The sequence below is a fragment of the Mycobacterium sp. PTI7 genome, assembly GCF_056679845.1.
In genome coordinates this window covers 2558588-2616258 of record NZ_CM155252.1, presented here as the reverse complement: position 1 = coordinate 2616258, position 57671 = coordinate 2558588, and the positions used below count along the sequence as shown (strand labels likewise).

Genomic DNA, 57671 nt, shown 5'->3' with positions numbered 1-57671 from the left:
CGCGTTCGGCGCCACCGAGGACGGCAAGGGCGTCGCGATCACCGGCTCCTACGGTGCGTCCGGCGACCAGTCCCGCAAGGTCGAGGCGGGCACCCCCGCCGACATCGTCAACTTCTCCGTCGAGCCCGACGTCACACGCCTGGTCAAGGCCGGCAAGGTCGCCGACGACTGGAATGCCGACGCCACCAAGGGCATTCCGTTCGGCTCCGTCGTCACGCTCGTCGTCCGCCAGGGCAACCCGAAGGGCATCAGGGACTGGGACGACCTGCTCAAGCCCGGCGTCGAGGTGGTCACCCCCAACCCGCTGAGTTCCGGCTCGGCGAAGTGGAACCTGCTGGCGCCGTACGCCGCCAAGAGCAACGGCGGCCAGGATCAGCAGGCCGGGCTGGACTACCTCGGCCGGCTGCTCACGGGCGAGCACCTCAAGGTGCGGCCGGGATCCGGACGCGAGGCCACCGACGTGTTCCTGCAGGGCAGCGGTGACGTCCTGATCGCCTACGAGAACGAGGCGATCAACTCGAAGAAGACCCACCCGGACATCGAGTGGGTCACCCCGCCCCAGACCTTCAAGATCGAGAACCCCGTCGCGGTGATCAAGGGTGGGCAGCACGAGGCCAAGGCCAACGCGCTGAAGAACTTCCTCTACACCCCCGAGGGCCAGAAGGCCTGGGCCGAAGCAGGATTCCGCCCCGTCGACCCGGCCGTGCTCCAGGAGTACGCCGATCAGTTCCCCGCCCCGCAGAAGTTGTGGACCATCGCCGACCTCGGCGGGTGGAAGGACGCCGATCCCAAGCTGTTCGACAAGTCCAACGGGTTGATCTCGACGATCTACGGCAAGGCGACTGGATGACCTCGTCCATCTCCGAGGTGACCGTCCCGGGTGCCGGCGATGCCGGCCCCGGGGCGTCCCGCGGGCAACGCACGTCGCGCCACGGCAGCACCTCGCTGCGCGTGGGTGCGGCGTCGATCTGGCTCAGCGTCATCGTGCTGCTGCCACTGGCGGCGATCGTCTGGCAGTCGGTGGGCGGTGGGCCCGAGGCGTTCTGGACGGCCGTGACGTCGAATGCGGCGATCGCCTCGTTCAAGGTCACGCTGACCATCTCGTTCGCGGTCGCCGTCGTCAACCTGTTCTTCGGGTTGCTCGTCGCCTGGGTGCTGGTGCGCGACGACTTCCCGGGCAAGCGCCTCGTCGACGCGGTCATCGACCTGCCGTTCGCACTGCCGACCATCGTGGCGAGCCTGGTCATGCTCGCGCTCTACGGCCCCGCCAGCCCGATCGACGTGCAGCTCAACTTCACCAAGTGGGGCGTAGGCATCGCGCTGCTGTTCGTCACGCTGCCGTTCGTCGTCCGCTCGGTGCAACCGGTGCTCCAGGAACTCGATCGCGAGACCGAGGAGGCGGCGGCGTCGCTGGGCGCCAACAACTGGGTCATCTTCACCAGGGTGATCCTGCCCGCGCTGCTCCCCGCGCTGCTGTCGGGCGCGGGCCTCGCGTTCTCCCGGGCCATCGGCGAGTACGGATCGGTGGTGCTGATCGGCGGCGCCGTACCCGGCCAGACCGAGGTGTCCTCGCAGTGGATCAGGACACTGATCGAGAACGACGACCCCACCGGCGCGGCGGCCATCTCGATCGTCCTGCTGACGGTCTCGTTCGTGGTCCTGTTCATCCTGCGCACGATCGGGTCGCGCGCGGCGAAGCGGCAGGAGCTGGCGACGTGACGCCGACCCCGACCGTGCGTCGCCTGCTGCGGTTCACGGCGCTGTTCTACCTCGCCGGGCTGCTGATCGTCCCGGTCGGGCTGATCCTGTACCGCACGTTCGCGCCGGGCTTCGGCGCGTTCGTCGCCTCCATCTCGACGCCCGCCGCGCAGTCCGCGCTGCAGCTGTCGCTGCTGACGGTGGCGATCGTCGTGCCGCTCAACGTGCTGTTCGGCGTCCCGACCGCACTGGTGCTGGCGCGCAACAAGTTCCGCGGGAAGAGCGCACTGCAGGCCGTGATCGACCTGCCGTTCGCCGTGTCCCCGATCGTGGTCGGCGTCGCGCTCATCCTGCTGTGGGGTACCGCAGGCGTGTTCGGATTCGTCGAGAACGATCTCGGGTTCAAGATCATCTTCGGGTTCCCCGGCATCGTGCTCGCGAGCATCTTCGTGACGGTGCCGTTCGTCATCCGCGAGGTGGAACCGGTGCTCCACGAACTCGGCACCGACCAGGAGGAGGCGGCCTCCACGCTCGGGTCGTCGTGGTGGCAGACCTTCTGGCGGATCACGCTGCCGTCGATCCGCTGGGGCCTCACCTACGGCATCGTGCTGACCATCGCCCGCACGCTCGGGGAGTTCGGCGCCGTGGTGATGGTGTCGTCGAACCTGCCCGGCATCTCGCAGACGCTCACCCTGCTCGTCTCCGACCGCTACAACCGGGCCGACATGTACGGCGCCTACGCCATCTCCACCCTGCTGATGACGGTCGCCGTCATCGTGCTCGTCGTCCAGGTGATCCTCGACGCCCGCCGTGCCAAGCAGAGCAAGTGACTCTGACTCCGAGATTGGGAAGACTGAAGCCATGACCGACGCCATCATCGTGCGAGGCGCGACCAAGCACTACGGCGACTTCGCCGCGCTCGAGAACGTCGACTTCGAGGTGCCGAAGGGATCGCTGACGTCCCTGCTGGGCCCCAGCGGCTCAGGCAAGTCCACGCTCCTGCGCGCGATCGCCGGGCTGGACCAGCCGGACACCGGCACCATCACCATCAACGGCCGCGACGTGACGAACGAACCGCCGCAGCGGCGTGGCATCGGTTTCGTGTTCCAGCACTACGCGGCGTTCAAGCACCTGACGGTGCGCGACAACGTGGCCTTCGGCCTCAAGATCCGCAAGCGCCCGGCCAAGGAGATCAAACAGAAGGTCGACGACCTCCTCGACGTGGTCGGCCTCGGGGGCTTCCACGCCCGGTACCCGAATCAGCTGTCCGGCGGGCAGCGGCAGCGGATGGCGCTGGCCCGTGCGCTGGCCATCGACCCCGAGGTGCTGCTGCTCGACGAGCCGTTCGGCGCGCTCGACGCCAAGGTCCGCGAGGACCTGCGCGCATGGCTGCGCCGCCTGCACGACGAGGTGCACGTGACCACGGTCCTCGTCACCCACGACCAGGCCGAGGCGCTCGACGTGTCCGACCGGATCGCCGTGCTCAACAAGGGCCGCATCGAGCAGGTCGGATCGCCGACCGACGTCTACGACGCCCCGGCGAATGCGTTCGTGATGTCGTTCTTGGGCGCCGTGTCGTCGCTGAACGGAAACCTGGTCCGCCCGCACGACATCCGCGTGGGCCGCAACCCGGAGATGGCCATCGCCTCGGATCGCGCCGACGGCTCGACCGGCGTGGTCAAGGCGACCATCAACCGCGTGGTCGTGCTGGGCTTCGAGGTGCGCATCGAGCTGACGAACGCCGCGACGCAGACGCCGTTCCAGGCGCAGATCACCCGCGGCGACCTCGAGGCGCTCGGCCTCCGCGAGGGCGACACCGTCTACGTCCGCGCCACCCGCATCCCCCCGATCCCGGGTGGCGGCGAGCTGGCGTCGCACGACGAGGAGTCGGCCGCACTCACCAAGGCGTGACGGTCAGCGCGGCGGGTCGCCGCGCCACTCGAAGCTGTTGACGTACTTGCCCATGTCGAGGGCCAGGAAGAAATTCGCGCCCGACGGGTGGCCGGAGCCGAAGTCGGGGGTGAACTCCCGGTACGGTCCGGCGCCCGCGGCGATCAGGGCGTAATCGTTCTTCACCGCGACCATCACCAGGACGCGGGCCCGGGTGTCGTCGGCCACCGACGTGCTCGGGAAGACGTCGTCGACCTCGCCGTAACCCGGCTGGTACCCGACCATCGCGTTGGGGATCTCGTAGTCGAACACGGCGTCGTCGTAGTGCTCGGCGATCAAGGCCTTCGCGATCTCGCGCGGGCTGCGGCCCTCGGCGGGCTGTCCGAACAGGCGCAGGACGCCGCCGTCGCCGGCGAGGAGTTCGAGCACCACCCCGTCGTCCTGGAGCGTCGCCTCGTACGCCGTGCCCTCTGCGGGGTAGGACACCGAGAATTCGCCCGTGTCCGGGGTGAACCGCGGATTGGTGGCCACGGGCTCGCTGATCGGTGGACTCCCGCAGTCCGGTGGGCAGACGTAGTTCGGCTCGGGCGGAGTCAGCAACGCCGACAACGCAACCGAGCCCGCGAGCAGGACCGCCGTGCCCGCGCTCAGCACCGTCGTCAGCAGCGCCGGCCGGGTCGTCCGGCGCGCGATGGCCGTCCGCGCCACCCCGCACCGACTGCAGAACAGCGGACCCGACGCGTCCGCGCCGCACTGCGGGCACGGCTCGAGTGCGGTTCTCTCGCGACGGGCTTCGTGCAGCAGCGTGGTGTGCAGGTCCATTCGCAACACGGCCAGGGCCAGCACGGCGAGCAGGGCATAGAGGGCCACCTCGACGGCGTAGGGCGGCCCGGTGAGATCGACGACGCCGAGGCCGAGGAACGCGATCACGCCGAACGCGGCGACGGCGAGCGGCGACGGCGGCACCCACCTCCGCGGCGGCTCGCCCTCGCGCGGGCCGACGAACCAGAGGCTCGCGCCGAACGCGCCGGCCACCGCCGCTGCAGTCAGCGGGAGCGCCACTCCCTGGACCAGTGCCGCGACCACCAGACCGAGCGCCGACCGCGTGTTCTCGGTGTCGGCCTCCGAGGCGAACGACGACGAAAGGCGGGTCAGCGTGCCGACGCCGGTGAACCAGAATGCGCTCAGCGCACCGACCGCGAACCCGGTCAGCGACTCCCGCCCACCCGGATGCCATGCGCGCACGACCACCGCCGCGGCGAACAGACACAGGACGAACGACAGGGGGACCGCCAGATCCGTCACCAGGATCCGCGTCAGGCTGGGCGGGATCCCCAGGGCGTCGCCACCCTCCCGGGCGGCGGCGGCCTCCGTGCCCAGTGCCCACGCGACTCCCAGTCCGGCGCCGATGCCGACGGTCGCCACCCACGCGGTGCGCGGGAGTCGCGCGACGGCGTCGGTCGCGTACAGGTACGCCACGAACAGCAGCGGGAGGCCCAGCCCGACGACCGCCACCAGCGGCGGCTGCCACCGCCACACCGCCGTGACGATCAGCAGGGCCACCACCGCGGCCGGCGCGAGCCGGAACACGACCAGGAGCCGGCGTGGCAGCAGCGGGAAGATGGTCGTGGTGAGCGCGGGCCGCAGCAGCGGGCCGTCCGACGCCGCGTATGCCGAGCGGCGCAGCCACTCGGGGCCGTCACCACGGCGTGCGGTGGTCCGCGCGCCGCAGCGGCCGCAGAACTCGCCGTCGGCCGGTGCTGCCCCGCAGACGCGGCAGTCGGTCGCGGTCACCGCGGTGCGACGCCCTTCTGGATGTCGAGGAAGTCGTCGACCAGCGCCTCGACGCTGGGGCTGCCCAGTCCGGTGACCAGGTCGTAGCCGGGAGCGGTCAGGTCGACGGCGTTGGCCCCGAGGCCCACGTCTCGGAACCCGGGACGATTGGCCCCGGACGCGACGCGGTAGAGCATCGGGTTGACGTCGCCCAGCGGCCGGCCGCCGTTGGCGACGAGGTACTGGTTCATGATCGCGGTGAGCCCCGCCCAGATCGGCGCGGCCTGCGACGTGCCGGCGCCGACCAGATCCTGACCGTCGAATCGGATCCGCACCCCGGTGAAGGGATCCGCCGCGGCGGAGACGTCGGGGGTCAGGCGTCGCTTGCGCTTCCCGCCGTCACGGTCGATCTCCAGGCCCCGCTGCCACGCCGGCCGGGGGAACAGCTTCGACACCCCGCCGCTGGTGCCCTGCGACAGCGGCGCGTCGAACCACGCCTGCTCGGCCTGCCACCGGCCCGCCTCGTCGGTGGACAGCGTGGTGCCGCCGACCGACGTCATCGCCGGCAGCGACGCGATCGCGTCCAACCCGACGTCGTCCGGCCCGGGTGGCGACGACCAGTTGGACCCGCCCTTGCACTCCAGCCCGGCGGTGTCGCCGCTGGCGATGAACGCCGACGTCCCGTGTCGCTGAGCGCGTTCCAGCGCCGACTGCACCGGCTTGAGGTCCGTCGCGGTGATGAGTGCGTCGCATCCCCAGCCGATCGAGAGGCTCCACACCGCTCCGCGATGCTCGCGGTCGACCTCGTCGAACATCTCCGCGATGCGCTCGTAGGTGCGGCCGCCCTCGAGCGTGGGCCGGGCGTTGACGACCACCTTCCGCGCGTCGGGTGCGGCGGCGTGCGCGACCTGGAGGTCCATCACGGTCTCGGCGCCGTTGGTGTCGTCGGGCATGCCGCCGAGCAGTTCCGGTCGAAGCGGCGGCAGTCCCGACGCCTCGGCGTACTCGTCGAGGTCGGTCTGATCGAAGCCGTGGAAGGCGAAGACGACGATGGTCTGGCCCTTGCCCGTGAATCCCCGCGCCGCAAGTCCGTTCGCGTCGTACACCGTCAGGAGGTGGTTCGGTGTCAGCCCCTGGCGCGGCACGTCGAGCGGGAACGTCCACGGCCGCGCCTGACGATGCGGCGTGATGCCGAGGATGCGGCCGACGTCACCGACATCGCCCCGTACCGCCTCCGGCACGCCGGGCTGGCTGGGCGAGGCGTAGAACACCTCGCCCCGATTGCTCCGGTACTCGTGCACGGGCACGTCGAAGGCGCCGGCGAGCGCGGCTGCTGGGCCCGCGACGATGGCCCAGTCCTCGCCGTCGCGCCGGCGCACGCGCAGGCCCTCGGCCTCGGCCCACGCCGTCAACGTCGTCGATGGCCGCGCCGAATCGTGAAGTGCCACGGTCAGTTGCGCATCGGCCCGGTTGGACGGACCGAGGTCGGCGGACGCGGCGAGCAGTGCGGCGTACGGCCCCGCGATGGTGGTCGGCGCATCGGATCGCCGAACGGGGTCGGACGCCAGCACCGTCGTCGCACCGAGCAGCGTCACCGTCAGGCAGGCGCCGAGAAGCAGCCTGACGTGGGTCACGACGGTGCCGGAGCCCGTCAGTTGCGGTGGCTTCCGTTCTCGCGGTGGTTGCCGGGTGCCTGCGTGGGCGCCGGCGGTGCCACGACCGGCGGCGAGAAGCTGTTCGCGCCACCGGGAGTGAGGCCCTTCTCCGTCGGGGTGGGCGTCACCTCGGTGGTCGTCGTCGTGGTGGTGGTCGGCGTCGTGGAGGGGCTCGGCTCTTCGCTGCTACTGCATGCGGTCAGCGCACCCATGGCGACGATCGCGCCGCCGCCCACGACGAGTGCCAGTCGCCGGGCGATCGATCCTGAATTCATGGTGTCGTCCATTCTCATCCCCGGGATTGGCACCGACGGCTGCCAGGTGAACCGTCGGCGATCAACATCAACGTCAATATCGTGCCATACGCAAGGCAAACCGTGGGGCGAAGTTCGGAGAGTGCGTGTCAGGCCGCGAGGTGGACGGACCGTACGTCGTCGAAACGATCCAGCAATGCCGCCGCCACCAGGTTGTGCGACCCCAGTGGTGCGGTCATCGTGGCGCCGAGACTGTCCACCGACGCCGCCACCCGGTCGGTGATGCGCCCGTGGGCGAGGAACCAGGGGGCCACCACGATGCGGCGCGCACCCCGGTCCCGCAGCGCGCGTGCCGCGTCGTCGACGGTCGGGCTCGGACGGGTGGCGAGTGCGGTCTCGACGCCCGCCCAGGCGGTGCCGGCACCCAGGATCGACGCGACGGTCGCGGTACGTGCGTTGGCGGACTCACTCGACGAGCCGACCGCCGCGACGACGACGCCGACGTCCGGATCGTCCTGGGAGACACCGTGTTCGGTCAGCCGCTGACCGAGCAGGCCGATCAGCGCCGGATCCTCGCCGAGCACCTCGGCCTGACGCACGGCGGCACCCGACGCCTCGATCATCGAGGGGATGTCGACACGCGCGTGGTACGCGCCGGCGAGCAGCATCGGCACGACCACCGCGGAGTCGCCGCGCGCCGCCAGGTCGGCGAGCACGTCGGCCAAATTGGGCGCGGACTGCTCCACGAAGGCCACCCGGACCTCGAGCCACGGGCGCAGGCGCCGCATCCGGCCGGCCAGTGCCTGGGCGACCTCGGGCGAGCGCGGGTCGGCGCTGCCGTGGGCCGTCAGGACGAGAACCTCGGTCACGGGGTCACGACGCGTGCAGCCCGCACTCCGTCTTGGACAGCCCGGCCCAGCGGCCGCTGCGGGGATCCGCGCCCGCGATCGGCTTCGCGGTGCAGGGGAGGCATCCGATCGACGGGTAGCCCTCGTCCACCAGGGGATTGACCAGCACGCCGTGCTCGTCGATGTAGGCCTGCATCTCGTCGTCGGACCACGGCGCGATCGGGTTGATCTTCACCAGGCCGAAACCCTTGTCGAAGCTGATCAGCGGGGCGTTGGCGCGCGTGGGCGCCTCCACCCGGCGGATGCCCGTCACCCACGCGGAGTACCCCTTGAGGGCCTTGCCGAGCGGTTCGACCTTGCGCATCCCGCAGCACGAGGCGGGGTCGCGGGCGAACAGGTCCTTGCCGTGGATCGAATCCTGCTCGGCCACCGACTTCTCGGGCCGCACGTTGACCACGTTCACGTCGTAGACGGCCTCGACGGCATCGCGCGTGCCGATGGTCTCCACGAAGTGGTAGCCCGTGTCGAGGAACAGCACGTCCACGCCGGGGCGCACCTTGGTGGCCAGGTCGACCAGGACGGCGTCCTGCATGTTGGACGCCACGATGTAGTCGCCACCGAAGTGGTCGTCGGTCCAGCGCAGCAGTTCGACCGCCGACGCGTCCGCCATCTCCCGGGCGCCGCGCTCGGCGAGTTCGATCAGGTCGTGCTCGGTGCGCAAGTCAGTCATGTGTTACCTCAAATCGGCTTCGTCTGCTCGTACTGCCCACGTAGCGAAACGCTCGCCGTCCTCGCGTTGTTTCACGAAGTTGCGAACGACTCTTTCGATGTAGTCGCCGAGTTCGTCGGACGTCACCTTGTGCTGACGCAGTTTGCGGCCGAAACCGCTGTCCAGGCCCAGGCTGCCACCGAGGTGGACCTGGAAACCCTCGACCTGCTCGCCGTTGCCGTCGTCCACCATCTGGCCCTTGAAGCCGATGTCGGCGACCTGGATCCGGGCGCACGAGTTGGGGCAGCCGTTGATGTTGATCGTCACCGGGACGTCGAGCTGGGCGTTCAGGTCGTCGAGCCGCTGCTCCAGTTCGGGCACCAGCACCTGCGACCGGCTGCGGGTCTCGGCGAAGGACAGCTTGCAGAACTCGATGCCCGTGCAGGCCATCAGGTTGCGCCGCCAGTGCGACGGCTGCGAGGGCAGGCCCAGTGCGTCGAGCCCGGCGCGCAACTCCGCCAGCTTGTCGTCCGCCACGTCCAGGATGATCAGCTTCTGATACGGCGTGAACCGGATCCGGTCGCTGCCCGCGGCCTCGGCCAGGTCGGCGACCTTGGTCAGGATCGTGCCGGACACGCGGCCGGCGATCGGTGCGACGCCCACCGCGTTCAGCCCGTTCTTGAGCTTCTGCACGCCGACGTGGTCGATCGGCCGGGTGACGGGGGTCGGCGCCGGGCCGTCGATCAGCGGGCGCTTGAGGTACTCGGTCTCGAGGACCTCGCGGAACTTCTCCACGCCCCAGTCCTTGATCAGGAACTTCAGGCGCGCCTTCGCGCGCAGTCGGCGGTAGCCGTAGTCGCGGAAGACGCTGACCACGCCCTCCCACACGTCGGGCACCTCGTCGAGCGGCACCCATGCGCCGACGCGCTGGCCGAGCATCGGGTTGGTCGACAACCCACCGCCGACCCACAGGTCGAAGCCGGGGCCGTGCTCGGGATGCTCGACGCCGATGAACGCGACGTCGTTGACCTCGTGCACCACGTCCTGCAGGCCCGAGATCGCGGTCTTGAACTTGCGCGGCAGGTTCGAGTACTCGGGCTTGCCGACGTAGCGCTTGACGATCTCGTGGACCGCGGGCGTGCCGTCGATCACCTCGTCGAGGGACTCGCCGGCCAGCGGTGAGCCCAGCACGACGCGGGGGCAGTCGCCGCAGGCCTCGGTGGTCTGCAGGCCGACCTCGTCGAGGCGCCGCCAGATCTCCGGCATGTTCTCGACGCCGATCCAGTGGAACTGCACGTTCTGCCGGTCGGAGATGTCGGCGGTGTCGCGGCCGAACTCCGTGGAGATGCCGCCGAGGGTGCGCAGGGACGCCGCGGTCAGTGCACCGCCGTCGCTGCGGACGCGCAGCATGAAGTACTCGTCCTCGAGCATGTCGGTGTTGTCGTCACCGGTCCAGGTGCCGTCGTAGCCGGGCTTGCGCTGGGTGTAGAGACCCCACCAGCGGAAACGGCCGCGAAGATCGCCCTTGTCGATGCTCTCGAAGCCGCCCTTGGCGTAGATGCTCTCGATGCGCTCGCGGACGTTGAGCGGGTTGTCGTCCTTCTTGGCCTGCTCGTTGGCGTTGAGCGGTTCGCGGTAGCCGAGCGCCCACTGGCCTTCGCCGCGTGGCCGCTTGGCCGGCTTGGCCTTGGGTGGCGTGGATTCTGCTGTGGTCATGGGGTTCGCCCCTTCTTGCGAGGAGCTGACGTTCGGATCGCTACACACCGGGGGCTGACCGGCGGCGAGGACCCGGGCGGCCAGCTGAAGTTCAGTGTGGCAGGTAGACCGAGATCAAGCGCTGTAGGGAAGACAGCAACTGCTACATACCCGCTTGAAGTCGACATGCCGCCGGGCCACCAGCGAGACGCGGGTGGGCGAGCTGAGAGCGGCGGTCACGTCCGCCATTCTGCCACGGGCGGCGCCATGTGCCCCAACCGGCCCGGATTCAGGCTCGTGGTGAGCAGAAGTCGCTCTGGGACACTGGACGGCGTGACCATCCCCTTCGGCGTCTACGTGCACGTGCCGTTCTGCGCCAGCCGATGCGGATACTGCGACTTCAACACCTACACCCCGGCGGAGCTGGGCGGCGCCAACCCGGAGGGCTGGTTCGAGGCGCTGAAACGGGAGCTGGCGCTGGCGGCCGGCGGGCCTGCCGGCGGCCGGGCGGTGGACACGGTCTTCGTGGGCGGTGGCACGCCGTCGATGCTGGGGCCCGACGGCCTCGCCGAGGTGCTCGACGCGGTGCGGGCCGAGTTCGACCTCGCACCCGGTGCCGAGGTGACCACCGAGTCCAACCCGGAGTCCACGTCGCCGGAGTTCTTCGCCCGCCTGCTCGACGCGGGGTTCACCAGGATCTCTCTCGGCATGCAGTCGACGGCCCCGCACGTGCTCCGCGTGCTCGACCGGGTGCACTCGCCGGGGCGGGCGGTCGCGGCGGCGCTGGAGGCCCGGTCCGCCGGCTTCGAGCACGTCAACCTCGACCTCATCTACGGAACGCCGGGGGAGACCGACGACGATCTGCGGCGTTCGGTCGACGCGGCGATCGGCGCCGAAGTGGACCACGTGTCCGCCTACGCCCTGATCGTCGAGGACGGAACCGCACTCGCACGACGGGTGCGCCGCGGCGAGGTCGCGACACCGGACGACGACGTGATGGCGGCCCGCTACGAACTGCTCGACGAGCGACTGTCCGAGGCCGGCCTGGAGTGGTACGAGGTGTCGAACTGGTGCCGCCCGGGCGGGGAGTGCCTGCACAACATGGGGTACTGGGCCGGCGGCGAGTGGTGGGGTGCCGGTCCGGGCGCACACGGCTACGTCGGCGGCAGGCGCTGGTGGAACGTGAAGCACCCCAGCACGTACGCCGAGTCGCTGGCCCGGGGTGAGTCACCGGTCGCGGGGTCCGAGGAGCCCACGACCGCCGAGCGTCACCTCGAGGACGTCATGCTGCGGATGCGCCTGCGCGACGGCCTCCCAGTGAGCCTGCTGGACGACCGGGAACTCGCCCGCGCCGAAAGCCTCTGCCGCGACGGGCTTCTGCTGGACGGCCACGGTCGCCTGGTGCTGACCGACCGTGGCCGGCTGCTCGCCGATGCCGTCGTGCGCGATCTGCTGGACTGACCGCTCGGCGACCCTCGGGTAGTGCACCCCTCGGCGGTGCCCTCGTGACAAGATCGTCGCATGAACTTAGGCAAGGCTAACCAGCGTTCGGGCGACGGCGCACTGCCGACGCCGATCGCCGTGATCGGCCTCGGCTGTCGCGTCGCCGGCAACGTCGGGACCCCCGCCGAGTTCTGGTCGTTCCTGCTCGAGGGTCGCAGCGACGTCCGCGAGGTGCCCGAGGAGCGCTGGGAGCCCTACCTGCACCGCGATCCGCGCAATGCCGCGGTACTCCGCGAGACCACCCGCCGGGGTACCTTCCTCGACGACCTGCCCGGCTTCGACGCCGAGTTCTTCGGCGTCTCGCCCCGCGAGGCGGAACTGATGGACCCGCAGCAGCGGCTCGCCCTCGAGGTGAGCTGGGAGGCGCTCGAGCACGCCGGGGTGTCGCCGAAGACGCTCGCCGGCAGCGACACCGCCGTGCTGATGGGCGTGAACTCCGACGACTACGGCAAGTTGATCATGGAGGACCTGACCGGCATCGAGGCCTGGACGGGCATCGGAACGTCGTTGTGCGGCATCGCCAATCGCGTGTCGCACCTGCTCGACCTGCGCGGGCCGAGCGTCGCCCTGGACGCGGCCTGCGCGGCGTCGCTGGTCGCGGTCCACCAGGCCTGCCAGATGCTGCGCGCCGGCGAGACGTCGCTGGCCCTCGCGGGCGGCGTCAGCGCGCTGATCGGTCCGGGGCTGGTCCGCGTGCTGGACGAGGCCGGCGCCACCGCCCGCGACGGCCGGTGCAAGACGTTCGACGCCGCGGCCGACGGCTACGGCCGCGGCGAGGGGGCGGGCGTCGTGGTGCTCAAGCGGCTGGCCGACGCCGAACGCGACGGCGACCGCGTGCTGGCCGTCGTCCGCGGTGGCGCCATCGCCCAGGACGGCCGGACCGTAGGGATCATGTCGCCCAACGGCGACGCCCAGGCCGACATGTTCCGGCGGGCCTGCGCCGCGTCGGGCATCGACCCGGCCGGCATCGGGTTCGTCGAGGCGCACGGGACCGGTACGCCGACGGGCGATCCCACCGAGGTCGGTGCACTCGCCGAGGTCTACGGCGCGGGCCGCGCGGACGGCGACCGCTGCCGGATCGGCTCCGTGAAGCCCAACGTCGGCCACCTCGAGGGCGGGGCAGGCGTGATCGGGCTCATCAAGACCGTTCTCGCCCTGCACCACGAGGCCATCCCGCCGACCGCGGGCCTGACCCGGCTGACCCCGGCCGTGGACTGGGCCGGCAGCGGACTGCGCGTGCCCACCGAGGTCGAACCCTGGGCCCGCTCGCAGACCCCGCGGCGCGCCGCGGTGTGCAGCTACGGCTACGGCGGCACCATCGCCCACGTCCTGCTGGAGGAGGCGCCGGCCGCGGCCCCGCGGCACCGGGCCTCCGACGGACCGCGGGTGGTCCCGGTGTCGGCGCGGTCGGCGACCCGGCTGGCCGGCCAGGCCGAGGCGCTGGCCGACCACCTGCGCGTCGTCGACGTCGCCGTCGACCACGTTGCCACGACCGCCTGGACCCGGCGCGGCCACGAGCGGTTCCGGGCCGCGGTGGTCGCCGAGCACCCGCACCAGCTGGTCGCGGGCCTCGATGCGCTCGTCCGCGGCGAGGCCGCCACCAACCTCGTCTCCGGCACCGTGCCCGCCGACGGCGGCCGGGACGCCGTCTGGGTGTTCTCCGGGCACGGCTCGCACTGGACGGGCATGGGGCGCGAACTGCTCGCCGCCGAACCGGTCTTCGCACGCGTCGTCGACGAGGTGGACGACGTCTTCATCGCGGAACTCGGCTTCTCCGCCCGGGTGGCCCTCGAGTCGGGCGACCTCGGCGGCACCGACCGGGTGCAGGCGCTGATCTTCGCCATGCAGGTCGGGCTGGCCGCCGTGCTCCGCGACCGCGGCGTGACGCCCGCGGCGGTCATCGGGCACTCCGTCGGCGAGGTCGCGGCGTGCGTGGTGTCCGGGGTCTTCACGCTGCGCCAGGGTGCGGCCGTAGCCTGCTTCCGGGCCCGCGGCTTCCGCTCCGTGGCGGGCGAGGGCGCCATGGCACTGGTCCGGTTGCCGTTCGACGAAGCCGCCCGACGGCTGAACGACCGGACCGACGTGGTCGCGGCCATCAGCGCGTCGCCGGAGTCGACGGTGATCTCCGGTCGCGTCGACGCCGTCGAGACCGTCAGCACCGAGTGGTCCGACGCCGGGATCCTGATGCGCCGCGTCAACACCGACGTCGCGTTCCACAGCCCCGCCATGGACGCCCTCACCGGCGACCTCGCGCGCAACGTCGCGACCCTGGCGCCGTCCCGGGCCGCCGACGTCCCGCTCTACTCGACCGCCCTCGCCGATCCGCGCTCGACGGCCGCGCGGGACGCTGACTACTGGGTGACCAACCTGCGCGGCCGGGTGCGCTTCGCCGAGGCGGTGACGGCGGCGGCCGAGGACGGCCACCGACTGTTCCTGGAGGTGTCCGCCCACCCGGTGGTCTCCCACTCGATCGCCGAGACCCTGCTGTCCCTGGGCATCGACGAGCACGCCGCCGTGCCGGTGCTGCGCCGCGACGCCCCCGAGGTGCGCGCGGTGGCGACCGCCGTCGCGTGGCTGTACTGCCACGGCGCCTCGGTCGACCCCGGGATCGACGCCGCGGATCCGTGGGCGGGTGACCTGCCCGGCACGCAGTGGCAGCACCGCCGCTTCTGGCGTACCCCGACGCCGCCGCCGGGCGGCAGCGGCGTGCACGACGCGTCGACCCACACGCTGCTCGGCGGCCGCACCGACGTCACCGCGGGCGTCCCCACCACGATGTGGCAGACCCGCCTCGACTACGACAGCCGGCCGTACCCGGGGACGCACCCGGTGCAGGGCACCGAGATCGTCCCCGCCGCAGTCCTTCTCAACACGTTCCTGTCGGCGGCCCGCAGTGGCCGACGGTCGCGGCCGGGGGAGTGCGAGGGCATGGGCCTCGCCGACGTCCGGTTGCGCACACCCGTCGCTCCCGGCCGCTCCCGCGACCTTCGGATCGTGCTGCAGGACCGCGAGATGACCCTGTCCTCGCGGCTCGTCGAGGACGCCGGGCGCGAGGGCGGTTGGCTGGTGCACAGCAGTGCGGCGGCCGCCGTCGCCGATGACATTGACGAACTGCTTTCCGCCACCCGGGATCTCGACGCGGCGCGGCTGCGCTGCACCGAGGTGCTGCCCCGGCGGCACGTCGTCGACGCGCTGGCCGGGCTCGGGGTCGCCGCCATGGGATTCGACTGGGACGTCCGGGATCTGCGCCGCGGCCACGACGAGCTGCTGGCCGTCGTCGCCGCCGGCGCCGACGACGGGGTGCCGACGTCCTGGGCGTCGCTGCTCGACGCGGCGACCTCGGCGGCATCGGTGATCTTCGACGGTCCGCCCCGGCTGCGCATGCCCGCGCGGATCGAACGCGTCCACGTCCACGGCGACCCACCCGCGGTGGCCACGCTGACCGTCCGCCGCAGGCCCGGCACCACCACCACCGACGTCTGGATCACCGACGCGGCGGGTTCGGTGCTGCTGTCGATCGCGGGCATGGGCTTCGAGGAACTCGAGAACCGGGGACGGGAACCCCTCGCCGACGACGTGGGCCGGATGCTGCACCACGTGGCCTGGCACGGGGTCGAGTGGGGCGCCGAGGACCGGCCCAGCGGCGTGGTGCTCGTCGGTGGCGATGCCGACGGCCTCGACGCCAGCGTGCGCGACCTGTCGGCGGCCGAGGTGCCCTACCGGGCGGTCGAGGATCCTCGCGAACTGACCGACGACGTCTGGACTGCGGCAACGGATTTGGGTCGGTCGGCGGTGGTCGTGGTGCTCCCGCGTCAGGACGACGATCCCGAGGCGTCGGTCGACCTCGTCGTGCGGACGCTGCGCCGCCTGCAGGAGCTGCGGTCCGCCGCGCGCCTGTGGGTGCTGACCACCCGCGTGCACGAGGGCGCTCCGGCGCACGCGCCGCTCTGGGGTCTGGCCCGGGTGGCGGCCGCCGAACACCCGCAACTCTGGGGCGGCGTCGTCGACGTCGCCGACGGGCGGATTCCACTCGGGGTCGTCGCGTCGCTGCACGGGCACGGCGTGGTGGTCGTCCGCGACGGGGTGGCACGGGTGGCGCGGCTCGCGCCCGTCGCACCCGGCTCGGGCGCACCGATGGAGTGCTCTCCCGGCGGCACCTACCTGATCACCGGCGGCACGGGCGTACTCGGACTGCTGGTGGCCCGACGGCTCGCCGACCTGGGCGCCCGCCGCCTGGTCCTGCTGTCGCGCTCGGGCCTACCGGCCCGGTCGTCGTGGGCCGAGGTGGGCCGGCCGGAGGCCGTGCGGGCGGTCGCCGCGCTGGAGGAGCGGGGCGTGTCGGTGACGATCGCCGCGGTCGACCTCGGCGCGGCCTGTTCCGCCGACGCACTGCGCGCGGTGCTGCACGACCTGCCGCCGGTGCGCGGCGTCGTGCATGCGGCGGGCGTCGAAGCCGGTGCGCTGCTGACGAACACGACGGCGGACGACTTCGCCGCCGCCATGCATCCGAAGGTGCGCGGCACGCTCGTCCTGCACGAGGTGTTCCCGCCGGAGCAGCTGGACTGGATGGTGCTGTTCTCGTCGTGCGGATACCTGGCCGGCTTCCCCGGACAGGGCGCGTACGCGTGCGCGAACTCGTTCCTCGACGTGATGGCACGGCACCGGCGCAGTCTGGGCGACCGGACCACGGCGATCGCGTGGACGGCGTGGCGCGGCCTCGGGATGGGCTCGGCGTCGGAGTTCGTCGCCGCCCAACTCGATGCGCTCGGCATGGGCACCGTCGCCGCCGACGATGCGATGCGGGCACTCGACCTCGCGATGCGCGACGGCGACCCGAACGTCGTCGTGCTGCCGCTGCTCCCGGCCGCCGCCACCGTGCCGATCCTGGCCGACGTGGCGCCCACCGTGATCTCCGCGACCTCCGCGGCCGATGAGGCCGACCGCGACGCCGAGTCCGGCGTTCCCGCCGGCGGGGCCGACCCGGAGTGGCTGGCCGCGCAGGTCCTCAGCGCCGTCGCCGGACAGCTCGGCCTCGCCGAGACAGACGTCGACCCCGACCTGCCGCTGGTCGAACTCGGCGTGGACTCGATCATGACCGTGCGGCTGCGCCGCCAGCTGGAGAAGCAGACCGGTCTCGCGCTGTCGCCAACGCTGCTGTGGGAGCACCCGACCGCCGCCGCGGTCACGGCGCGGCTCGTCGAGATGCTCGGCGCCGACGAACGGGCGACCTCGGCGCGCTGATCCGCCGATCAGCGGCCCGAGATCGCCGCGATCACCTTCTTCTTGTCCACCTTGCCGACCGCCGTGGTCGGCAGCGACGGCATCGGCACCAGCACGTCGGGCCGCGCATGCGTGGACGTTCCGCGCTCGTCGAGGAAGGCGTTCAGCTCGGCCAGATCGATCGGGGCACCCCTGAAGACGACTGCGGCGCCGATCTTCTCGCCGAGATAGTCGTCGGGCAGGGCGACCGCGGCGGCGGCGTACACCGCCGGATGCGTCAGCAGGTGGTCCTCCAGATCGGTCGCCGACACGGTCTCGCCGCCGCGGTGGATGACGTCCTTGATGCGGCCGACCACCTCGACGTTGCCCGCCAGCGGACCGTCGGCGAAGATTCGCACGCGATCGCCCGACCGGTAGAAGCCGTCGGGGCTGAACGACCGGGCGTTGGCCTCCTCGGCGCGGTAGTACCCGTTCAGCGTGTACGGCCCACGCACCAGCAGCTCGCCCTCCTCGCCGGGTGCCACCTCGACCCCGGCCTCGTCCACCACCCGCAGCTCGTCGTGCGGTGACACCGGCCGTCCCTGCGTGTTGGCGACGACCTCCACCGGATCGCCGGGTCGGGTGAACTGCAGCATGCCCTCGGCCATGCCGAAGATCTGCTGCAGTCCGGTGGTGAGGCCGTCGTAGATGTAGCGCGCCTCCTCCGGCGACAGCCGTGAGCCACCCACCTGCACCAGCCGCAGCGACGTCGGCAGCACCGGTTCCCACTCGCAGGCCTGGGTCCACAGCTTGCCGAGCGCGTTCACCAGGGCGGTCACCGTCACCCGGTACCGCTCGACGAGGGGGAAGGCGGACTCCGGGCTCGGGTCGTCGGTGAAGACCGTCGTGGCGCCGACGGTCATCGACCCGAGCAGCCCGGGGCAGGCGAACGGGAAGTTGTGTCCTGCGGGCAGCACCACCAGGTAGACGTCGTCGTGGACCAGTCCGCACGCCTGGGCGCTCGCGGTGGCGTTGTAGACGTAGTCGTCGTGGGTGCGGGGGATGAGCTTCGGCAGGCCCGTCGTCCCGCCGGAGACGAGCAGGACCGCGGGCGCGGACACGTCGACGACGACGTCCGGGGGTTCGGCCGACTCCGATTCGGCCAGCGCGGACCAGGAGTCGTACGGTCCCGGGTCGCCGAGGACCAGGACGTGGCGCAGGTCGGGGTTCGCGGCGGCGATCCGAGCCGCCATGTCCCGGTGGTCGAAGCCGGCGACGACGTCGGGGATCACCATCCCCACCGCGCCGCTCACCGAGGCGAAGTGGCCCATCTCGGCGGCGCGGTGGCCGGGCAGGCAGAGCACGGGCACCACGCCGGCCCGCAGCAGCGCGAACGCGGCGACGGCGAACTCGCGCGAGTTGGGCAGCTGCAGCAGCACGCGGTCGCCCGGGCGCAGTCCCCGTGCGATGAGGGCGCCGGCGATGCGATCGGCCAGGGCGTCCAGTTCGCCGAAGGTGTACGAACCGCGCGCGTCGATCACGGCGGCCTTGTCCGGCCACTGCTCTGCGGCTCGCCGGAGGATGGTGTCGAGCGCCCGGCCCTCCCAGTAGCCGGCCCGACGGTAGACGTCTGCCCGGGCTGGCGGAAACGGCACGAAACCCCGCGTCAGATCGCGTTGCTGCTGCTCAAAACCGGTGCTCATCGGTGACCTCGTGCCCTTCGGGTAGGTGTTCTCGGCACATCGAGAATAGGGTAGCCTTCGGAAAGTTAGGGCAGCCTTTACTAATTCTTTGGAGGGTCCACCGTGGATGCCGCTGCGACGAGTCCGCAGACCGTGCGCGACGAGGTCGCCGAGCTGCTCGGCATCCCTCCCGACGCGCTGGACCCGCGTGCCGACCTCATCGCCTCCGGGCTGGACTCGATCCGCATGATGTCGCTGTCGGGGCGGTGGCGCAAACAGGGCATCGACGTCGGATTCGCCGCGCTCGCAGCCACTCCCACGGTCGAGGCGTGGATCGGCCTGGTCGCCGAACACGCGGGTGCGCCGCGCGCCGAACCGACGCCGGACGGCGACGACGCCGGGCATCCGGACGCCCCGTTCCCGCTTGCCCCCATCCAGCACGCCATGTGGGTGGGCCGGCACGGCGAACAGGAACTCGGCGGTGTCGCCGCACACCTGTACGTCGAGTTCGACGGTGCGGGAGTAGAGCCCGAGCGTCTCGGCGCCGCGGCGGCCAAACTGGCCGAACGACACCCGATGCTGCGCCAGGAGATCCTGCCCGACGGCACCCAGCGGATCGGTGACCGCGGACTGCCCGTGACGGTGCTCGACCTGCGCGACATGACCGATGACGACGCCGAGGCCGCACTGCTGCGCACCCGCGACGCGAAGTCCCACCAGCTGCTCGACGGCGAGGTCCTGCAGATCTCGCTGTCGCTGCGTTCCGACGGCCGCACCCGGCTGCACGTCGACATGGACATGCAGGCCGCCGACGCCGTCAGCTACCGCAACTTCATGGCCGACCTGGCCGCGCTCTACCGCGGCGCGGACCTGCCCGCCCTCGGGTACACCTACCGCGAGTACCGGGCCAGGCTGACCGCGACCACGCCGCCCCCGTCGGACGAGGACGTCCGGTGGTGGGCCGACCGGATCCCCGATCTCCCGGAACCACCTGCGCTGCCGCTCATCCCGCTCGACGAGCAGGAGGACCCGCTCCGCAGCATCCGTCTCTGGCACGTCTTCGACGTCCCCACCCGCGACGCGCTGTTCGCCGCCGCACACCGCCGCGGCATCACCCCCGCGATGGCCGTCGCCGCGACGTACTCAAACGCCCTCGCCCACTGGTCGACCGATTCGCGGTTCCTGCTGAACCTGCCGATGTTCGGGCGCGAGCCGTACCACCCCGACGTCGACAAGCTGGTGGGCGACTTCACCTCGTCGCTGATGCTCGACATCGATCTCGGCGACAGCGACACCGCCGATGCGCGCGCCCGTGCGGTCCAGGAGGTGCTGCACGCCACCGCGCGGCACTCCGCGGTCTCCGGGCTCGACGTGCTGCGCGACGTCAGCCGCCATCGCGGCACGCAGGCGCTCGCCACGATCGTCTACACCAGCGCGCTCGGCCTGGGCGACCTCTTCGCCGGCGACGTCACCGACCAGTTCGGCGAACCCGTCTGGACCATCTCGCAGGGACCGCAGGTGCTCGTCGACGCGCAGGCGACGCCGTTGGCCGACGGTCTGATGATCAACTGGGACGTCCGCGTCGACGCCTTCCCGCCGGGAGTGCCCGAGTCGATGTTCGCCTACCAGCTCGGCGAACTGGCCAGGCTGGCCGCCGACGACGCCGCCTGGGACGCACCGGATCCGCCCGCGCTGGCGCCCGAGTCCCGGGCGGTCCGCGACCGGGTCAACGCCGCGACGGCGCCGCCGAGCGGCGACACCCTCGTCGACGGCTTCCACCGGCACGCCCGGGACACCCCGGGCGCGGCCGCCGTGATCTCCGACGGCGGCACGCTGACCTACGGCGAACTGCGGGAGAAGACGCTGGCCGTCGCCGCCGCCCTGCAGTCGCGCGGCGTGCACCGGGGCGACGTGGTCGCGCTGATGGGCCCGAAGAACGCCGAGCAGATCCCCGCGCTGCTCGGGATCCTCACCGCCGGTGCGGCGTACCTGCCGATCGGCATCGACCAGCCGGACGACCGCGCCACCCGCATCCTCGAGACCGGCGGCGTCGAGTTCGCCCTCGTCACCGGGGACCGGCTGCCCGACGTCCTCGACGGCTGCGGAGTGCCCGCGCTCACCGTCGCCGACGCCGAGATCGTGGGCGACCCCGAGCACTTCACCCGGCCGGCGATCGAACCCCACGACCTGGCCTACGTGCTGTTCACGTCCGGATCCACCGGCGAGCCCAAGGGCGTCGAACTCACCCACGACGCGGTGCTGAACACCCTCGAATTCCTGTACCGGCACTTCGAGATCGGCGCCGACGATCGCGCGCTGGCCCTGTCGCACCTGGAATCCGACATGTCCGTGCCCGACGTCTTCGGCACGCTGCGCGTGGGTGCGGCGCTCGTCGTGGTCGACGAGGACGAGCGCCGGAACCCCGATGCCTGGTCCCGCCTGATCCACCGGCATCGCGTCTCGGTGGTCAACTTCCTGCCGGGCTGGCTCGAGATGCTCGTCGAGGTGCCGGGCGACCTGTCCTCGCTGCGCGTGGTGCTCACCGGCGGCGATCTGGTGCGTCCCGGGCTGGTGCGGGCGCTGCGCGAACGCTCGCCCCGCGCGAGATTCGCCGGGCTGGGCGGCGCGACGGAGACCGCCGTGCACGGCACCATCTTCGAGGTCGGCCCCGGCACCGACGCCGCGCTGCCACCGCACGCAGCCCTGGTGCCCTACGGGGTCCCGTTCCCCAACAACGCGTGCCGGGTCGTCGACGCGAAGGGCCGGGACTGCCCCGACTGGGTTCCCGGTGAGCTGTGGTTCGCCGGACGCGGGATCGCCCGCGGCTACCGCGGCAGGCCCGACCTCACCGCGGAGAAGTTCGTCGTCCACGACGGCCGCACCTGGTACCGCACCGGCGACCTCGCCCGGTACCGCCCGGACGGCACACTGGAATTCGTCGGCCGCGCCGACCACCGCGTCAAGATCAGCGGCTACCGCATCGAACTCGGCGAGATCGAGGCCGCGCTCGCCCGCGTGCCCGGCGTCGGCGCGGCGGTCGCCGCGGTGGTCCCGGTCGAGGGTGGCCGCGACGCGCTCGGTGCGCTGGTCCGCATCGACACCGCCGCCGTCGACACCGCGGCCGTCAAGGCCCGGGTGGGGAGCATGCTGCCCCCGCACATGGTGCCGCAGCTGCTCGTCGCCGCCGACCGCATCCCCTTCCACAACGGCAAGATCGACCGCAGGGCCGTCGCGCGCCGCCTCGCCGAGGAGGGCCTCGGCGCCGAACGTCGGTACCGCGCACCGTCGACGCCGCTGGAACTGGCACTCGCCGCGATCGTCGGCGAGGTGCTCGGTCGCGACGGCATCGGCGTGGACGACGACTTCTTCTCGCTCGGAGGTGATTCCGTGCAGGCGACGGCCACCGTCGCCCGCATCCGCGACTGGCTCGACACGCCCACGGTGATGGTGCCCGACGTGTTCGCGACCCGCACCGTCGAGGCGCTGGCGAACCGGCTCACCGAGCGCGAGGCCGGCAGCGACCGACTCCACCAGGTGGCCGAGCTGTACCTGGAGATCTCCGCAATGGACGGTGCCGAGGTCGACTCGGAGCTGGACCGCGCGTCGGTCTCCCGTCGATGAGCGCCTGCGCGAAGAGCAGAGGGCCGATGACAGACGTCGGTCAGCTCGGGTTCCAGCGCTGGGTCAAGCGGTATCCCGCCGAACCGCAGCCGGATTCGAGACCGCCGCGGGCGACTCTGGTGTTCCCGCACGCGGGCGGTGCCGCACTGGCCTACCGCGGTCTCGGCACCGCGCTGGCCACGGCGGGTACCGACGCCTACGTCATGCAGTACCCGCAGCGCGGCGACCGGCTCGGCCACCCGGCGCCGACCACGGTCGCCGACCTGGCGCGCGACCTCCTCGACGCGGGCGACTGGTCGGGTCTGGGTCCGCTGCGGCTCTTCGGGCACTGCATGGGCGCGGTCGTCGCCTTCGAGTTCGCCCGCGCGGCGGAGCAGCGGGGCGTCGCCGTGGACGCGCTGTGGGTGTCTGCCAGCGAGGCGCCGTCGACGGTGGCCGCACGACCCGACCTGCCGATGGCCCAGTCCGAGATCCTCGCCGAGATGGTCGACCTCGGGGGTACCGACCCGCGGCTGCTCGACGACGACGACTTCGTCGAGCTGCTGCTGATGGCGGTGCGCGCCGACTACGCCGCCTTCAACCGCTACGCCTGCGACGCCGACGTGACCATCGCCGCCGACGTGCACACCCTCGGCGGCCAGAGCGACCACCGGGTCAGCGAGGACATGCTGCGGCGCTGGGAAACCCACACCCGCGGCGCGTTCACCGTCTCGATGTTCGACGGTGGGCACTTCTACGTGAACGACCACGCCGCGGACGTCGCGGAGCTGATCAATGACCTCTGATCCCGGTCCGGCCGCCGACCCGGTGGTGATCGTGGGGATGGCCGTCGAGGCGCCCGGCGGGGTCACCACCGCGGCCGACTACTGGTCGCTGCTGGCCGACCAGCGCGAGGGCCTCGGGCACTTCCCGACCGATCGCGGCTGGTCGATCCGCGACCTCCTCGACGGCTCGCGGCGCGACGGCTTCAAGCCGATCCACGACCTCGGCGGCTTCCTCTCCGACGCAGGCACCTTCGACCCGGCATTCTTCGGCATCTCCCCGCGCGAGGCCGTCGCGATGGACCCGCAGCAGCGGGTCGCACTGCGGCTGGCGTGGCGGGCCCTCGAGGACGGCGGCATCAACCCCGACGACGTCGCCGGCCACGACGTGGGCTGCTACGTGGGCGCCTCCCACCTGGAGTACGGCCCCGAACTGAGCGAGTTCTCCAGTCACAGCGGGCATCTGATCACCGGCACGTCGCTGGGCGTCATCTCCGGGCGGATCGCCTACACCCTGGACCTCGCGGGCCCGGCCATGACGGTCGACACGTCCTGCTCGTCGGCGCTGACCGCGCTGCACCTGGCCGTGCAGGCGGTCCGGTCCGGCGACTGCGACATGGCGCTCACCGGCGGTGTCTGCGTGATGGGCACGCCCGGTTACTTCGTCGAGTTCTCCAAGCAGCACGCGCTGTCCGACGACGGACACTGCCGGCCCTACAGCGCGCTGGCCAGCGGCACCGTCTGGGCCGAGGGCGCGACGATGTTCGTGCTGCAGCGCAGGTCCCGCGCGCTGTCCGACGGTCGCCGCATCCTCGCCGAGGTCCGCGCCTCCTGCGTCAACCAGGACGGCCGCACCATCGGACTGACCGCCCCCAGCGGGGCCGCGCAGGCGCGGCTGTTCGCCCGCGCGATCGACGTCGCCGGCGTGCGCCCCGAGGACGTCGGCATGATCGAGGGACACGGCACCGGAACCCGCCTCGGCGATCGCACCGAGCTGCGCTCCCTCGCCGAGACCTACGGTGCGACGGCCCCGGGTACGGGTGCGCTGCTCGGCTCGGTCAAGTCGAACGTCGGGCACGCGCAGGCGGCGGCGGGCGGTCTCGGTCTGGCCAAGGTGCTGCTCGCCGCGCGACACGCGGCCGTACCGGCAAGCCTGCACGTCGACGAGGCCAGCCGCGAGATCGACTGGGACGCCCAGGGTCTGCGGCTGGCCGTCAAGCAGACGCCGTGGCCCGCGATCGACGGCCGCCGCACCGCCGCGGTGTCCGCGTTCGGCATGAGCGGCACCAACGCCCACGTGGTGGTGTCGATGCCCGACGACGCCGGGTCCGACGGGCAGGCCGCCTAGTGTCCGCTGTCCGCACTCCCACGGGGGCACTGCCCGACGGCCGCGTCCCGGTGCTGCTCAGCGCGCACGCGGAGGACCTCGTCGGCCGTGACGCCGCCGCCATCGCCGATTACGTCGACGCGCACGATCCGGCCGTCGAGGACGTCGCCGCGACCCTGGTGCGCACCCGCCGCCTGCGACGCCACCGCGCCGTCGTGCGCGCCGCCGACGCGGGCGAACTGCGCGACGGGCTCACCGCGCTCGCCGCGGGGATCGACCATCCGCTGGTGACCAGGGCGACCGCGCCCGGTGCCGGTGCCGACCCGCCGCGCATCGCGTTCACGTTCCCCGGCCAGGGCAGTCAGTGGCCCGCGATGGGACGGGACGCCTACGAGCGGCTACCCGAGTACCGCGCCGAGGTGGACCGATGCGCCGCGGTGTTCGCCGCCGCCGGGGCTGCGTCTCCACTGGACTACCTGCTGGCCGACCCGGCCGCGGTCACCAACGACTTCAGCCAGGTGCAGATCCAGGGCGCACAGTTCGTGCACGGCGTCGCGCTGGCCCGGGTCTGGCGGTCCCTCGGCGTCATCCCCGACATCACGGTCGGACACAGCCTCGGCGAGATCGGCGCCGCCTACGTCGCCGGGTCGCTCACCCTCGCGGTCGCGGTGGGCGTCGTGATCGCCCGCGCGACCCTGCTGGACCGGCTGACCGGACCGTACCGGGTCGCCGTCCTCGGCGTCACCGCCGACGAGGCCCGCGACGTCATCGCCGGCACACCCGGCTGGCTCGAACTCTCGGTGGTCAACTCGCGGTCCTCCGTCGCGATCTCCGGTGACGGTGACGCCGTCGCGGCGGCCGTGCGCACGGTGGCCGGCCGCGGCTCCTTCGCCAAGGAGATCGAGATGTGGTTCCCGGCGCACACCACCGCGCTCGACCCCATGCGCGACGAGCTGGACGCGCTGCTCCCGCACGGCGAGTTCACCGACACCGCAGTGCAGTTCATCGGATCGGCGACCGGCGGTCCCGTCGCTCCGGGCACCCCGTTCGCCGACTACTGGTACGCCAACCTGCGGTCCACCGTCCGCTTCGACCTCGCCGTCGGCGCCGCGGTCGCCCACGGGGCACGGACGTTCGTCGAGATGTCCGCCCACCCGGCACTGCTGTTCGCGACCGCCGACGTGCTCGACGACCTCGACGTACCCGATGGGACGATCACCATGGTCGGTTCCGGACGCCGTGACGAACCCATTGCCGAACGGCTGTCGGCCAACCTCGTCGCGGTCGCGCTGGCCGACCCGGAGCGCCGGTGGTCCGATGCCCCGAGCGGCCAGCCGCTGCGCGACTTCCCCTTCGCGCCGATGCGGGCCGACCACCTGTGGGCGGCACCCGAACCGCTCCCACCGATCCCCGGGTTGACCGTCGCCACCGAGCACTGGGAGCCGGTGGGTATCAACGCGCCGGCGGGCGCGCGGCGAGTCGCGGTCCTCGGCTCCGGCACGGTCGCCGCCCGGCTGCGCCGCGCCGTCGAACGATCCGCTGCCACCGAGGTCGTCGACGCCGCCGACGCCGACCTCCTCGTCGTGGCCGCACCCGAGGCCGACCACGGCGACGCGGTCGCGGCGGCCGACGACGTCGCACGTCGCCTCGGCGACGGCCTGCTCGACTACGCCGACGCCCTCGGGCCGGTCACCTGCGAGGTGTGGCTGGTGACCACGGGCGGCGAGCAGGCCACCCCCACCGACCCCACGCCGTCGCCGATGCACGCCGCCCTCGCCGCGATGCACCGCAGCGTCGGGTTCGAGTACCCCGAGCACCGTTTCGCCCACCTCGACCTGCCGCCCGGCGACCCCGACCTCGACGCGGCGGTGCCCGCGCTGCTCGGCGACGACGACGAGGTCGCCCTGCGCGACGGCATCGTTCTCCGCCGGGGACTGCGCGACGTCGGCACCGCGGCCTCGCCGTGGGCGCGGACGTCGGGCATCCTCGACGACGTCGTGATCACCGGCGGCGGGGGAGCGGTCGGACTGCACTACGCACGCGCGCTGGCCGAGCGGGGCGCCCGCCGCGTCACGCTGCTCGGCCGCGGTGGTGCGGACGCCGCCGTGCTGTCCCGGCTCACCGAGGCATGGGGCACCGAGTTCCGCGCGCCGCGTTGCGATCTCACCGACCCGTTCAGCGTCGCCGCCGCCGCGGCCGAGATCGATGCCGCGGCAGCCACACTGGTGATCCACGCGGCCGGCGTCGCCGTCATCGCCCCGCATCGCGAACTGACCGCGACCGCAGCCCGGAACACGTTCGCCGCGAAGGTGACGGGACTGCGCACCCTGGTCGACAGCTGGCCCGTCGAACCGGACGCACCGATCCTGGCGTGCTCGTCGGTGTCCGGGCCGTGGGGCGGACGCGGGCACGCCGCCTACTCCGCGGCCAACCGCCTGCTCGACGTGCTGGCGGCCGAACTGCGGTCGGCAGGTCGCCGAGTGACGGCGATCCGCTGGGGGCTGTGGGAGGGCGCGGGCATCATCGATGCCGACGAGGTCGCCGGCGTCGAACGCTCCGGACTGCGGCCGATGTCACCCGATCGTGCCGTCGACGAGAGCCTGCGCGACCACGTCGGCGACCCGCTGGTGTTCACCGCGGACCCGGATCGCCTGCGCGCCTTCCTCGGTCACGACACCACCTCCGAGACCGTGCCGGCGTCCGGCGCGGCCGCACCGGCGGACGTCGAGGGGCTGGACGCCACCGGAACCGTCCGGGTCGCGCTCGGCTCCGTGCTCGACCTCGCGGACACCGGAGCCCTCGACCTCGACGCGTCGCTGCTGGACCTGGGAGTCGACTCGCTGCTCGCGCTCGACCTGCGCAAGCGGCTCAAGAAGGCCACGGGGCGCTCCGTTCCACTTGCCACCATCCTCGGCGGGGCCACGGCCACCGAGGTCATCGAACTGCTGACCACACCTGAGAAGAGGGCACTGGAGACGTGACTGACATCGCAGACGGCACCCGCACGGACGGCCGGGCCGCGGCGGCCGACTCACGCCTGGAACTCATGCGCCGCAGGCTCGCCGAGCGCGGCCTCTCGACGCGCACCACCGACGCGCCAGACGTCGACCCGGCGGCACTCAGCGACGGCCAGCGCCGGATGTGGTTCGTCCAGGCCGCCGATCCCAGTGGCGTGCTGCTCAACATCTGCCTGTCCTACCGTCTCACCGGCGCGCTCGATGCCGACCGGCTGCACGAGGCGCTGACCGCCGTCGCGCGGCGCCATCCCGTCCTGCGCACCACCTACGCCGCCGACGAGAACGGTGACCCGCAGGCCACCGCGCACGACGACCTGCTGCCCGCGTGGGCGATGCACGACCTGTCCGACAAGTCGGAACGGGCCCGAACCCTGCGCCTCGAGGTCCTCGCCCAGCGCGAGTTCAACGCGCCGTTCGACCTCGGCACGGACTCGCCACTGCGGATCACGCTCATCCGCACCGGGCCGGCCGAGCACGTGATGCTGCTCGTCGCCCACCACATCGCCTGGGACGACGGGTCGTGGGGCGTGTTCTTCGGTGACCTCACCCGCGCCTACGACGGACTGCCGCTCGCTCCGACACCGCGCCGGCAGGCGGCGTCCGCCGACACCATGGCCGCGGACCTCGAGTACTGGCGGGCCGTGATGGCCGATCCGCCCGAGCCGCTGGAACTTCCGGGTCCCACCGGGTCGGCGGTGCCCACCGGCTTCCGGAGTCGGCGCAGCACCGTCCGGCTCCCGGCCGAGACGGTCGACGCGGTGGCGGCGCTCGCGCGCGACACCGGCGCGACGCCCTACATGGTGCTGCTCGCCGCGTTCGGCGCACTGATCCACCGGTACACCCACACCGACGACTTCCTGGTCGCGTCGCCGGTGCTCAACCGCGACACCGACGACGCCATCGGCTACTACGGCAACACCGTCGCCATGCGGTTGCGGCCCACCGCGACGCTCGCGTTCCGCGACTTCGTCGAGACCGTCCGCGACACCGCACTCGGCGCGTTCGCCCACCAGCGGGTCAACCTCGACCGCGTCGTCCGGGAACTCAATCCCGACCGCCGGCACGGTGCCGAGCGGATGACCCGGGTCAGCTTCGGCTTCCGCGAGCCCGACGGCGGCGGCTTCAGCCCCGAGGGCGTCCGCAGTACGCGCGCCGAACTCCGCGGCCACACCACCCAGCTCCCACTGGGATTCATGATCGAACTGGACCAGACCGGCGCGACGGTCGAGGCCGAGCACCTCACCGAGATCATCGACGCGCGTCTCGCCCACCAGATGCTGAGCCACTTCGCGGTGCTGCTCGACGACGCGCTCGCCCGTCCCGGCGTGCCGCTGTCGCGGCTGAACCTCTTCCCGGCCGAGGACGCGCAGTGGCTGCGCGACGTGGCGACCGGCGAGCGCTTCGAGACGCCCGCCACCACCCTCGGCGCACTCGTCACCGAGCAGGCCGCGCGCACCCCGGACGCCGTCGCCGTCGTGTACGAGGGCCGCCACTACACCTACCGCGAGATCAACGAGTCCGCGAACCGGTTGGCGCACTGGCTCATCGGTCAGGGCATCGGCACCGAGGACCGCGTCGCCGTGCTCCTGGAGAAGTCGCCGGAACTGGTGATCACCGCACTCGGCATCGCCAAGGCCGGCGCCGTCTACCTGCCGGTCGACCCCACCTACCCCGAGGACCGGCTGACCCACATCCTCACCGACTCCGACCCGCGGCTGGTCGTCGACGCGCCGGTCACCGGACTCGACGACGTCCCGTCGACCGACCCGACCGACGCCGACCGCGTGCGGCCGCTGCTGCCGGACAACACCGCCTACCTGATCTACACGTCGGGGTCGACGGGTCTGCCGAAGGGCGTGCCGGTGCCGCACCGGCCGATCGCCGAGTACTTCGCCTGGTTCGGCCCCGACTACGAGGTGTCCTCGGACGACCGGCTGCTGCAGGTCGCCTCGCAGAGCTTCGACGTGTCGATCGGCGAGATCTTCGGCATGCTCGCCGCCGGTGCGCGCCTGGTGATCCCGAAGCCGGGCGGCCTGAGCGACATCGGCTACCTCACCGAACTGCTGCGCACCGAGGGCATCACGTCGATGCACTTCGTCCCGTCGCTGCTCGGGCTGTTCCTGTCGCTGCCCGGCGTCAGCGAGTGGCGCACACTCCGGCGCGTCCCGATCGGCGGCGAGGCGCTACCCGGCGAGATCGCCGACAAGTTCCACGCCACGTTCGACTCGCTGCTGCACAACTTCTACGGCCCCACCGAGACGGTGCTCAACTGCACCCGCTACAAGGTCGAGGGCAAGCAGGGCACCCGCATCGTGCCGATCGGCACGCCGAAGATCAACACCCGCATCTACTTGCTCGACGATGCACTCGCACCGGTGCCGGTCGACGTGATCGGCGAGATCTACATCGGCGGAACGCACGTCGCGCACGGCTATCACGACCGGTTCGGGTTGACCGCCGAACGGTTCGTGGCCGACCCGTTCAACCCCGGCGGCCGGATGTACCGCTCCGGTGACCTCGCCCGCCGAAACGCCGACGGCGACGTCGAATTCGTCGGCCGCGCCGACGAACAGGTGAAGGTGCGCGGATTCCGCATCGAACTCGGCGAGGTGGCCGCCGCCATCTCCGTGGACCCCTCCGTCGGCCAGGCCGTCGTCGTGGTCAGCGACCTCCCGGGTCTCGGCAGGAGCCTGGTCGCCTACGTGACGCCCACCGGCGGGGCCGACGACGTCGAGATCGACCGCATCCGGGCGCGCGTCGCCGCGGCGCTGCCCGAGTACATGGTCCCCGCCGCCTACGTGGCGATCGACGAGATCCCGATCACCGCCAACGGCAAGATCGACCGCCGCGCGCTGCCGGAGCCGGACATCCAGTCCGGGACGGTCTACCGGGAGCCCGACACCGACACCGAGCGCGCGCTGGCGCAGCTGTTCGGCACCCTGCTCGACCGCGACGAGGTGGGTGCCGACGACTCGTTCTTCGAACTCGGCGGGCACTCACTGCTCGCCACCAAACTCGTTGCGGCCGTGCGTGCGGAGTTCGGCGTCGACGTCGGTGTGCAGGACGTGTTCGAACTCGCGACGGTGGCGGCGCTGGCCGTCCGCGTCGACGAACTCGCCGCCGCGGGCGGCGGCACCGGACGGCCGCCGATCGAGGCGATCCCGCACGACGGCCCGCTGCAGATGTCGGCCGCCCAGCTGCGGCAGTGGTTCCAGTTCCGCATCGACGGCCCGAACCCCGTCAACAACATTCCGTTCGCCGCACGCGTCACCGGTCCGAGCGACGCCGACGCGCTCGTCGAGGCCATCAACGACGTCGTCGCGCGGCACGAGATCCTGCGCACCACCTACTGCGAGATCGACGGCGCGCCCTACCAGGTGATCGATCCCGTCGAGCCGCTGACGGTGCGCCGGGCGCGCGGCGCGGACGACGAGTGGCTGCGGCGCGAACTCGACGCCGAGCGCAAGTACTGCTTCGACCTCGAGACCGACCGGCCCATCCGCGCCGCGGTGCTGTCGACGCCCGATCATCACGTGCTGTCGATCGTGGTGCACCACATCGCCGCCGACCACTGGTCGGCGGGCGTGCTCTTCACCGACGTGCTCACCGCCTACCGGGCCCGGCGGGCGGGTGAGCCGGCCGAACTCCCGGCGCTGCCCATCCAGTACGCCGACTTCGCCGCGTGGCAGACCCGGCTCCTGGCCGACGAGGGCGATGCCGTCGTCGCGCAGCGCGAGTACTGGAGGCGGCAGCTGGCGGGACTCCCGGAGGAGAACGGGTTGCGGCCGGACTTCCCGCGCCCGCCCGTGCCGACCGGCGGCGGTGACGCCCTCGGCTTCACCATCGACGGGCCGACGCGCGCGAAGCTGATCGAACTGACCCGCGAACTCGGGGTGACCGAGTTCATGCTGCTGCAGGCCGCCGTCGCGGTGGCGCTGCACGCGGCGGGCGAGGGCGTCGACATCCCGCTCGGCACACCGGTGGCGGGCCGGACCGAGCCGCAGCTCGAGCAGTTGATCGGCTTCTTCATCAACATCGTGGTGCTCCGCAACGACCTGTCGGGCAACCCGTCGCTGCGCGAGGTGCTGCGCCGGTCCCGCGAGATGGCGCTCGCCGCCTACGCGCATCAGGATCTGCCGTTCGACCGCGTGGTCGACGCCGTGAGCCCCGTGCGGTCGCTGTCCCGCAACCCGCTGTTCGGGGTCGTCGTCCACGTCCGCGAGGAACTGCCCGCCGACCAGGTGATCGACAGCGGGCCCGACGGCGAGACCCGTTTCACTGCACTGGAACCCACGTTCGACGTGGCGCACGCCGATCTGTCGCTGAACTTCTTCGCAACCGCCGGCGCGGGGTACGAGGGCACCGTCATCTACCGGACCGAACTGTACGAGCGCGCCACCGCCGAACGGCTCGTCGGCTGGCTCCGGCGCATCGTCGATGCATTCGCCGACGACGCGCATCAGACGCTGCGCGACCTCGTCGTCGTCGACCCCGCCGAGCGACGGCTCGTCGTCGACGAGTGGAGCCGTCGCGCCGTGCCGCCGGCCGGTCTGCCGCAGACCGAGGGCGCCGACCGCGTCTACGTGCTCGACGAGTGGCTCGAACCGACCGGCGCCGGGGTGATCGGCGACGTGTACTACGGCGGCGGTGCGGTCGACGGGTACGCCGCGTCCGCCGACGCCGTCGGTCGGGTCCGCTTCGTGCCGAGCCCGTTCACCGACGGCGCGCACCTCTACCGGACGGGGGACCGGGCGCGGTGGACCGAGGACGGCAGGCTGGACGTCGTCGACGCCGGGGACCATCGGGTGCAGGCCGCGCTCGAGGCGGTCGACGGCGTCGCCGCCGCGGCCACCCGCGCCTGGCCGGGCCGGGTCGGAACCCAGCTCGCCGCGTACGTCGTACCGGTGCGGCCCATTCCGGGGGCAGCGGAACGGGAGGCGTTCGTCGATGCCGTGCTCGGCGCCCTGCCCGAGGACCTGCGGCCGCCGTCGCTGACCGTCGTCGACGACGTGAACCGGGATGCGCTGCGGCGGCCGGTGTTCACCGTCGTCCCGTCGACCGAGCCGGCGCGCACCGACACCGAACGCGCGCTGGCGGCCATGCTGGTCGAGGTGCTCGGGGTGCCCGGCGTCGGACGCCACGACGACTTCTTCACCCTCGGCGGCGACAGCATCCTCGCCGTCCAGCTGGCGGCGCGATCGCGTGACGCCGGCGTGCCGCTCACCGCGCGCATGGTCTTCGAGCATCCCGAACTGGCCGAACTCGCCGCGGCGGTGGACGCGCGGGGCGGCGTGGACGCGCCGGGTGCCGTCGACACCCATCACGCGCCGATGGCCGCCTCCGGACTGTCGCCCGACGAACTCGCGGCACTCACCGCGGGCTGGGGCGCCGCCCCGGACCCGGGACGTCGGCCGTGAGCGCACCCCCCGGCGTCGACGACGTCCTGGCGCTGAGCCCCCTGCAGCAGGGGCTCTACTCGCTGGCCGGACTGACCGACCACGAGGACGGCGCGGACCCGTACGTCATCGCGATGGCGGCCGACGTCACCGGCGACCTCGACGTCGAGCTGTTCCGAACGTGCGCCGAGAAGATGCTGGTGCGCCATCCCAACCTGCGGTCGAGCTTCTTCCAGGGCACCCTCAGCAGGCCCGTGGCCGTCGTGCCCACGGCGGTCGACCTGCCCTGGCGTCACGTCCGCGCCACCGAGGCCGAGGCCGTCGCCCTCGAGGCCGACGAGCGGCTGCGCTCCTTCGACCTCGGTCGCGGACCGGTCATCCGGTTCCTGCTCATCGAGAAGCCCGACGCCCGTTGGCGTCTGGTGGTCGTCGCCCACCACATCGTCATCGACGGGTGGTCGCTGCCGGTGTTCGTCGGTGAGCTGATCGCGCTGTATTGCGCCCGCGGCGACCTCGGCGCGCTGCCCGCGGCGCCCCGGCCCTACCGGGACTACATCGGCTGGCTCGCCTGCCGCGAGCCCGAGGTCAGTCGGACGCGGTGGCGGACGCACCTCGACGGTCTCGACGGACCCACGCTGCTCTCGCCCGCGCTGTCGGGACGCGAGACCACGCCCGGCCTGCCGGAGCGGACCGAGGTGGCCCTCGACGAGCGGGCCACCGCCGACGTCCTCGAGGCGAGCCGCGCCCGCGGCGTCACCGTCAACACGCTGTTCCAGATGGCCTGGGCCGCACTGCTGGCCACGTTCACCGATCGGACCGACGTGGTGTACGGCGTCACCGTGTCCGGACGGCCCGACGACCTGTCCGGCGTCGAGACCATGGTCGGCCTGTTCATCAACACGGTGCCGCTGCGGGTGCGGCTGGACCCGTCGGTCACCGTCGGGCGTCAATGCCTGGCGCTGCAACGCGAGGCCGCCGACCTGCGCGACCACAGCTTCCTCAGCCACACCGACATCCGCGCACTGGCCGGCATCGGCGAACTGTTCGACACCCTGCTGGTGTACGAGAACTTCCCACCGGGCGGCCTCGTCGGCAGCGACGAATTCCCGCTCGACGGAGCGGTGTTGACGCCGTCGGCCTTGGAGAGCCTGTCGCACTTCCCGGTGACGATCGCCGCCCACCCGACGCACGGCCGGTTGACCGTCCTGGTCGAGACGCTCCCCGGCGCGCTGGGCGCGTTGGACGCCGAGCACCTCGGCCGCCGCGTGCTCGTGGTCGTGCAACGCCTGCTGGCGTCATGGGACCGGCCGCTGCGCGAGGTGACCGTCACGCTCGACGACGAGAAGCGCTCCACCGCACCGCGGGACGCCGAGCGCCACGCCGGTGGCGTCCACACTGCGTTCGAGGCCGTTGCCGCACGCCTCCCGCAGGCGACCGCACTCAGCTGGGACGGCGGCACGCTCGACTACCGCGCTCTCGACACCGCCGCCGACCGCCTCGCCGCCCACCTCGTCGGGCGCGGCGTGCGGGCCGAGACACCCGTCCCGATCGTGCTGCGCCGCGGCCCCGACTACGTCGTCGCGATGCTCGCCGTGCTCAAGGCCGGCGGGCTCATCGTGCCGCTGGACCCGTCGATGCCGGCCGATCGCATCGACGAGATCGTCGCGCAGACCGGCGCGACGATCACCGTCGACGAGGAAGCGCTCGCCGCGGTCGGTGAGACTGACCCCGGGTACCGTCCAGCGGACGTCGCCGACGGGCAGGGCGCCTACGTCGTCTTCACCTCCGGCACCACCGGAAAGCCCAAGGGCGTCATCGGAACCCACCAGGCGCTGCTGGCCTACGGCACCGACCACGTCCGCAACGTCCTGCACCCCGGAGCGCAACGCATCGGCCGGCCGCTGCGCATCGCGCACGCCTGGTCCTTCACCTTCGACGCGGCGTGGCAACCGCTGGTCGCGCTGCTCGACGGGCACTGCGTGCACATCGTCGGCGACGCCGTGCAGCGCGACGCCGAATCGCTCGTCGAGGATATCGACCGCCACGGCATCGACATGATCGACACCACGCCGTCGATGTTCACCCAGCTGAGGTCGGCGGGTCTGCTGTCGACGGTGCCGCTCGCCGTGCTCGCGCTCGGCGGCGAGGCCATCGACACCGCGGCGTGGCAGGGGATACAGGCGGAGTGCGCCCGGACGGGCATGTCCGCCCACAACTGCTACGGGCCCACCGAGACGACGGTCGAGGCCGTCGTGGCCGCCATCGCCGACCACGGGTCGCCGTGCATCGGGCGGCCCACCGACTCGACGACGGCCTACGTGCTCGACTCGTGGCTGCGACCGGTGCCCGACGGCGTCGCGGGGGAGCTGTACCTGACCGGCGGCCAGCTGACCCGTGGCTACCTCGGCCGGCCCGGCGAGACGGCGGGCCGGTTCGTCGCCGACCCCTTCGTCCCCGGTGCACGCATGTACCGCACGGGCGACGTGGTGCGCCGCAACGCATCCGGTGCCATCGAGTTCCTCGGGCGCAGCGACGCCCAGGTCAAGATCCGCGGATTCCGGGTCGAGCCCGGCGAGGTCGCGGCGGCGCTGCACCGCCATCCCGGCGTCCGGGGTGCCCACGTCGCCGTGCGGCGGCACCGCAGCGGCCCGCGTCTGACCGCGTACGTGGCGACCGCCGCCGACGTGGCGGACCTCCGCCGGATGCTGACGGCCACGCTGCCGAGATACCTGGTGCCGCACCACATCGTCGTCGTGCCCGAGATCCCGCTCAACGTCAACGGAAAGGTCGACGACCGCGCGCTCGCCGCACTCGACGCCGACCGCCGATCCGAGCCCGTCGAAGGCCCGGCGACCCCGACGGAGGTCGTGCTCGCCGAGGTGCTCGCGGAGGTGCTCGACGCCAAGGACGTCGACGTCACGGCCGACTTCCTCGACCTAGGACTCGACAGCATCGTCGCGCTGTCGGTGGTGCAGACGGTGCGACGGCGTGGCCTGACGCTGCGGGCGCGACTGATGCTGGACTGCTCGACGGTCCGCGAACTCGCCGCCGCGATGGACGCCGACACCGGTGCCGCCGAACGCGCGGCGGAGGACGACGACGAGCCGATCCCGTTGCTGCCCAACGGGCACTGGCTGCTGGCCCACGGTGACGCCCGGCGGCTCGCGCAGTCCGAGGCGATCCGATTGCCCGACGGCGTCACGCGCGATCACCTCGACGCGATGCTGCGCAGCGTCGTCGACGGGCACGCGGTGCTGCGGAGCCGACTCGACGTGGACACCATGACGCTGGTGCCCCATCCCGCCGGCGACGTCCTGCGAGAGGTCGTCGTCGAGGGCGACATGGCCGCGGCGGCGACCGAGCAGACCCGGCAGGCGGTCGAGCGGCTCGACTCCAGCCGCGGGGTGATGCTGGACGCCGTGTGGCTGCGGCCCGCCGACGGGGCCGGCGTGCTGCTGCTGACGCCGCACGTGCTGGCCGTCGACCCCGCCTCCTGGCGGATCGTGCTCGGCGAACTCGAAACCGCCTGGTACGCGGTGTCGCGCGGTCGTCCGCCGACGCCGGCCCGGGAGCACACGTCGCTACGGGCGTGGTCTCGACTGCTGGCCGAACGCGCCCTCAAGCTGGAGACGTGCGACTTCTGGTCGGGCCAGGTCGACGGCGTGGATCCCGACCTCGGCACCCGCCGGGTCGACCCGGAGACCGACCGGGTGGCCGACGTCGTCGTCACCCTCGCGCTCGCCGATGCGGACCTCACCCGACGCGTGCTCGACGGCCCGGTGCCGGTGACCGACGCGCTGATCGCCGCCACCGCCAGGATGGTCACCGCGTGGCGGCGACACCGCGGCCAGGAGACGCCGCCGCCGCTGCTGGCGCTCGAGACGCTGGGCCGTGCCGACGCCGTCGTGGCGGCCGGTGCCGGAGGCGACGCCGTGGACGTCGACACCGGTGACACCGTCGGCCTGCTCAGCGCCATCTACCCGATGCGCATCGACGCCGACGACGCCGCGGGCGTCCGGGACCTGCTCGACGCCATCCCCGGGGACGGCATCGACTACGGCCTGCTGCGCTACCTGCGGGCCGACACCGCCGAACGGCTTGCGGCGCATCGTGATCCGCAGGTGCTGGTGAACTACCTGGGACGCTTCCACCAGGACGCGGCGGCCAACGCCCTGCAGTCCGACCGCACGCTGCTCGCCGAGGCGTCGCGGTCGCCCGAACCGAACCTCGCGGTCCGTCACGAACTCGTCGTGATGGCAGCCGTCCTGGAACGGGAGGGCCGGCCCGTGCTCGGTTCGCAGTGGCGGACCCTGCCCGACATCCTGTCCGCCGACGACGTCGCCACCCTGCAGGCGATGTGGCTGGACGCGCTGAGAGAGGTGATCGCATGAGTTCGTCGACCGGGACCCTGGCCGTCGTCGGGGCGGGTGCCAAGGCGGTCGCGGTCGCGGCCAAGGCGGCCGAGCTGCGCGCCATGGGCGTCGACGCGCCCGACGTCGTCGCGATCGAACGCTCCGGCGTCGCGGCCAACTGGCAGGCGGGCGGCGGGTGGACCGACGGCAACCACCGGCTCGGGACCGGCCCGGAGAAGGACGTCGGCTTCCCGTACCGCTCGTCGCTGGTGCCGCGCCGCAACGCCGAACTCGACGAGCGGATGACGCGGCACAGCTGGCAGGCCTACCTGGTGTCGACCGGGCAGTTCGCCGAGTGGATCGACCGCGGCCGGCCCGCACCGACGCACCGCCGGTGGAGCCAGTACCTGCGCTGGGTCGCCCAGGACGTCGGCATGTCCGTCGTGCACGGCGAAGTGGAGAGCATCTCGATCGCCGACGACCGGTGGGAGCTGCGGACCGCCGACACCACGGTCCAGGCCGACGGCGTCATGATGACCGGCCCCGGGCAGGCGGAACGCTCGGTGCTGCCCGGCAATCCGCGGGTCATGTCCATCGCGCAGTTCTGGCATCACGCGGCGCAGAACGACCGCATCGCCGCCGAGCGGGTGGCCGTCATCGGCGGCGGCGAGACGTCCGCGTCGATGCTCAACGAGCTGTTCCGGCACCGGGTGTCGACGATCACGGTGATCTCGCCGTCGGTCACGCTCTTCACCCGCGGTGAGAGCTTCTTCGAGAACACGCTGTTCTCCGACCCGACGGGCTGGGTCGGTCTGACGCTGGCCGAGCGACGGGATGCGTTGGCCCGCACCGATCGCGGCGTGTTCTCGGCGCGTGTGCAGGACGCGTTGCTCGCCGACGACCGCATCCGGCACCTGCGCGGCCGGGTCGCCCACGCCGTGGCGCGCGACGGCCGGATCCGGTTGACGCTGAGCACCAACACCGCCGGTGAGGCCGTCGAGACCGTGCACGGCTTCGACCTGGTGATCGACGGGTCCGGCGCCGACGCCATGTGGTTCCTGCCGCTGTTCACCCAGGACGCGCTGGACCTGCTGGAGCTGGGCCTGGGCCGCGCGCTGACGAGCGAGTCGCTGCAGGAGTCGATCGGCTACGACCTCGCGCTCAGCCACGTGTCCCCGAAGCTGTTCCTGCCCGGGCTGTCCGGCCTGACCCAGGGTCCGGGCTTCCCGAACCTCAGCTGCCTGGGGCTGATGTCGGACCGCGTGCTCGGCGCGGACCTGAACGACCACTCGACGAGGAGGCTCGATGAGCACCAATCCGTTCGATGACGAGGACGGCGCGTTCGTCGTGCTGGTGAACGCCGAGGAGCAGCACAGCCTGTGGCCGACGTTCGCCGACGTCCCCGAGGGCTGGCGGGTGGTGTTCGGCGAGAGCACCCGCGCCGACTGCCTCGCCTACGTCGAGGAGAACTGGACCGACCTGCGGCCCAAGTCCCTCCGCGACGCCATGTCCGCGGACTGACGTGCGGGGTCACCTTTCTTCGGCGAGCGTGCGTGTCTGCGGGCGACACGCCGTGCCAAAGAATGGAGTTCGCGCACGCTCGCGACCGGGCGGTCAGCGTCACTTCGCCTACCCTGGGCCCGGTGTCCATCCGGGTCGGTACCTCGCTGTGGATCCTGTCCGCCGTCGTCTACTTCGTCGTCGAGGCGTACTCGTCGACGGCGATCGCCGGCTACGGCTACGCGAATGACTACATCAGCACGCTGGGCGACCCCGTCGTCTCTCCTCGCGCGGGGTTGATGAATGCCGCGTTCCTGCTTCAGGCGGTGGTACTGCCGCTCGGCGGGTGGCTCCTGGTGCGCGGCAGCCGATCTCCGAGCGCCGTTGCGTTCCGGGTCGTCGTGACGCTGAACGGGGTGGGCAACGTGCTGGTGGCCACGGTGCACAGTGGCACCACCTCGCCGTGGCACGGAGTGGGGGCCGGCCTCGCCATCGCGGGCGGCAACCTGGCGGTGCTGACCGGAGCGTGGGCGCTGCGACCCGCCGCGGCCGCCAAGGCGTTCACGGCGGTGTCGGTCGTGCTCGGGGTCGTGGGCCTGCTGTGCCTGATCCCGGTGGTGGCGAAGACCATGCCGATCGGTTCCTGGGAGCGCGGCAGCGTCTACACGATCTACGCGTGGCAGGTCCTGGCGGCGGTCACGTTCCTGATCGCCGGACGCGGGCCGGTGACCCCCGACTGCGAGCGTGCGGAAACTCAGGTCTGACGTCGGCGTGTCGCCCGCAGACACGCACGCTCGCCGGAGGAGCCCCCCGCTCGCCGGAGGAGCCCCTAGAGCCGGAGGAGCCCTTAGAGCTGGGTCGGGCCAGTCTGCTCGTCGAACGGGCGGTCGGTGTCGTAGACGCGGGCGTGCATGACGGTCCGGTTCCGCAGCGCCGCACGCACGGCCCGGTGCAGACCGTCCTCGAGGTAGATCACGCCCTCCCAGCGGACGGCATGCGGGAATAGGTCGCCGTAGAACGTCGAGTCCTCGGACAGCAGGCGGTCCAGGGCCAGCACGGTGGTGGTGGTGACCAGCTCGTCGAGGCGGATCTGCCGCGGCGGGATCTGCGCCCACTGCCGATGCGTGAGCCCCAGGTCGGGGTAGGGCTTGCCATCCCGAACACCCTTGAAGATCACGAGCGGCTCGCCACGGCGGGGTGATCCGTCAACGTCGGCGTCGGCATGAATCGAAGGCTAGTGCGCTCGGCTCGTGTTGTCCTGGGCATCCGGGACTGCCAGGCGTCGGTGACGGCGCAGGTCAACGTAAAATGGGAGCGACGACTCCAGACGAGGCAGGTGAACACATGGGTAGTGCCGACGATCGACGCTTCGAGGTGCTTCGCGCCATCGTTGCGGACTTCGTGACCACCAAGGAGCCCATCGGCTCCAAGTCGCTGGTGGAGCGCCACAATCTCGGGGTGTCGAGCGCCACCGTGCGCAACGACATGGCGGTGCTCGAGGCCGAGGGCTACATCGCCCAACCGCACACCAGCTCGGGCCGCGTGCCCACCGAGAAGGGCTACCGCGAGTTCGTCGACCGCCTCGACGACGTCAAGCCGATGTCGGCCAGCGAGCGCCGCGCCATCCTCACGTTCCTCGAGACCGGCGTCGACCTCGACGACGTCCTGCGCCGCGCCGTGAAACTGCTGGCGCAGCTCACCCGGCAGGTCGCGATCATCCAGTACCCCACGCTGTCGGCCTCGACGGTCCGTCACCTCGAAGTGGTGGCGCTGACGCCGGCGCGGTTGCTGCTGGTCGTCATCACCGACTCCGGCCGGGTGGACCAGCGCATCGTCGAACTCGGCGACGCGATCGACGACCACCAGCTCTCGCAGCTGCGAGAACGGCTCGGCTCGGCGCTCGAGGGCAAACCGCTGTCGGCGGCGTCGGTGGCCGTCGCGGACCTCGCCGCGCAGCTAGTCGGCCACGGCAACCTGGGCGATGCCGTGGGCCGCGCCGCCACCGTGCTGGTGGAGACGCTCGTCGAGCACACCGAGGAACGCCTCATGCTCGGTGGCACCGCCAACCTCACCCGCAACACCGCGGACTTCGGCGGCTCGCTGCGCTCGGTGCTCGAGGCCCTCGAGGAACAGGTCGTGGTGCTGCGGCTGCTCGCGGCGCAGCAGGAAGCCGGTAAAATCACGGTGCGGATCGGCCACGAGACCGAAGCCGAGCAGATGGCCGGCACGTCGGTGGTCTCCACCACGTACGGGTCGCTGGGCAAGGTGTACGGCGGCATGGGTGTGTTGGGCCCCACGCGAATGGACTATCCGGGAACCATCGCCAACGTTGCGGCGGTTGCTCTCTACATAGGCGAAGTCCTCGGCACCCGATAGGGGTGTGAATCGCCGCGAAGGCGGCACGAAGTTTTGTGGAAGGGTTTGGCGTGGCACGCGACTATTACGGGTTGCTCGGTGTGAGCAAGGGTGCGAGCGAGTCGGAGATCAAGTCCGCCTATCGCAAGCTGGTGCGCGAGCTGCACCCGGACGTGAACCCCGACGCGACGGAGCAGTTCGCCGAGGTCAAGCTCGCCTACGAGGTGCTCACCGACCCCGACCGCCGGCGCATCGTCGACATGGGCGGCGATCCCATGGAGACCGGCGGCATGGGCGGCGGCGGCGGCAACGGGTTCAGCGGCTTCGGCGGACTCGGCGACGTCTTCGAGGCCTTCTTCGGCGGCGGGGGCGGTGGCGGCCGCGGCCCCATCGGTCGGGTGCGTCCCGGATCGGACTCGCTGCTGCGGATGCGCATGGACCTCGCGGAGTGCGCGACGGGCGTCACCAAGCAGGTGACCGTCGACACCGCCATCCTGTGCGACCTCTGTCACGGCAAGGGCACGCACGGCGACACGACGCCGGTCACGTGCGACACCTGCCACGGACAGGGCGAGGTGCAGACCGTGCAGCGCTCGCTGCTCGGGCAGGTCATGACGACGCGTCCGTGCCCGGTGTGCGCGGGCGTCGGCGAGACCATCCCCGACCCCTGCCACCGCTGCGGCGGTGACGGTCGCGTCCGCGCCCGTCGCGAGGTCAGCGTGAAGATCCCGGCCGGCGTCGGCGAGGGCATGCGCGTGCGGCTCGCCGCCCAGGGCGAGGTCGGCCCCGGCGGCGGTCCCGCCGGCGACCTGTACGTCGAGGTGCACGAGCAGCAGCACGACGTGTTCGTCCGCGACGGCGACGACCTGCACTGCACGGTGTCGGTGCCGATGGTCGACGCCGCCCTCGGCACCACGGTCTCGGTGGAGGCCATCCTCGACGGTCCCGTCGACATCACCATCGCGCCGGGCACGCAGCCCAACACGGTCACCACGCTGCGGGGTCGCGGCATGCCACACCTGCGGTCCGGGGTCCGCGGCGATCTGCACGCCCACATCGACGTCGTGGTGCCGTCGCGTCTCGACCATCAGGACACCGACCTGCTCCGCAAGCTCAAGGAGCACCGCGTGCGCGACGTCGCCGAGGTGAAGTCGACCCAGTCGGCGAGTCCTGCGGGCGGCGGCTTGTTCAGCCGGCTGCGCGAGACGTTCACCGGCCGGTAGTCCGGGCGTGAGTGACGCGCTGTTCTACGTCGACGCCCTGCCCGACGACGCATCGACGGTGACCGTCGACGGCGACGAGGGGTTCCACGCGGCCAACGTGCGGCGGATTCGCGTCGGTGAGCGCATCGACGTCGGCGACGGCGCCGGAGTCGTCGCACACTGCGTCGTCGCCGAGGTCGCGAAGGGCCGGCTCGTCGCACGCGTCGAGAGCGTCGACGCCGTCGCGAGTCCCGTGCCGACCGTCACCGTCGTGCAGGCGCTGCCCAAGTCGGATCGGGCCGAACTGGCCGTCGAACTGGCCACCGAGGTCGGCGCGGATAGGTTCCTGGCCTGGCAGTCCGAGCGCTGCGTGGCCCGCTGGGACGGCGATGCCAAGCGCGACAAGGGCCTGCGGCGCTGGCAGGCCGTCGCGAAGTCCGCCGCGCGCCAATCCCGCCGCCCCCACGTCCCGGTGGTCGACGCCGTCGTGTCGACCGCGGAACTCGCAGCCATCGTCGCCTCGGCGACCGCCGACGGGGCCGTGGTGTTGGCACTGCACGAATCGGCGACCGAACCCCTCACCGGGCCCACGCTCACCGCCCGATTCGGCGACGCGCACTCGGTGTTCCTGCTGGTCGGACCCGAGGGCGGGATCAGCGACGGGGAGATCGCCGCGCTGACCGCTGCCGGTGCGATCGCGGTGCGTCTGGGGCCGTCGGTGCTGCGCACCTCGAGCGCCGCAGCGGTCGCACTCGGTGCCCTCGGCGTGCTGACACCCAGGTGGCGGTAGAAATCGCTTTGGGACGTGACGGTGACCAGCGGTAAACTCGGGCCAGAACCGTTGCCCAACCCAGGAAGCAGGCACTGAACTCCACGTGACCCCCCGCGAGACGAACGCGGCCTCGTCGTCCGGACGAAGCAGCAACCCCGTACGCAGCAACATCAACGTGCCGCCCGACCTGGTCGTGGGCCTGCTGGGCTCCGGCGACGAGAACCTCCGGGCCCTGGAGAACCTGCTCACCGCAGACGTGCACGCGCGTGGCAACGCGCTGACACTGTCCGGTGAGCCCGCCGACGTCGCCCTCGCAGAGCGCGCCATCACCGAACTGCTCGCCGTGGTGTCCAGCGGCCAGGTCCTCACCCCCGAAGCGGTCCGCCACACGGTGTCGATGCTGACCGGCAGCGGAGGCGAGTCGCCCGCCGACGTGCTGACCCTCGACATCCTGTCCCGCCGGGGCAAGACGATCCGCCCGAAGACGCTGAACCAGAAGCGCTACGTCGACGCGATCGACAACCACACCATCGTCTTCGGCATCGGCCCCGCCGGCACCGGCAAGACCTACCTCGCGATGGCGAAGGCCGTCAGCGCGCTGCAGACCAAGCAGGTATCGCGCATCATCCTGACCCGGCCCGCCGTGGAAGCCGGTGAACGCCTCGGCTTCCTGCCCGGCACGCTCAGCGAGAAGATCGACCCGTACCTGCGCCCGCTGTACGACGCGCTGCACGACATGATGGACCCCGAACTCATCCCGAAGCTGATGAGCACCGGTGTCATCGAGGTGGCGCCGCTGGCGTACATGCGGGGAAGGACGTTGAATGACGCCTTCGTCGTCCTCGACGAGGCGCAGAACACCACCGCCGAGCAGATGAAGATGTTCCTGACGCGTCTGGGCTTCGGCTCGAAGATCGTCGTCACCGGCGACACCACGCAGATCGACCTGCCGGGCGGGGCGCGGTCCGGACTGCGGGCGGCGGTCGACATCCTCGACGGCATCGACGACATTCACGTCTCCGAGCTGACCAGCGCCGACGTGGTGCGACACCGCCTGGTGGCCGAGATCGTGGACGCGTACGCGAAGTCGGAGGGTGCGGCCGCGAACCTGAATCGTGCTCAGCGCCGGGCGGATTCGGGTAGGTCCCGCCGGTGAGCATCGAGGTCTCCAACGAGTCCGGCATCGACGTGTCCGAGACCGAGCTGATCAGCGTCGCGCGGTTCGTCATCGAGCGGATGGACGTCAACCCCGCCGCCGAGCTGTCGATGGTGCTGCTCGACTCGGCGGCGATGGCCGACCTGCACATGCGGTGGATGGACCTGCCCGGTCCCACCGACGTGATGAGCTTCCCCATGGACGAGCTGGAGCCCGGCGGCCGGCCGGACGCGCCGGAGCCGGGCCCCTCGATGCTCGGCGACATCGTGCTGTGCCCGGAGTTCGCGGGCAAGCAGGCCGAGGCCGCGGGGCATTCGCTCGGTCAGGAACTCGCGCTGCTCACCGTGCACGGCGTCCTGCACCTGCTCGGCTACGACCACGCCGAACCCGACGAGGAGAAGGAGATGTTCGCCCTGCAGCGCGAACTCCTCGAGGGTTGGGTGGCCGACCAGGTCGACGGCTATCACCGGGACCGGCAGGTCGAGCGGGACCGCACGCTGCTCGACAAGTCACAGTTCTACGACCTGTCGTGACGGGAATCGCACCCCTGTTCGGGGCCGTGGCACTGATCCTCCTGGGCGGCGTGTTCGCCGCCATCGACGCCGCGATCAGCACGGTGTCCATGGCCCGCATCGAGGAACTGGTCCGCGACGAGCGGCCCGGCGCACCCCGACTGGCCCGCCTGATGGCCGACCGGCCCCGCGTCATCAACCTGGTGGTGCTGCTGCGCATCACCTGCGAGACGCTCGCGACCGTCCTGCTCGTCGCGTACCTCGTCGAGGACCTCGGCCTCAAGTGGGGCCTGGTCGCCGCCACGGCCATCATGGTCGTCGTCAGCTTCGTGGCGATCGGCGTCGGCCCGCGCACGCTGGGACGGCAGAACGCCTACACCATCGCGCTCATCTCGGCCCTTCCGCTGCAGGCGATCTCGGTGCTGCTCACGCCCATCAGCCGTCTGCTCGTCCTGATCGGCAACGCGCTCACCCCGGGTCGCGGCTTCCGCAATGGACCGTTCGCGTCCGAGATCGAGCTGCGCGAGGTCGTCGACCTCGCCCAGCAGAGCGGCGTGGTGGCAGACGACGAACGCCGGATGATCCAGTCGGTCTTCGAACTCGGTGACACCGCCGTGCGCGAGATCATGGTGCCGCGCACCGAGATGGTGTGGATCGAGGCCGACAAGACCGCCGGGCAGGCCACGTCGCTGGCGGTCCGCAGCGGGCACTCGCGCATCCCGGTGATCGGCGAGAACGTCGACGACGTGATCGGCGTCGTCTACCTCAAGGACCTGGTGGAGCAGACGTACAACTCCACCAACGGCGGCCGGGACACCCGGGTGGAGCAGGTGATGCGGCCCGCGGTGTTCGTGCCGGACTCCAAGCCGCTCGACGAGCTGCTGCGCGAGATGCAGCGCGACCGCAACCACATGGCGCTCCTGGTCGACGAGTACGGGGCCATCGCCGGTCTCGCCACCATCGAGGACGTCCTCGAGGAGATCGTGGGCGAGATCGCCGACGAGTACGACACCGACGAGGTACAGCCGTGGGAGGATCTCGGCGACAACCAGTTCCGGGTGTCCGCCCGGGTCCCGCTGGAGGACCTCGGCGAGATCTTCGAGGGACTCGACATCGACGACGACCTCGACGTCGACACCGTCGGCGGCCTGCTCGCCCACGAGCTGGGCAGGGTGCCGCTGCCGGGTGCCGAGGTGGCGTGGGGCCCGCTGCGACTGCGCGCCGAGGGCGGCCGCGACCATCGCGGCCGGGTGCGCGTCGGTACCGTGCTGGTCTCCCGCACCCCTACAGAAGAGGACGACGACCAGTGAGCGACACAGGGCTCGATCCCGAGGACGCCAAGCTGGTGGTGCTCGCCCGCGGTGCGATGGGGAGGGCCGAGGCCGGTGACGGCGCCGCCGTCCGCGATCTCGACGGCCGTACCTACGCCGGGGCGCCCGTCGCGCTGCGGACGCTGACGCTGACCGCGCTGCAGGCCGCCGTCGCCGCCGCTGTGTCCAGCGGCGCCGCCGGGCTGGAGGCCGCCGTGCTGGTCGGCGGATCCGCCGACGACGCAGGCATCGCCGCCGTGCGCGAGATGTCCGCCGACGCCGCCGTGATCGTCACCGATCGCGCGGGCACCCCGCTGTGACCGAATTTCGCTCCGGTTTCGTCTGTTTCGTCGGCCGGCCCAACACCGGCAAGTCGACGCTGACCAACGCGCTCGTCGGCGAGAAGGTCGCGATCACGTCGAACCGGCCGCAGACCACGCGGCACACCATCCGCGGCATCGTGCACCGCGAGGACTTCCAGATCGTCCTCGTCGACACGCCTGGTCTGCACCGGCCCCGCACGCTGCTGGGCGAGCGCCTCAACGAGTTGGTGAAGGGCACCTACTCCGAGGTCGACGTGATCGGGCTCTGCATCCCGGCCGACGAGACCATCGGCCCGGGTGACCGGTGGATCTACCAGCAGATCCGGGCCGTCGCGCCGAGGACCACGCTGGTGGTCGTCGTCACCAAGACCGACAAGGTGTCCCGGGAGAGGGTCGCCGCGCAGCTGCTGGCCGTCAGCGAACTGACCGAGGGCAAGGCGGAGATCGTCCCCGTCTCGGCCACCAAGGGCGAGCAGCTCGACGTGTTGATCGACGTCCTCGTCGGCCAGCTGGAGCCCGGGCCGGCGTTCTATCCGGACGGTGAATTGACCGACGAGCCAGAGGAAGTCCTCATGGCCGAACTCATCCGCGAGGCGGCCCTCGAGGGAGTGCGCGACGAACTGCCGCACTCGCTGGCGGTCGTCATCGACGAGATCAGCTCGCGCGCGGACCGCGACGACCTCATCGACGTTCACGCGATCCTCTACGTCGAACGCGACAGCCAGAAGGGCATCGTCATCGGCAAGGGCGGCGCGCGGCTGCGCGAGGTCGGCACCGCGGCGCGCATCCAGATCGAGAAGCTGCTCGGCACCAAGGTCTACCTCGACCTGCGCGTGAAGATCGCCAAGAACTGGCAGCGCGACCCGAAACAGCTGGGCCGACTGGGTTTCTGAGCGTCAGGTCACCGGCCAGTACGGGTCGGGTTGCTTGGTCGCCCAGTTGCCGATCGCCTCGAGCTGCCCGGCCAGCGAGATCAGCAGCGGCTCGCTGTTCGCCGGACCCATCAGCTGGACGCCGATCGGCAGCCCGTCGGAGGTGAAGCCGGCGGGCACGTTGATCGACGGCCACCCCAGCAGATTCCACGGCCACGTCACGGGGCATTCGCGGATCATCGCCCGGTCGGTGGCGAGGCTGCCGCGGCGGTCGTAGTCGTGCAGTCCCGGCGGCGGTTGCGCGGTGGTGGGGGCCAGCACGACGTCGGCGATGTTGAAGATCCAGCCGACGCGACGACGGCTGTCGGCCTCGCGGGCGCGGGCCTTGCGCAGCGCACGCTCCGACAGCAGGCGGCCCGTGCGCATGTTGCTCAGGGTGCGCGCGTCGAGGTCGACGGCCGGCCCGTACCGGTCGGCCCAGTCGAGCAGCCCCGACGTCGACCGGGACAGGAAACTCCACGACATCCGCAGGCCGTAGTCGGGGTCGGCCCGGCGGATCGCGTGCCCGAGGTCGCGGAGCTGGTCGGCGACCACCTCCATCGCGGCACGGATCTCGGGGTGCAGCTTGGCGCCGAAGAAGGTGTACGGGAACGCCGTCGACATCGCGACGGTCAGCGGGCCCGGCGCGCGCGCCACGTGATCGGTCGCACGGATCGGCGGCGGCTGGTGCAGGTCACCCTCGACGTTGCCCGACGCCGCGTCGAGGACGAGCGCCGCGTCGGTCACCGTGCGGGCCAGCACCCCGTTGACGGTGATGCCGTTGAACGCCTCCGGCAGCGGCCAGGTGGAGATGCGGCCGCGCTGCGGCTTGATGCCGACGAGGTGCGACCAGGCCGCCGGGATCCGGACGCTGCCCGCGCCGTCGGAGCCGATCGCGGCGGGAACGAGGCCCGCGGCCACCGCGGCGGCACTGCCGCCCGACGAGCCGCCGGGGGAGTGGTCGGCCGACCAGGGATTGCGGGTGTGGCCGAAGCCCGGACCGCTGGTGAACGGCCACTGGCCGAACTCGCAGGTGTTGGTCTTGCCGACGATGATCGCGCCCGCGGCGCGCAGGCGGCGCACCACCTCGCTGTCGGCGGTGGCCGGCGGCGGTTCCGCGACGGTGCCGAAGCGCGTGGGCACGCCCTCGACGTCGACGTCGTCCTTGACCGCGATCGGGATGCCGAGCAGCGGACGGTATCGGCCGCCGGCCCGCGCCCGATCGGCGGCCGCGGCGTCGGCGAGCGCCCGCTCGGCCATCACGACGCGGAAGGCGTTCAACGTCGGCTGGCTGGCCTCGATGGCCGTCAGCGAGCGCCGAACCAGCTCCGTGGACGTCGTCTGACCAGCGGCGAGCTGATACAGCTCCTGGGTGAGCGTGGGGAACCGGGCGGCCGAGCGAGCTGCGGAGGAAGTCTGAACCATGACGGTTCCGAGAATATCGGTCGGTCCGACGGGCGGGCCTCGCCACGGTTGTCACCGCCGGGTGGGAGACTGGGCCGATGCGGTTGTACCGGGATCGAGCGGTCGTGCTGCGCCAGCACAAGCTCGGCGAGGCCGACCGGATCGTGACGCTGCTCACCCGTGAGCACGGGCTGGTCCGCGCCGTGGCCAAGGGCGTGCGCCGCACCCGCAGCAAGTTCGGCGCCCGCTTGGAACCGTTCGCTCACATCGACGTTCAGCTGCACCCCGGCCGCAACCTCGACATCGTCACCCAGGTGCAGGCCATCGACGCCTTCGCCTCCGACATCGTCAGCGACTACGGCCGCTACACCTCCGGGTGCGCGGTGCTGGAGACCGCCGAGCGCCTCGCCGGTGAGGAGCGTGCCCCCGCACCCGCGCTGCACCGCCTCACCGTCGCGGCCCTGCGTGCGGTGGCCGACGGCGCCCGGGCCCGGGAACTGGTGCTGGACGCCTACCTGCTGCGCGCCATGGCCATCGCGGGCTGGGCGCCCGCGCTCGTCGAATGCGCCCGGTGCGCCACCCCCGGTCCGCACCGTGCGTTTCACGTCGCCGCCGGCGGCAGTGTCTGCGTGCACTGCAGGCCGTCCGGGTCGATCACCCCGCCGCAGGGCGTCATCGACCTGATGGCCGCCCTCAACGACGGGGACTGGGAGATCGCCGAGGCGTCGACCACGGCGCACCGCAGCCAGGCCAGCGGGCTGGTGGCCGCGCATCTGCAGTGGCACCTCGAGCGTCAGATGCGGACGTTGCCGCTGGTGGAGCGCGTGTACCGCGCGGATGCCACGGTCGCCGGGATCAGATCCGGTCTGGTCGGGCAGGATGTGGCGCATGGCATCCACGCGGGCGAAGGAGACCTACCCCCAGCTGCCTCCGGCGCCTGACGACTATCCGATCTTCCCGGACACGTCGACCTGGCCCGTGCTGTTCCCGGCCCTTCCCGCCAACACCAACGGCAGGTTCTCCCGGCCGCCGCAGCACCCGTCGAAGGCGACCGCGCCCCAGATCCCGGCCGGCCAGGTCCCGCACCACGTCGCCGTCGTGATGGACGGCAACGGCCGATGGGCCACGCAGCGCGGCCTCAACCGCACCGAGGGCCACAAGATGGGCGAGGCGGTGCTCATCGACATCATCTGCGGCGCCATCGAGATCGGCGTCAAGCACCTGACGGTGTACGCGTTCTCCACCGAGAACTGGAAGCGCAGCCCCGAGGAGGTGCGCTTCCTGATGGGCTTCAACCGCGAGGTGGTGCGCCGCCGCCGCGAGGAACTCAACGCGATGGGCGTGCGGATGCGCTGGGTGGGCTCCAAGCCGCGACTGTGGCGCAGCGTCATCAAGGAACTCGAGATCGCCGAGGAGATGACCCTCGGCAACGACGTCATCACCATCAACTACTGCGTCAACTACGGCGGCCGCACCGAGATCATCGAAGCCGTGCGGGAACTCGCGCAGGAGGCCGCCGACGGCAAGGTCCGTCCGGACCGGATCAGCGAGTCGACGTTCGCCAAGCACCTGCACCGCCCCGACATCCCGGACGTCGACCTGTTCATCAGGACCTCCGGCGAGAAGCGTGCGAGCAACTTCCTGCTGTGGCAGGCCGCGTACGCCGAGTTCGTGTTCCAGGAGACGCTGTGGCCCGACTACGATCGCCGCGAACTGTGGGCGGCGTGCATGGAGTACGTGAACCGCAATCGTCGCTTCGGGAAAGCCGAATGACCAGCCTGAGCGGCAGAGCCGAATGACGAGCGACCTGCGACAGCGTCTGGCGTCGGTGCTCGGCGAGGTGATGACCGTGCTGGACGAGGACGACGAGGGGTTGACGGTCGCCCACGAGGGGACCGTCGCGTCGCTGCGGGTCCTGATGATCGCCGACGGCCTGGAGATGGTGTCGCTGACCCAGCCGCTGGCGTGGGATCTGCCGCTGACGAACAAGACCCGGGAGCGCGTCACGGCGCACGCCGGCAGGACGATGCTCGGGTCCGTGGTGCTGGTGGAGAAGCTCGTCGAGGCCCCGGTCAACGGCTCCTCGACCGCGTCGGCGAAGCGGCGATCGAGCGTCAAGAAGGTCGCGGACGTGTTGCTGCGCTACAACTTTCCCGCAGCTGGGCTCACCGACGACGCGTTGCGGACGCTGGTGCTGCTGGTGCTGTCGGCCGGGATCGACGTGCGCGCCGACCTCACGACGTAGGTACGCAGCCCGCGCAGACCCCGAAGATCTCGATGGTGTGGGTGACGTCGGTGAAGCCGTGTTCCCGTGCGACGTCGGCGGCCCACTTCTCGGCGGCCCCGCCCTGCACCTCGATGGTGGTGCCGCATCCCCGGCAGACCAGGTGATGGTGATGGTGTTCCGAGCAGCGGCGGTAGACGGATTCGCCGGTGTCGGTGCGCAGGGTGTCCACCTGGCCGGACGCCGCCATCGTCTGCAGGGTGCGGTAGACGGTGGTGAGGCCGATGCCCTCGCCGCGCTTGCGCAGTTCGTCGTGCAACTCCTGGGCCGACCGGAACTCGTCGACGTGTTCGAGCAGCGCGGCGATGGCGGCGCGCTGCTTGGTCGAGCGGACCGCGACGCCCGTCACGCGCGGTCCTCCTCGGAGTGGTCGACGGCCGCGAGCACGATGTCGCAGAGGTGGTGGTCGACCAGTTGGTAGTGCACCTCGCGGCCGGACCGCTCGCCGGAGACGACGCCCGCGGCCTTGAGGATCCGCAGGTGCTGACTGACCAGCGGCTGCGGGACGCCGAGCGCGTCGACGAGTTCGTGCACGCAGCGCGACGACTCGCGGAGCTGCAGCACGATCGCGATCCGGACGGGGGCGGCGAGCGCCCGCAAGAGTTCGCCGGCCGAGTCGAGGACCTCGCGCGGGGGGAGCGCGAGCGGCGGTGCTCCGTCGTGCGCGTGGTGGGTGTGCGCGTCGTCGGAGTGGTCTGCCAAACTGGAAACCGTTTTCATTATGACGCAAGGATACATGCGCGCTCGTGCATGTCAACGCCGCCGTGACCGCTGCGGGCGATCTGACTAGGCTGTCCACTCGTGGCATCCATCATCGACACCGTTGCGAACCTGGCGAAACGCCGTGGCCTGGTCTATCAGTCCGGCGAGATCTACGGGGGCACGAGGTCGGCCTGGGACTACGGCCCACTGGGCGTGGAACTCAAGGAGAACATCAAGCGGCAGTGGTGGAAGTCGGTCGTCACCGGCCGCGACGACGTCGTCGGCCTGGACAGCGCGATCGTGCTGCCCCGCGAGGTGTGGGTCGCCTCCGGCCACGTCGAGACGTTCAACGATCCGCTCGTCGAGTCGCTGATCACCCACAAGCGTTACCGCGCAGATCATCTGCTCGAGGCGTACGAGGCCAAGCACGGCCAGCCGCCGCCGAACGGGCTCGCCGACATCCGCGACCCCGAGACCGGCGACCCCGGCCAGTGGACCGAACCGCGCGACTTCAACATGATGCTCAAGACCTACCTCGGCCCGATCGAGACCGAGGAGGGTCTGCACTACCTGCGCCCCGAGACCGCGCAGGGCATCTTCGTCAACTTCGCCAACGTCGTGACCACGTCGCGGCGCAAGCCGCCGTTCGGCATCGGCCAGATCGGCAAGAGCTTCCGCAACGAGATCACCCCCGGCAACTTCATCTTCCGCACGCGCGAGTTCGAGCAGATGGAGATGGAGTTCTTCGTGGAGCCGTCGACGGCGCCCGAATGGCACCAGTACTGGATCGACGCCCGGATGCAGTGGTACGTCGACCTCGGCATCGACCCGGAGAACCTGCGGCTGTACGAGACTCCGAAGGAGAAGCTGGCGCACTACTCGGATCGCACCGTCGACATCGAGTACAAGTTCGGCTTCCAGGGCAATCCGTGGGGCGAACTCGAGGGCATCGCCAACCGCACCGACCACGACTTGGCCAACCACTCACGGCATTCCGGCAACGACCTGTCGTTCTACGACCAGGCCAGCGACACCCGGTTCACGCCGTACGTGATCGAGCCGGCCGCCGGTCTGACCCGCTCGCTGATGGCGTTCCTGGTGGACGCCTACACCGAGGACGAGGCTCCCAACGCCAAGGGCGGCGTCGACAAGCGCACGGTGCTGCGACTCGACCCGCGGCTCTCGCCGGTCAAGGCCGCGGTGCTGCCGCTGTCCCGGCACGCCGACCTGTCGCCGAAGGCGCGCGACCTCGCCGCAGAGCTGCGCCGGACGTGGAACGTCGACTTCGACGACGCGGGCGCGATCGGCCGGCGCTACCGCCGCCAGGACGAGATCGGCACGCCGTTCTGCGTGACGCTGGACTTCGACTCGCTCGAGGATCACGCCGTCACGGTGCGCGAGCGCGACGCGATGACCCAGGAGCGCGTCGCGATCGACGCGGTCAGCGACTACCTCGCCGTCCGCCTCAAGGGCTGCTAGCCGGCCCGGCTTTCTCTGGGTCCCCTCCTTCGGCGAGCGTGCGTGTCTGCGGGCGACACGCCGGGCAGGAACCCGAGTTCGCGCACGCTCACGCCGCGCGCCGCCGCGTCAGCTCGTACCGGATGTTCAGCGCCGTGTCGTAGGGACGCTTCCTGACGTCGTCGGCGACGATCGACATCACCGACCAATCCATGTCCAGCAGCGCCGCCCGCTTCTGCCGGTCCCGCCGCAGCGCGTCCGGGTCGCTGTGCCACTGGAAGCCGTCGAACTCGACGGCGACCTTCCGGTCGGGCCACGCGAAGTCCAATCGCCACGCCCGGCCCGAACGGTCGATCACCTCGAATTGCAGCTCGGGACAGACCAATCCGCCGTCGAGCATCATCAATCGCGCTTCGCTCTCCATCGGGGACTCCGCGCGCGGATCGGCCAGCTCGACGAGTTCCCGGGTGTGCACGATGCCGCGGCGCCCGAACTGCGCGACGGCGGCCATGTGCAGGTCCTGCCGGTTGCACGTGCCGGACCGTAGCGCGGCGTCCAATGTTGCGAGCGCCCGCGGGCGGCGGAGTCCGCGAGCCACCTCGACAGCCGTCCAGGCCGGCGTCGTCGCACGCCGGCCCTCGATCCGGGTCAGCGGCGCCCCGTCGCGGCGATGAACGATCAACCCGTCGGAGTTGCGGAGCTGGTGACGAACCGGATTCAGAACGTGCAGGTCGACGTCCTCCTCGGTGTCGAAGCCGAACGCCGCCGCCGCGGTGCCGAGGCAGATCGCCACGTGCTCACCGGCGCGGAGGTCGAGCCCCCGGAGGCGAAGGTCGTCGTCGGGTTCGCGTGCCGCATAGACACCCGGCCACACCTTGACCAGATCACCGCGCGCGATGCGCCGGTCGAGCTGACTGCGGGTCAGCAGCGCGAGCAGTTGTCCGCTGCCCGCCACGCCGCCCTGCGCGTCGAGAAGTCGTGTCACGTCGTCGATCACGTCGAGATCGTCGGTCGCACCCGGCGACCGTCACCAGCCCCTGACGACGATCTGGGGATGAAGTCGTGTCTGGGGATCGATCACCCGCGTCGCGAGCGTGCGGAAACTCCGGTTCTCAACCGGCGTGTCGCCCGCAGACACGCACGCTCGCGAAAGAAGACGACCCCCGACCCAAGCCGGAGCCCAAGCAGTGGCTAGAAGCGGCCGCCGCCGCCGCTGAAGCCGCCGCCGGACCCGCCGAACGACGTCGAACTCCACCCGCCGCCGCCCGAGCTGCCGCCGAGCCCGCCGCGCAGCGCGCCGGACAGGATGTTGCCGATGATGATGCCGCCGATCATCGCGCCGGTGTTGCTACCGCCACCACCACCGCCGTAGCGGCCCACGTAGGCCTGCTGCGCGTTGTTCACGTCGACGTTGGCCAGCGTCTGCGCCTGTTCGGCCAGCATCGCGGCGCCGTTGGCATGGGCGATCGCGTCGGGCAGGTTGGTCGTGCGCTTCGCCTGCGCCGCCTCGAGCTGGCGGACGGCCTCGGACAGTCGCGTCCTGGCCTCGGGGCCGACGCTGCCGCGGCGGGTGTCGACGTAGTCCGACACCGCGCGGACCCGCGACTGCGCGCTGAACAGCGCCTGGTCGAACGCCCGGCTCAGCCGTTCGGCGGTCTCGCGCTCCTCGGTGACGGTGTCGAGCAACCGGTCGAGTTCGGCGTCGGCCTTCGTCAGGTCGGTGAACGCGCCGAGAGGGTCGGCGTTGCCGGTGGCCTGCGCCTTCGCGACCGCCGCCGTCGCCGCGTCGCGGGCCGCGCGTAGTTCGCCGGCGCGGGGGACCGACGGCTGGGCGAGCAGTTCGTCCGCGTGCCGGATGCCGTTCTGCACGTCGGCGATCTCCTCGGGCAGTCCGGCGACGGCCCGGTTGATGTCGGTGCTCGCGCTGTCGACGGCGTCCAGCGTCATCCGCGCCTGCCCGAGTGCCGACTCGGCGGCGCGGATCGCGTCGACGAGCCCGCCCTGCCGACCGGCGGGCTTGGCGACGAGTGTCCGTGCGGTGTCGATGTTCTGGTCGGCAAACTCGAGCCGCTGCCGCGCGACGTCGACGTTGCTGACTATCGACGTCAGCGCCGACTCGTGGAACTGCGCGCGCAGCGACGTCAGGGTCTGCTCCGCCGGTTCGAGACGCGCGGTCAGGTCGACCATCGCCTGCGTCAGCGCGTCGAGGCGGCTGGGCGCGTTGATGATCAGATCGCGCAGCCCCTGGAACGCCTCGCGTTGCGCATCGAGTTCGCGGTCGGCCCTGGCGGCGGCCACCACGACGCGGGTCAGGAGGTCGCGGCGCTGCTGCGGGGTCTCGGGCACGGCGTCGTCGAGGATCTGGCGCGCGTTGAACGCCTGCGACAGCGTCTTCTTCGCGGCGGCGACGGCCGCGGTGAACGGGGCGGTGTCGCGCTCGCCGAATTCCTCGACGGCCAACGCGAGTTCGTTCTCGCTGGTGCGCACGGCGTTGTCGACCTCGACCACGATCGTGCGGGACAACTCGTCGAGCGCCTCCACGGGCACCGTCGCCAGCGCGGCGGGGTCGGTGGGGTCGACGCGCTGGGCCGCCGCATACTCGGCCTCGCGGCGCGCCCGCTGTCGCCGGCGCCGCCACAGCAGCAGACCGAGCAGCGCGACGCCGACGACCACGAGGATCACCACCACGGCCACCCAGCTGACGCCGCCGCCGGTGGAGCCGGTCTGGTCGAGGCCCTGCGCGGCGGCGACCGCCGCACCGGCCCAGTTGCCCTGCCGCAGCGCGGGCTCGACCTCGTTGCGGCGCAGCGTGTCCACGTCGACTCCGCCCGCGGCCGCGTCGGGCACCAGCAGCGCGTAGGCACGGTCGCCGGTCGCCACGGCGAGCAGCGCGTCCTCCTCCTGGAAGTCGCTGATCCGCATGGTGTTTCGCGTCCACGTCTCGGCGGTCTGGCCCGAGAACGAGTCGACGTACACCACCCACAGCCGGACCCGCCGGGTGGTGTAGAGGTCGTCGACCGCACGGCGGACCTCGTTCAGCTGCCCGCCACCGAGCACGCCCGCGTCGTCGGTGACGTAGTCGGCGAGCCGCTGCGGGGGAGTGGCCGAGGCCGTCGGCGCGACCGGACCGGTCAGCAGCGCCGCGAACACTGCGGTCAGGAGCAGGGCGAGTAACCGGGTGCCGCGGAACATCCTGCGCATGTGCCCAATCTAGTGGGCACGGGTCGGCGGCCGGTGAGATCGGCCCTGGCAGACTGTGCACCGGTGGCCACCACACGCGACGACCCGTATGACGACTTCGACCGACAGCGCCTGGTCGTCGAAGCGCCGAAGGGTGCTGTCCTGCCGGGCACCGTCGACGTCGGCCGCACCGACTTCGCCCGCGACCGGGCGCGCGTCCTGCACAGCGCCGCGTTCCGACGGCTTGCGGACAAGACCCAGGTCGTCGGGCCGCGCGAGGGCGAGACGCCGCGGACGCGCCTCACCCACTCGATGGAGGTCGCGCAGATCGGCCGCGGCATGTCGATCGGCCTCGGCTGCGATCCCGACCTCGTCGACCTCGCCGGTCTCGCCCACGACATCGGCCATCCGCCCTACGGGCACAACGGCGAACGGGCACTCGACGAGATCGCCCGGCCGTTCGGCGGCTTCGAGGGCAACGCGCAGAACTTTCGCATCCTCACCCGGCTGGAACCCAAAGTGCTTGACGGCGATGGTCGTTCCGCGGGCCTCAACCTGACCCGGGCGTCGCTCGACGCGGTGGCGAAGTACCCGTGGCAGCGGATCGGGGAGCGCAAGAAGTTCGGCTTCTACGACGACGACCTCGCCGCGGCCGAGTGGGTGCGTGCGGGCGCCCCCGCCGAGCGGCCCTGCCTCGAGGCGCAGGTCATGGACTGGGCCGACGACGTCGCCTACTCCGTGCACGACGTCGAGGACGGCGTGGTCTCCGGTCGCATCGACCTGCGGGTGCTCGCCGACGCCGACGCCGCCGACTCGCTGGCCCGGCTCGGGGCCTCCGCCTTCCCGACGCTCGCCCTCGACGACCTGCGGGCCGCCGCCGAGCGGCTGTCGAGGGTGCCGGTGGTCGCCGCCGTCGGCAAGTACGACGGCACCCTGGCCGCGTCGGTCGCCCTCAAGCGGATGACCAGTGAACTCGTCGGCCGGTTCGCCAACGCGGCGATCTCCGAGACCAGGGCGGTCGCCGGTGACGGCACGCTGCGCCGCTTCGACACCGAGCTGGCCGTGCCCACCGTGGTGCGCACGGAGGTGGCGGTGCTCAAGATGCTGGCGCTGCAGTTCATCATGTCCGACCACGGCCATCTGCGGCTGCAGGCCGATCAACGGACCCGCATCCACGAGGTGGCCCTCGCGCTGTGGGGGCAGGCGCCGGGCAGCCTCGACC

General features: G+C 71.7%; 42 protein-coding genes (2 of these 42 running past the window's edge). 28 read left to right on the top strand and 14 right to left on the bottom strand.

Going from position 1 to position 57671, the window contains the following annotated elements; genetic code table 11:
- The 4 genes in view from AC1MEY_RS12535 to AC1MEY_RS12520 are tightly spaced (at most 31 nt apart) and all read left to right on the top strand, a layout consistent with a single transcriptional unit that may run on beyond the window.
- A protein-coding gene (locus AC1MEY_RS12535; protein WP_480230935.1) for a sulfate ABC transporter substrate-binding protein crosses the window boundary here: on the top strand, positions 1-850 show its 3' portion. The gene continues 185 nt to the left of window position 1, outside the view; the window shows 850 of its 1035 coding nt (coding positions 186-1035); its start codon lies beyond the left edge, outside the window; the stop codon is at positions 848-850.
- The gene (gene cysT, locus AC1MEY_RS12530) at positions 847-1719 is read left to right on the top strand and encodes a sulfate ABC transporter permease subunit CysT (RefSeq protein WP_480230934.1); all 873 of its coding nucleotides are present in this window, start codon (positions 847-849) and stop codon (positions 1717-1719) included. Before AC1MEY_RS12535 ends, cysT begins: the two co-directional genes overlap by 4 nt.
- Entirely contained in the window at positions 1716-2528 is an 813-nt protein-coding gene (gene cysW / locus AC1MEY_RS12525) for a sulfate ABC transporter permease subunit CysW (protein ID WP_480230933.1), read from the top strand. Before cysT ends, cysW begins: the two co-directional genes overlap by 4 nt.
- Positions 2529-2559: 31 nt before the next feature.
- The gene (locus AC1MEY_RS12520; RefSeq protein ID WP_480230932.1) at positions 2560-3609 is read left to right on the top strand and encodes a sulfate/molybdate ABC transporter ATP-binding protein; all 1050 of its coding nucleotides are present in this window, start codon (positions 2560-2562) and stop codon (positions 3607-3609) included.
- Positions 3610-3612: 3 nt separating this feature from the next.
- Here AC1MEY_RS12520 and AC1MEY_RS12515 read toward each other — a convergent pair whose 3' ends face one another.
- From AC1MEY_RS12515 to AC1MEY_RS12485, 7 genes are all read right to left on the bottom strand, one after another.
- Positions 3613-5382 carry a zinc ribbon domain-containing protein gene (locus AC1MEY_RS12515; protein WP_480230931.1) on the bottom strand — a complete coding sequence of 590 codons (1770 nt, stop codon included), beginning with the start codon at positions 5380-5382 and terminating at the stop codon, positions 3613-3615.
- Complete coding sequence (locus AC1MEY_RS12510) at positions 5379-6995, bottom strand: S53 family peptidase (protein WP_480230930.1); 1617 nt, start codon at positions 6993-6995, stop codon at positions 5379-5381. The genes AC1MEY_RS12515 and AC1MEY_RS12510 overlap by 4 nt, the downstream gene beginning before the upstream one ends.
- A 17-nt stretch (positions 6996-7012) precedes the next feature.
- Positions 7013-7291, bottom strand: a complete 279-nt coding sequence (locus tag AC1MEY_RS12505) for a hypothetical protein (protein ID WP_480230929.1) — start codon at positions 7289-7291, stop codon at positions 7013-7015.
- A gap of 128 nt (positions 7292-7419) precedes the next feature.
- Positions 7420-8139 (bottom strand): sirohydrochlorin chelatase, encoded by a 720-nt coding sequence (locus AC1MEY_RS12500; protein ID WP_480230928.1) that lies wholly within the window; start codon positions 8137-8139, stop codon positions 7420-7422.
- A gap of 4 nt (positions 8140-8143) precedes the next feature.
- Entirely contained in the window at positions 8144-8848 is a 705-nt protein-coding gene (locus AC1MEY_RS12495) for a phosphoadenylyl-sulfate reductase (RefSeq protein WP_480230927.1), read from the bottom strand.
- Positions 8849-8851: 3 nt separating this feature from the next.
- Positions 8852-10543, bottom strand: a complete 1692-nt coding sequence (locus tag AC1MEY_RS12490) for a nitrite/sulfite reductase (RefSeq protein ID WP_480230926.1) — start codon at positions 10541-10543, stop codon at positions 8852-8854.
- 114 nt (positions 10544-10657) lie between these two features.
- Positions 10658-10771, bottom strand: a complete 114-nt coding sequence (locus AC1MEY_RS12485; protein WP_480230925.1) for an Ms4527A family Cys-rich leader peptide — start codon at positions 10769-10771, stop codon at positions 10658-10660.
- 84 nt (positions 10772-10855) lie between these two features.
- On the opposite strand from AC1MEY_RS12485, the gene hemW reads away from it, so the two are divergent.
- Both hemW and AC1MEY_RS12475 read left to right on the top strand, forming a co-directional pair.
- Entirely contained in the window at positions 10856-11983 is a 1128-nt protein-coding gene (hemW, locus tag AC1MEY_RS12480; protein WP_480230924.1) for a radical SAM family heme chaperone HemW, read from the top strand.
- Positions 11984-12043: 60 nt separating this feature from the next.
- Entirely contained in the window at positions 12044-17266 is a 5223-nt protein-coding gene (locus tag AC1MEY_RS12475; RefSeq protein WP_480230923.1) for a type I polyketide synthase, read from the top strand.
- Between the two features lie 8 nt (positions 17267-17274).
- On the opposite strand, the gene AC1MEY_RS12470 is transcribed toward AC1MEY_RS12475, so the two are convergent.
- Positions 17275-18927 carry a (2,3-dihydroxybenzoyl)adenylate synthase gene (locus AC1MEY_RS12470; protein ID WP_480230922.1) on the bottom strand — a complete coding sequence of 551 codons (1653 nt, stop codon included), beginning with the start codon at positions 18925-18927 and terminating at the stop codon, positions 17275-17277.
- Positions 18928-19029: 102 nt separating this feature from the next.
- Here AC1MEY_RS12470 and AC1MEY_RS12465 point away from each other — a divergent pair, with 102 nt between their 5' ends.
- The 9 genes from AC1MEY_RS12465 (at position 19030) to AC1MEY_RS12425 (ending at position 39644) form a co-directional block, all read left to right on the top strand.
- Positions 19030-22527 carry a non-ribosomal peptide synthetase gene (locus tag AC1MEY_RS12465; protein ID WP_480230921.1) on the top strand — a complete coding sequence of 1166 codons (3498 nt, stop codon included), beginning with the start codon at positions 19030-19032 and terminating at the stop codon, positions 22525-22527.
- Positions 22528-22553: 26 nt separating this feature from the next.
- Positions 22554-23312 carry a thioesterase II family protein gene (locus AC1MEY_RS12460; protein ID WP_480230920.1) on the top strand — a complete coding sequence of 253 codons (759 nt, stop codon included), beginning with the start codon at positions 22554-22556 and terminating at the stop codon, positions 23310-23312.
- Positions 23302-24636: a beta-ketoacyl [acyl carrier protein] synthase domain-containing protein gene (locus AC1MEY_RS12455; RefSeq protein ID WP_480230919.1), complete on the top strand. Its 1335-nt coding sequence runs from the start codon at positions 23302-23304 to the stop codon at positions 24634-24636. The genes AC1MEY_RS12460 and AC1MEY_RS12455 overlap by 11 nt, the downstream gene beginning before the upstream one ends.
- Complete coding sequence (gene mbtD / locus AC1MEY_RS12450) at positions 24636-27596, top strand: mycobactin polyketide synthase MbtD (protein WP_480230918.1); 2961 nt, start codon at positions 24636-24638, stop codon at positions 27594-27596. Before AC1MEY_RS12455 ends, mbtD begins: the two co-directional genes overlap by 1 nt.
- Positions 27593-33049: an amino acid adenylation domain-containing protein gene (locus tag AC1MEY_RS12445; protein ID WP_480230917.1), complete on the top strand. Its 5457-nt coding sequence runs from the start codon at positions 27593-27595 to the stop codon at positions 33047-33049. The genes mbtD and AC1MEY_RS12445 overlap by 4 nt, the downstream gene beginning before the upstream one ends.
- The gene (locus AC1MEY_RS12440) at positions 33046-37419 is read left to right on the top strand and encodes an amino acid adenylation domain-containing protein (protein ID WP_480230916.1); all 4374 of its coding nucleotides are present in this window, start codon (positions 33046-33048) and stop codon (positions 37417-37419) included. Before AC1MEY_RS12445 ends, AC1MEY_RS12440 begins: the two co-directional genes overlap by 4 nt.
- Entirely contained in the window at positions 37416-38708 is a 1293-nt protein-coding gene (gene mbtG / locus AC1MEY_RS12435) for an NADPH-dependent L-lysine N(6)-monooxygenase MbtG (RefSeq protein ID WP_480230915.1), read from the top strand. The genes AC1MEY_RS12440 and mbtG overlap by 4 nt, the downstream gene beginning before the upstream one ends.
- Positions 38686-38901: an MbtH family protein gene (locus AC1MEY_RS12430; protein ID WP_480230914.1), complete on the top strand. Its 216-nt coding sequence runs from the start codon at positions 38686-38688 to the stop codon at positions 38899-38901. The genes mbtG and AC1MEY_RS12430 overlap by 23 nt, the downstream gene beginning before the upstream one ends.
- Positions 38902-39023: 122 nt before the next feature.
- The gene (locus tag AC1MEY_RS12425; RefSeq protein WP_480230913.1) at positions 39024-39644 is read left to right on the top strand and encodes a DUF998 domain-containing protein; all 621 of its coding nucleotides are present in this window, start codon (positions 39024-39026) and stop codon (positions 39642-39644) included.
- An 83-nt stretch (positions 39645-39727) separates the two neighbouring features.
- Here the strand turns inward: AC1MEY_RS12425 and AC1MEY_RS12420 are convergent, their stop codons facing one another.
- The gene (locus tag AC1MEY_RS12420) at positions 39728-40057 is read right to left on the bottom strand and encodes a type II toxin-antitoxin system VapB family antitoxin (RefSeq protein ID WP_480230912.1); all 330 of its coding nucleotides are present in this window, start codon (positions 40055-40057) and stop codon (positions 39728-39730) included.
- 167 nt (positions 40058-40224) lie between these two features.
- Between AC1MEY_RS12420 and hrcA the strand changes: the two genes are divergently transcribed.
- The 8 genes from hrcA (at position 40225) to era (ending at position 47403) form a co-directional block, all read left to right on the top strand.
- Complete coding sequence (gene hrcA / locus AC1MEY_RS12415; RefSeq protein ID WP_480230911.1) at positions 40225-41256, top strand: heat-inducible transcriptional repressor HrcA; 1032 nt, start codon at positions 40225-40227, stop codon at positions 41254-41256.
- A gap of 50 nt (positions 41257-41306) precedes the next feature.
- Positions 41307-42458 carry a molecular chaperone DnaJ gene (gene dnaJ / locus AC1MEY_RS12410; RefSeq protein ID WP_480230910.1) on the top strand — a complete coding sequence of 384 codons (1152 nt, stop codon included), beginning with the start codon at positions 41307-41309 and terminating at the stop codon, positions 42456-42458.
- Between the two features lie 7 nt (positions 42459-42465).
- The gene (locus AC1MEY_RS12405) at positions 42466-43227 is read left to right on the top strand and encodes a 16S rRNA (uracil(1498)-N(3))-methyltransferase (protein WP_480230909.1); all 762 of its coding nucleotides are present in this window, start codon (positions 42466-42468) and stop codon (positions 43225-43227) included.
- An 85-nt stretch (positions 43228-43312) separates the two neighbouring features.
- Positions 43313-44365, top strand: coding sequence for a PhoH family protein (locus tag AC1MEY_RS12400; RefSeq protein ID WP_480230908.1), 1053 nt, complete (start codon positions 43313-43315; stop codon positions 44363-44365).
- Positions 44362-44898, top strand: a complete 537-nt coding sequence (ybeY, locus tag AC1MEY_RS12395) for an rRNA maturation RNase YbeY (RefSeq protein WP_480230907.1) — start codon at positions 44362-44364, stop codon at positions 44896-44898. The genes AC1MEY_RS12400 and ybeY overlap by 4 nt, the downstream gene beginning before the upstream one ends.
- On the top strand, positions 44895-46187 hold the full coding sequence (locus AC1MEY_RS12390) for a hemolysin family protein (RefSeq protein ID WP_480230906.1): 1293 nt from the start codon (positions 44895-44897) through the stop codon (positions 46185-46187). The genes ybeY and AC1MEY_RS12390 overlap by 4 nt, the downstream gene beginning before the upstream one ends.
- Before the next feature lie 56 nt (positions 46188-46243).
- On the top strand, positions 46244-46507 hold the full coding sequence (locus AC1MEY_RS12385) for a cytidine deaminase (RefSeq protein ID WP_480231447.1): 264 nt from the start codon (positions 46244-46246) through the stop codon (positions 46505-46507).
- Positions 46504-47403, top strand: a complete 900-nt coding sequence (gene era / locus AC1MEY_RS12380) for a GTPase Era (RefSeq protein WP_480230905.1) — start codon at positions 46504-46506, stop codon at positions 47401-47403. Before AC1MEY_RS12385 ends, era begins: the two co-directional genes overlap by 4 nt.
- Before the next feature lie 3 nt (positions 47404-47406).
- On the opposite strand, the gene AC1MEY_RS12375 is transcribed toward era, so the two are convergent.
- On the bottom strand, positions 47407-48846 hold the full coding sequence (locus AC1MEY_RS12375; RefSeq protein ID WP_480230904.1) for an amidase: 1440 nt from the start codon (positions 48844-48846) through the stop codon (positions 47407-47409).
- Positions 48847-48923: 77 nt separating this feature from the next.
- On the opposite strand from AC1MEY_RS12375, the gene recO reads away from it, so the two are divergent.
- From recO to AC1MEY_RS12360, 3 genes are read left to right on the top strand one after another with little or no spacing between them, the layout of a single operon-like run.
- The gene (gene recO / locus AC1MEY_RS12370) at positions 48924-49766 is read left to right on the top strand and encodes a DNA repair protein RecO (protein ID WP_480230903.1); all 843 of its coding nucleotides are present in this window, start codon (positions 48924-48926) and stop codon (positions 49764-49766) included.
- On the top strand, positions 49714-50598 hold the full coding sequence (locus AC1MEY_RS12365) for a decaprenyl diphosphate synthase (RefSeq protein ID WP_480230902.1): 885 nt from the start codon (positions 49714-49716) through the stop codon (positions 50596-50598). Before recO ends, AC1MEY_RS12365 begins: the two co-directional genes overlap by 53 nt.
- A 22-nt stretch (positions 50599-50620) precedes the next feature.
- Positions 50621-51070 (top strand): hypothetical protein, encoded by a 450-nt coding sequence (locus tag AC1MEY_RS12360; protein WP_480230901.1) that lies wholly within the window; start codon positions 50621-50623, stop codon positions 51068-51070.
- Here AC1MEY_RS12360 and AC1MEY_RS12355 read toward each other — a convergent pair.
- Both AC1MEY_RS12355 and AC1MEY_RS12350 read right to left on the bottom strand, forming a co-directional pair.
- Positions 51060-51458 (bottom strand): Fur family transcriptional regulator, encoded by a 399-nt coding sequence (locus tag AC1MEY_RS12355; RefSeq protein WP_480230900.1) that lies wholly within the window; start codon positions 51456-51458, stop codon positions 51060-51062. The two genes, AC1MEY_RS12360 and AC1MEY_RS12355, sit on opposite strands and share 11 nt — an antisense overlap.
- Positions 51455-51829 carry an ArsR/SmtB family transcription factor gene (locus tag AC1MEY_RS12350; RefSeq protein WP_480230899.1) on the bottom strand — a complete coding sequence of 125 codons (375 nt, stop codon included), beginning with the start codon at positions 51827-51829 and terminating at the stop codon, positions 51455-51457. Before AC1MEY_RS12350 ends, AC1MEY_RS12355 begins: the two co-directional genes overlap by 4 nt.
- Before the next feature lie 81 nt (positions 51830-51910).
- Between AC1MEY_RS12350 and AC1MEY_RS12345 the strand changes: the two genes are divergently transcribed.
- Positions 51911-53290 (top strand): glycine--tRNA ligase, encoded by a 1380-nt coding sequence (locus AC1MEY_RS12345; protein WP_480230898.1) that lies wholly within the window; start codon positions 51911-51913, stop codon positions 53288-53290.
- Between the two features lie 88 nt (positions 53291-53378).
- On the opposite strand, the gene AC1MEY_RS12340 is transcribed toward AC1MEY_RS12345, so the two are convergent.
- Both AC1MEY_RS12340 and AC1MEY_RS12335 read right to left on the bottom strand, forming a co-directional pair.
- Positions 53379-54266, bottom strand: a complete 888-nt coding sequence (locus tag AC1MEY_RS12340; RefSeq protein ID WP_480230897.1) for a hypothetical protein — start codon at positions 54264-54266, stop codon at positions 53379-53381.
- A 194-nt stretch (positions 54267-54460) separates the two neighbouring features.
- Positions 54461-56470, bottom strand: a complete 2010-nt coding sequence (locus AC1MEY_RS12335) for a TPM domain-containing protein (RefSeq protein WP_480230896.1) — start codon at positions 56468-56470, stop codon at positions 54461-54463.
- Between the two features lie 63 nt (positions 56471-56533).
- On the opposite strand from AC1MEY_RS12335, the gene AC1MEY_RS12330 reads away from it, so the two are divergent.
- On the top strand, positions 56534-57671 hold the 5' portion of the coding sequence (locus AC1MEY_RS12330; RefSeq protein WP_480230895.1) for a deoxyguanosinetriphosphate triphosphohydrolase. It continues 137 nt past the right edge of the window; the window shows 1138 of its 1275 coding nt (coding positions 1-1138); it begins with the start codon at positions 56534-56536; the stop codon falls past the right edge of the window.

Bases quoted from the DNA above. Each gene is read 5' to 3' on its own strand.
- cysT (WP_480230934.1), top strand. From the start codon at position 847: ATGACCTCGTCCATCTCCGAGGTGACCGTCCCGGGTGCCGGCGATGCC.
- AC1MEY_RS12520 (WP_480230932.1), top strand. From the start codon at position 2,560: ATGACCGACGCCATCATCGTGCGAGGCGCGACCAAGCACTACGGCGAC.
- AC1MEY_RS12505 (WP_480230929.1), bottom strand. From the start codon at position 7,291: ATGAATTCAGGATCGATCGCCCGGCGACTGGCACTCGTCGTGGGCGGC.
- AC1MEY_RS12495 (WP_480230927.1), bottom strand. From the start codon at position 8,848: ATGACTGACTTGCGCACCGAGCACGACCTGATCGAACTCGCCGAGCGC.
- AC1MEY_RS12490 (WP_480230926.1), bottom strand. From the start codon at position 10,543: ATGACCACAGCAGAATCCACGCCACCCAAGGCCAAGCCGGCCAAGCGG.
- AC1MEY_RS12485 (WP_480230925.1), bottom strand. From the start codon at position 10,771: ATGGCGGACGTGACCGCCGCTCTCAGCTCGCCCACCCGCGTCTCGCTG.
- AC1MEY_RS12475 (WP_480230923.1), top strand. From the start codon at position 12,044: ATGAACTTAGGCAAGGCTAACCAGCGTTCGGGCGACGGCGCACTGCCG.
- AC1MEY_RS12470 (WP_480230922.1), bottom strand. From the start codon at position 18,927: ATGAGCACCGGTTTTGAGCAGCAGCAACGCGATCTGACGCGGGGTTTC.
- AC1MEY_RS12460 (WP_480230920.1), top strand. From the start codon at position 22,554: ATGACAGACGTCGGTCAGCTCGGGTTCCAGCGCTGGGTCAAGCGGTAT.
- AC1MEY_RS12455 (WP_480230919.1), top strand. From the start codon at position 23,302: ATGACCTCTGATCCCGGTCCGGCCGCCGACCCGGTGGTGATCGTGGGG.
- mbtG (WP_480230915.1), top strand. From the start codon at position 37,416: ATGAGTTCGTCGACCGGGACCCTGGCCGTCGTCGGGGCGGGTGCCAAG.
- AC1MEY_RS12430 (WP_480230914.1), top strand. From the start codon at position 38,686: ATGAGCACCAATCCGTTCGATGACGAGGACGGCGCGTTCGTCGTGCTG.
- hrcA (WP_480230911.1), top strand. From the start codon at position 40,225: ATGGGTAGTGCCGACGATCGACGCTTCGAGGTGCTTCGCGCCATCGTT.
- AC1MEY_RS12385 (WP_480231447.1), top strand. From the start codon at position 46,244: ATGGGGAGGGCCGAGGCCGGTGACGGCGCCGCCGTCCGCGATCTCGAC.
- AC1MEY_RS12375 (WP_480230904.1), bottom strand. From the start codon at position 48,846: ATGGTTCAGACTTCCTCCGCAGCTCGCTCGGCCGCCCGGTTCCCCACG.
- recO (WP_480230903.1), top strand. From the start codon at position 48,924: ATGCGGTTGTACCGGGATCGAGCGGTCGTGCTGCGCCAGCACAAGCTC.
- AC1MEY_RS12365 (WP_480230902.1), top strand. From the start codon at position 49,714: ATGGCATCCACGCGGGCGAAGGAGACCTACCCCCAGCTGCCTCCGGCG.
- AC1MEY_RS12360 (WP_480230901.1), top strand. From the start codon at position 50,621: ATGACGAGCGACCTGCGACAGCGTCTGGCGTCGGTGCTCGGCGAGGTG.
- AC1MEY_RS12350 (WP_480230899.1), bottom strand. From the start codon at position 51,829: ATGAAAACGGTTTCCAGTTTGGCAGACCACTCCGACGACGCGCACACC.
- AC1MEY_RS12335 (WP_480230896.1), bottom strand. From the start codon at position 56,470: ATGCGCAGGATGTTCCGCGGCACCCGGTTACTCGCCCTGCTCCTGACC.